Origin of the sequence: Actinomadura sp. WAC 06369 (assembly GCF_003947565.1) — a bacterium.
In the GTDB taxonomy this organism is placed as follows: Bacteria; Actinomycetota; Actinomycetes; order Streptosporangiales; family Streptosporangiaceae; genus Spirillospora; species Spirillospora rifamycini.
Window position 1 is genome coordinate 1 of record NZ_QHJN01000054.1, and the last position, 44,371, is coordinate 44,371.

Consider the following 44,371-nt stretch of genomic DNA (forward strand, 5'->3'; position numbering starts at 1 on the left):
GGGATGGACGCTGTGGCGTGGTGGAGACGGGTCGACGGGCGGGCGCTCGAGGGGGTGGTGGCGCTGGTGCTGCTGCTGGTGGGGCTGTTCGGGGTGGTGGTCCCGGTCCTGCGGGTGATCGGGCCGCTCCCGGGGGTCGACTCCCGGACGGTCGGGCTGGACGGCGCGGAGGGCGTCGGGGGAGCGGTCGCCGGGGACGGCGTCGAGCTGCGGGGGCTGCACGAGGCGGAGCTGGTCTTCGCCGACCCGGGACTGTGGGAGCGTGTCCTGATCGTGCTCCCGGGGGTGACCGGTGCGATCCTGTTCGTCGTGATCCTCGAGCGGCTCCTGCGGATGGTGCGCACCTTCCACGACGGCGACGCGTTCGCCCCGGAGAACGCGCGGCGGCTGACGGCGATCGCGGTGGCCGTCCTGCTCACCGGCACGCTCGTCCCGCTGGTGGCCGGGCTCACCGCGGGCGCGCTGGTGGACGGGACGTGGGCCGAGGAAGCCGCGCGGACCGGCTACGAGCCGTCCGGGCTGTGGGTGCTGGTGGCGATCCTGCTGTTCGCGGTGGCGGGCGCGTTCCGGCACGGCACCCGGCTGCGCGCCGACACCGAGGGCCTCGTCTGATGCCGTCGGAGGACGCGCACCAGATCACGGTGCACCTCGACGCGCTCCTGAAGGAGCGGGGGATGACGCTGGCGCAGCTCGCCGAACGGGTGGGCGTGACGGTCGTGAACCTGTCGGTGCTGAAGAACGACCGCGCGAAGGCGATCCGGTTCTCGACGCTGAGCGCGATCTGCCGGGAGCTGGACTGCCAGCCGGGGGACCTGCTCAGGTTCGACGGCTGAGGCCGGCGGCCCGGGACGCCGCCGCCCGCCACGCCGATGACGGCGCGGCGGGCGGCGGCGTCGCGGTGCGCGGTCAGGCGGGGCGTTCGAAGAGCAGTTCCCGGCCGTCCTCCTCGTCCCACTGCTCGCCGACGTGGACGAAGCCCTGCCCGGCGATGGTCGCGAGCGAGCCCGCGTTGTCCGGGCTGATCGACGCGCGGACCGTCCGGACGGACGGCTCGGCGGCGGCCCGGTCGAGGAGCGCGGCGAGCATCGCCCGCGCGTGGCCGCGGCGGCGGTGCGCGGGGTCGACGGCGTAGGCGATCTCGACGGTGCCGGTCCCGTCGGGGGCGGCGTGGTAGCCCGCGTGCCCGACGACGACGCCGTCCGGTTCGGCGACGGCGGCGCGGGCGATCCAGGGCGCGTCGGCCGGGTCGCGGGCGAGCTGGTCGAGGCGGCGGCGCCAGAGGCCCTTGGCGTCGTCGGTCCGGAAGTAGTCGGTGAGCGCGACGCCGGCGGCGGCGGAGGCGCGGTCGAGGTCGCCGTCGGCGAGCGCGCGCAGCGCGGCTGCGGGCAGTTCGACGAAGCGGATGGGCATGGGCGGCTCCTCGTGGGGGGCGATCGACCGGCGGAGGTCAGCCGGGCGGCGCGTGGTGGTCGGTGAGGCGGGCGAGCAGGTCGACGAGCCGGTCGCGGTCGGCGGGGGGCAGCGGGGCGAGCAGATCGTCCTGGACGCCGGCGATGACGGTGTCAAGCCGCCGCAGGCGGCGGGCGCCGTCCGGGGTGAGGGTGACGATGTTGCGGCGCCGGTCGGCGGGGTCGGGGGCGCGGTCGACGCACCGGTCGGCGGCGAGTTCGTTGAGGGCGGCGACGACGTCGCTGCGGTCGATGCCGGTGCTGCGGCCGAGTTCGGCCTGGCTCGCGGGGCCGAACTGATCGAGGGCGGCGAGCAGCCGGTAGTGGTACCCGCGGGCGCCGACGGCGGCGAAGGCGTCGGTCACCAGGCGGTGGCTGTGCGCGGACGCCTGGGCGATCAGCCAGCTCGGCAGGCGGTGGAGGCGGTCGAGCGGCCCGGAGTCGGCGGTGTTCACGCGGGCCAGCCTACAAGGTTGTTGGCAGCACCAACGATCGGTTATCGTTGGCGTCGCCAACGTTGGAGTAACCAACGAAAGGAGCGTCCGTGGACGCCCACGACCGCATCGAACTCACCGACCTGGTCACCCGGCTGGGGCGCTGGCTGGACGGCGCGACCTTCGACGACCCCGCGCGCTTCTTCACCGCGGACGCCGAGGCGCACACCGCCGGCGGCGCCGCGCGGGGACGGGACGCGCTCGTCCGGCAGGCGCGCCGGAACCACACCGTGCCGACCCAGCACTTCATCACCGACCACCGGTTCGAACCGGACAGCGACCGGGTGCGGGTGACGGCGAACCTGCTGGCCGTCTTCGCGGGCGCGGACGGCCCGCGCCTGCTCGGCGAGCGCTACGACCTGCGGGCCGTCCGGACGGCGGACGGCTGGCGCATCACCCGGGTCCAGGCGGACCCGATCTGGGAGGCGGCGAATGTCTGAGATCACCCCGTACACGCTGGACGTCCCGCAGCGCGACCTCGACGACCTCGCGGCCCGGCTGGACCGCGTCCGGTGGCCGGACGAGCCGCCGGGCTCCGGCTGGGAGCGCGGCGTCCCGCGGGCCCGCATGAAGGAACTCGTCGACCACTGGCGCACCGGCTTCGACTGGCGGGCGCAGGAGGCGCGGATCAACAAGTTCCCGCAGTTCACGACCGAGATCGACGGCGCGGACGTGCACTTCTTCCACGTCCGCTCCCCCGAGCCGGACGCGCTGCCGCTGATCGTCACGCACGGGTGGCCGAGCGCGTCCGCCGACTTCCTCGACATGCTCGGGCCGCTCACCGACCCGCGCGCGCACGGCGGCGATCCGGCCGACGCGTTCCACGTGGTCGTCCCGTCCCTGCCGGGGTTCACGCTGTCCGGGCCGACGCGCGACACCGGATGGAACGTGGCCCGCATAGCGCGCGCTTGGGCCGAGCTGATGGACCGTCTTGGGTACCGCCGGTACGGCGTGCAGGGCGGCGACTGGGGTTGGCCGGTCTCGCTCGGGTTGGCAGGTATCGCCCAAGACCGAGTGGTGGGCGTGCACACGAACTACCTGCCGTCCCCGCCAGGGGACACCGAGGGCCTCACGCAGGACGACCTGGAGCGGCTCGCCCGGCAGAAGGAGTACGTGTCCGCCCCGGCCGGGTACTGGGTGATGCAGTCCACGCGCCCGCAGACGATCGCGTACTCCCTCGCCGACTCCCCCGCGGGCCAGCTCGCGTGGATCGCCGACAGGGTCACCGCCTGGACGGACCCCGCGATCGGTGTCGATGACGACCGGCTGCTCACGACCGTGACGCTGTACTGGCTCACCGGGACGGCCGGGTCGTCGTCGCGGCTGCACCACGAGGCCGCGGGCAGCCGGGGCGGGCTGCCCGCGTGCCCGGTGCCGCTCGGCGTCGCCGTGTCGCCGCACGACCTCGTCCGTCCGGTCCGGCGGCTCGCCGAGGCGTACCACGACGTCGTGCACTGGACGGAGTTCGACCGGGGCGGGCACCTGCCGGCGCTGGAGGTCCCCGAGCTGCTCACCGCGGACGTCCGGGCGTTCTTCCGGCTCGTCCGCTGAGCCCGGTCATGGCGCGGTGAGCGCGTCGGAGAGGGCGCGCAGGCGGGCGCGGGCGTCGGCGTCGCGGGCCTGGGCGTCGGGCCGCGCCTCGTCGAGCCCGTCGAAGAAGCGGCCCGACACGCCGTCGAGGGCCGGGTCGGTGACGAGCCGGTGCGTGGCGCGGACGCCCTCCTCCAGCGTGCTGATCGGGGACGAGACCATCTTCGTCGGCATGTACGTGGCGGGGTGCAGGGCGTTCGCGGTGACGCCCGTCCCGTCCAGCTCGGCGGCCAGGTCGACGGTGAACAGGATCTGGGCGAGCTTGCTCTGGCAGTAGGCGCGGACCGGGGTGTAGCCGCGGGTGAGCATCACGTCGCCGAAGTCGACGGCCTGCTGCCCGAGGCTGCTGACGTTCACGACGCGGGCGGGCGCCGAGGAGATCAGCACGGGCAGCAGCAGCCGGGTCAGCAGGTATCCGGACAGGTAGTTCACCGCGAACGCCAGCTCGTGCCCGTCCGCGCTCTCCTCCCGGGCGGCGGGCCCGCCGATGCCCGCGTTGTTGACCAGGACGTCCAGGCGCGGGTGGTCGGCGCGGACGGCTTCGGCGAGCGCGCGGGTCTCGGCGAGGGACGACAGGTCGGCCCGGTACCACGACGCGCGGCCGCCGATCTCCTTCAGCGTCGCCTCGCCGCGGGCGTCGCTGCGGCCGTGCACCAGGACGTGCGCGCCCTCGGCCGCGAGTCCGGCGGCGAGGGCGCGGCCGAGCCCGTCGGTGGCACCGGTGATGAGGATCGTCTGCTCGTTGATGGGACGCATGGTCCCATCGTGCGTGCCGGGTGGGCCGTGCCGCCAGGTGCGGGCCCCGCCGGCGGCGGTGTATCGAAACGCTTGCGTTCACTTGGGTGGGCCCTTATCGTTTCGAAACGGTAGCGTTTCGAAAGGACGGCGATGGCACCCCGCGGCGACGTGCGCACCGGCGCGATCCTGGCGGCGGCCCTCGGCCTGCTCGCCGAGGTCGGCTACGACCGGCTCACCATGGAGGCGGTCGCGGCGCGCGCGCAGGCCAGCAAGGCGACGCTCTACCGGCGCTGGCCCGGCAAAGCCGAACTCGTCGTCGACGCGGTCCGCGCCCACGGCGGCGACGGGGGACCCGGCGGGGACGGCGACCCGCTCGTCCCGTCCGACACCGGGTCGCTGCGCGGCGACCTCGTCGCCGTGCTGGAGCTGATGCGCGCGAACCTGGAAGCCCAGGACGCCGCGCTGATCCTCGGGCTGATGACCGCCATGCACCGCGACGCCGGGCTCGCCGCGCTCGTCCGCGGCCGGCTCGTCGACGACAAGCGGGCCGCGTTCGGGGCGGTCGTCGAGCGGGCCGTGCGGCGCGGCGACCTCGCCGGGGACGTCGACACCGCACTCTTCGTGGAGATCAGCTCGGCGATGCTGTTCTCCCGGCTGTTCGTCACCGGCGAGCCGCTCGACGACGCGTTCGTCCGGCACCTGGTGGACGCCGTCCTGATCCCGCTGCTGACCGGCGGCCGCCCGGCGCCCGGTCCACCGGCCGACCGGCCGACGACCCAGGGAGACCAGTGATGTGGTCCGCGATCGTGCTCGGCTTCCTCGGCGGAGTGATGGGCGGCAACGGCGTCCCGCACTTCGTCCGCGGCATCACCCGGCAGTCCTACCCGAACCTGTTCGGCACCGGCCCGATCCCCAACCTGATCGGCGGCTGGGTCGGGCTGGTCGCGTCCGTCCTGCTCCTCGCCCTGGCGGGACCGGGCGAGCACCCCGGCTGGACGTTCGGGGCCGCGGCCGCGGGCGTCCTCGCCATCGGCCTGCTCCACGCGGGCCCCGGCCCCTTCGGCGCGTCCGAGGAGCCGAGCGGCGCCTGACCGGCGGCCGTCACGGGCGGGACGTACCGCTGCGGGTCATCGGCCCGGAGACCGCCCACCGGAGTCGCGCCGCAGGCGCCACAGGGACGTGACCTCGGCGGCCCGTGCCGCGTGCAGCGGATCGTCCGCGTCGGCCGCCTTCGGATGGACGGGCGCCGCGTCGAGCCGGTCGACCGCCCGCAGGCCCGCGGCGGCGAACGCGGCCGCCAGGTCGCCCCGCGCCCGCAGCCCGAGGTGCTCGGCCAGGTCGGACAGGACCAGCCAGCCCTCGCCGTCCGGTTCGAGGCGGTCGGCGAGCCCGTCGAGGAAGCCGCGCAGCATCCGCCCGCCCGGATCGTAGACGGCGCGTTCCAGCGGCGCCGCGGGCTTCGCCGGGAGCCACGGCGGATTGCAGACGATGAGACCGGCGCGTCCGTCCGGGTAAAGGTCCGCCTGCACGACGTCGACGTCCACCTGTAGGCGCTCGACGTTCTCCCGGGCACACGCAAGCGCGCGCGGATCGAGGTCTGTGGCCACGATCCGTCCCACACCGCGCCGCGCAAGGACGGCCGCGAGGACGCCCGTGCCGGTGCCGATGTCGAACGCCGACGTCACGCCAGGGGGGATCGGCGCGCGCGCGACGAGATCGACGTACTCGCCCCGGACCGGTGAGAACACGCCGTAGTGCGGGTGGATCCGGTCGCCGCCGAGAGCGGGAACGGGCACGCCCTTGCGCCGCCACTCGTGCGCGCCGATCACCCCGAGCAGTTCCCGCAGCGGCACCACGTACGGCTCGTCGCACGGCCCGTACGCCTCCGTGCACGCGTCCCGGACGTCCGGCGCCCGCCGCAGCGGGACCACGTGCCCGGCCTCGACCGGTACCAGCACCATGCCGAGCGTGCGCGCGCGCTGGGCCCGCGCCTGCCGGAACAGGTGGAACGCCTGCGCACCGGACGGTTCCGCCTTCTTCCTCTTGCGCGGGGGCGCGTCGATCCGGCGCGCGACGGCCTGCACGAGCTGCCGGGCGTTCTGGAAGTCGCCCCGCCACAGCAGCGCCGTGCCCTCGCACGCCGCCCGGTACGCGTCGTCCGCGCGCGTCCCGTCGTCGGCGACCGTCACCCGGCGGGGCGGGGGCGCGGTCTCCGAGCGCCAGCGCGCGCGCCGGTCCCGACCGTCCTCGAACCAGCCGACGGCCGGTTCGTCCGACACGTCCGCCTGCCCCTGCCCAGCACCCATACCGCGACCGTTCTGTGAGATCCCGCTTGGATCGTACGGCCGGTTCCGCCCCGCCCGTGGAGGACGAACAGTGCGACAATCAACGAATGCGACTTCCCGGGCCCGTGCACATCGCCAACGAGGGCCTCGCCTTCCTCGTCGAGATGGCCGCGTTCGCCGCGCTCGCCTGGTGGGGCTTCGACGCCGGCGGCGGCCTGCCCGCCGGCCTGGCGCTCGGCGCGGCCGCGCCGGCCGCGGCGATCGTCCTGTGGGGCCTGTTCGCCGCCCCGAAGGCCCGCTACGACGCCGGGCTGCCCGCCGTCCTGCTGGTGAAGGCGGCCGTCTTCGCCGCCGCGGCCCTCGCCCTCCTCGGTGTCGGGCATTCCACGCCCGCCATCGCGTTCGCGGCGATCGCCCTGGTCAACACCGTGCTCGCGACGCTCGACCGGAACGCCCGCTTCCGCACCGCACGCGGCGAGGCGTCCGCGGGGTGAGCCAGTACTTCCAGGCCGGCGACGACGTCCTGTGGAACCCGGCCACCGCGGTCGCCCGGCTGTTCGCGAGGACGGCCGAGACGCTCGCCGACCTCGCGGACGCACCGTCGGGCATCGGCCCGGAGCGGGCGGACGAGTACCAGGTCGACGTCGAAGCGTTCACGGCGTTCACCGACACCCTCGTCCGCCGCTACGCCCGCTCGAACCACGCCGTCCTGCGAACCTCATGGACGGCTTCGTCGTCACGGCGCTCGCGCTGGTCCACCGGGCCGGCGGCGACGTCCCGGCCGTCGCCGCCCTCGGCACGGCCGAGGCGCGCGACCTCGCCGAGCGCGCGCGGCACCTCGAACGCACCATGCCGCACTGAACGCCGGCACCGGCTCCCGCTCCTGCACCGCACCCTCGCCGAGCCGACCGGCCATGCGCCGTCCCGCCCTGGACTGGTACCGCGGTACCGCGCGGGGCGCCGAGGTGTCGACCGGGGGCCCGGCCCGCGGCGGTCAACCGCCCGTAGCGTCGGGCGCATCCGCCCCGGAACCGCCGGGGCCGGCGGGAGACGGCGGTCGTGATCGAAGTACGCGGTCTGACGAAGCGCTACGGAAAGAAGACGGCGGTGGACGATCTCAGCTTCACCGCCGAACCCGGAAAGGTGACCGGGTTCCTGGGCCCGAACGGCGCGGGCAAATCCACGACCATGCGCGTGATCGCCGGACTCGACGCCCCCACCCGCGGCTCGGCCACCGTCAACGGCCGGCGCTACGCCGGGCACGCCGCCCCGATGCGGGAGATCGGCATCCTGCTGGACGCGCGGTCGGCCCATCCGGGGCGCACCGCGTTCGCCCACCTGATGTCCCTGGCGCACACCCACGGCATCCCGCGCAGCAGGGTGCTGGACGTCATCGAGACGACCGGGCTGCAGAGCGCGGCCGGAAGCCGCGCCGGGCGGTTCTCCCTCGGCATGGGGCAGCGGCTCGGCATCGCGGCGGCCCTGCTGGGCGACCCGGCCGTCGTCATGCTGGACGAGCCGGTCAACGGCCTCGACCCGGAGGGCGTGCGCTGGGTGCGCGGGCTGCTGACCGGGCTGGCGGCCGAGGGCCGCACGGTGCTGCTGTCGTCCCACCTGATGGGCGAGATGACGCGGACCGCCGACCGCCTGGTGGTCGTCGGGCGCGGCCGGCTGCTCGCCGACACCACGGTCGACGCGTTCGTCCGGCGGGCCGGGGGCGGGGGCGCGGTGGTGGCGACCACCGAACCCGCGGCGCTGCGCTCGCTGCTGGCCGGCCCGGGGGTCGCCGTCACCGGCACGGGGGAGGAACTGGCCGTCACGGGCCTGACCGCCCGCGAGATCGGCGCCGTCGCCGCCCGCCACCGGGTCCCGCTGTACCGGCTCACCGAACGGGAGGCGTCCCTGGAGGACGCCTTCATGGACCTCACCCGCGAGGCCGTGGAGTACCGGGCCGTGCCCGCCGGCAGCGGGGAGGCGGCGTGACGGTCGTGCCGGTCCGCGACGTGACGGCGCGGCGGGTGCTGCGCGCGGAGTGGTCGAAGCTGGGGACGCTGCGCTCCGGCCGGATCGCGCTCGCGGCGGCCGCCGCGGCGCTCCCGGCGATCGGGGTGATCGACGCGGCCGGCTTCGACCCCGCCGCCGTGCCGGAGGACGGCACCGTCCCCGACTCCCGCGACGCGGTCGCCGTCGCGCTGACCGGGATGCCGTTCGCCGTCCTGGCCGTCGCGGTGCTGGGGGCGCTCGGGTCCGCGGGCGAGTACGGCACCGGCCTGATCCGCGCCACCCTGACGGCCGTGCCGCGGCGGCTGCCCGTGCTGTGGTCGAAGTGCGCCGTGTACGGCGGGGCCGTCCTCGCCGTCGCCGTGCTCGCCGCGGTGGCGTCCTTCCTGCTGGGCGGCCTCGCGCTGCCCCCGGAGGCGGACGCCCTGTCGCTCGCGGACCCCGGCGTGCCGCGGCGCCTGGCCGGTGCGGGGGCCCACCTGGCGCTGGTGGCCGTGATCGCGGTGGCGCTGGGCATGCTCGTCCGCAACAGCGCGGGCGCCATCGCCGTCCTGGTCGCCGCCCTGCTCGTCCTCCCCGAGCTGGTCGGGCTGCTGCCCGGCGGACTCCCGGACGCCGTCCGCCCGTACCTGCCGAGCAGCGCGGGCGCCGCCATGACGGCCGCGCCGTCCGCACCGGACCTCCTCGGGCCCTGGGCGGGGGCGGCGGTCCTCGCCTGCTGGACGGCGGCGGCCGTCGCGGGCGCGGCCGTCCGGCTCGTCCGCACCGATGCCTGACGGGCCGACCGGCGACAATGATCCGATGAGCACGCATGCGACGCCGGGCGGGACGGCCGCGACCGCGCCGCTCCCGTGGCCCGCTTCCGCCGCGGGCCACCCGGCGCTGCAGCGGCTGGTCCGCGCGCAGCACCGCCTGCGGCGGGCCGAACGGCGGCGCCCGTGGCGGCTCGACACCGCGGTGGTGCTGCTGGCCGCCCTCGCGGCCGTGCCCGACCTGGTCCGCGCCGGAGGCGCCCCGAGCGGGCCGGCCGCCGGTCTGCCGCCCGGGGGGCTGGCCGTGCTCGCGGTCCTGCTCGTCTCGCCGCTGTGGTGGCGCCGCAGAGCCCCGGCGGCCGTCTTCGCCGCGGTCGCGCCGGGGTGCGCGGCCCAGTTCTCGCTGGGCCTCTGGGCGCAGGGCGGCTTCGCCCTGCTCGTCGCCCTCTACGGCCTGGCCCTGCGCGGTTCCCCGCGCGCGCTCGGCGCGGCGGCGGGCGCCACCGTCACCGGGGTGTGGCTGTCGGGCTGGTTCGTCCTCGCCGCCTACCGGGTGCCGTTCCTGATCCTGCTGACGGGCACGACGGCCGCCGCGGTCGCGCTCGGCCTCACCTTCCGGATCCGCGGGCTGTACCTCGCCGCGCTGGAGGACCGGGCCGTCCGGCTGGAGACCGAGCGCGACCAGCGCGCCCGGCTGACCGCCGCCGCCGAGCGGGCCCGGATCGCCCGGGAGATGCACGACATCGTCGGCCACAACCTGTCGGTGATCGTCGGCCTCGCGGACGGGGCCGCCGCCCTCGCCGCGAACCGGGGCGACGGCGCCGCCGAGCCGCTGCGGCTCATCGGCGACACCGGCCGGCAGGCGCTGGTGGAGCTGCGGCGCGTGCTGGGCGTCCTGCGGGACGAGCCGGGCGCCCGGCCGGCGGACACGGGCCCCGGACGCGAGCCCGAACCGCGGCTCGTCCCGCAGCCCGGAATCGGTGACCTGGACGCACTGCTGGGGCGGGTCCGCGCCGCCGGGCTGAGCACCGCCTGCCGCACCGCGGGCGACCTCGCCGCGCTCGGCGACGGACTTCAGCTCACCGTCTACCGCATCGTCCAGGAGGCGCTGACCAACACGCTGAAGCACGCCGGCCCGGAGGCCCGCGCGGAGGTCGCCGTCGAAGCCCGGGACGGACGGGTCCGGGTGCGCGTCACCGACACCGGGCCGCCGCCCGGACGCCCGGCGCGCCCGGCACCGGACGGAGAACCGGGACACGGCCTCGCCGGCATCCGCCGGAGGGCCGCACTGTACGGCGGATCCGTCACCATCGGCCCGCGCGGTGCCGCCGGCGGCTGGACGGTCGACGTGCTGCTCGACGCGCCCCCGCCCGGCGAACCCGCCGCGCCGGCACCGGGGGGCCGCCCGTGACCACCGTCCTCATCGCCGACGACCAGCCCCTGCAGCGCCTCGGGTTCCGCATGCTGCTGGAGGGGACGTCCGGGACGACCGCCGTCGGCGAGGCCGGGCACGGCGCCGAGGCCGTCCGGATGGCCGCCGATCTGCGCCCCGACGTCGTGCTGATGGACGTCCGGATGCCCGGCATGGACGGCATCGAGGCCACCCGCCGGATCGTCGCCGCGGGCGGCCGCACCCGCGTGCTCATCCTCACCACGTTCGACCTGGACGAGTACGCCTATGCGGGGCTGCGCGCCGGGGCGAGCGGCTTCCTGCTGAAGGACGCCCGCCCCGAGGAGCTCATCGCGGGCATCCGCGCCGTCGCCACCGGGGACGCCGTCGTCTCCCCCGGCCTCACGCGCCGCCTGCTCGACGCCCACGCCCACCGGGTGCTGCGGCCCGCCGACCCGGCCGACGACCCGCGGCTGCGCACGCTCACCGAACGCGAACGCGAAGTGCTCGTCGCGATCGGCACCGGCCGGACGAACGCCGAGATCGCCGAACGCCTCGCGCTCACCGAGTCCACCGTCAAGAAGCACGTCGGCAAGGTCCTCGCCAAGATCGGCGCCCGGGACCGCATCCAGGCCGTCATCACCGCCTACGACATCGGGCTGGTCGCGCCCCGCGGCTGACGCCGTCCCGCCCGGCGGGTTCAGGCGGACGCGCGGAGGCGGGCGTCCAGGGCGTCCAGGTCCGGGACGAACCAGACGTGGCCGCCCGCGTTCGACTCGGCGACGAGGGCGCGCAGCGCCGAGCTCGTCGCCAGGTGCCCGGAGAGGTCGCCGACGATCGCCAGCCGGATCCGGTAGTTGACGAACTTCTGCATGATCTCGCCCGCGAAGCGGGAGCCGAGGGCGAAGAACCGCTCGTCCAGGCGCCGCACGGGCACGGCCACCACCTCGGCGCCGAGGAACGCGGCGCCGATCAGGTCGAGCGCGTCCGCCTCGGTGGCGATCGGCGGGCCGTCCGGGTCGCACACCAGCACCGGTGTCCCGGCCCGCTCCGCCATCTCGTCAGCCATCGCGCTCCTCCGCTCCCAGCAGGTCGTTGCCGCCGTCGAGCACGCTCTCGAGCAGGCGCAGCACGTCCGCGGTCGGGCCCGCGCCGCCGAGGACGACGAACTTCAGGCGCCGCCGCTCCGCGTCGTGCACCGCCTGGACGCGCAGGCGGTCCGCGGCGCTCCCGCCGCTCGCGCCGGTGTTCGCGGCGGCGAGGACGAGCGTGCTGAGCCGGTCGGCCGCGGCCCGGTCGACGCCGTCGATCTCGACGATGCTCGACACCTCGACGGACGCGCCCGCGCCCGTTCCGCCGCCGGGGGCGGAGGGGCGGCCGGTGAGCGCGTCGAGGTCGGCGGGCGCGATCCGGTACTGCTTGCCGATGCGCACGGCGTTGAGCCGTCCGTCGCGGATGTAGCCGCGGACCGTCCGCACGTGCAGCCCGAGAAGGTCGGCGACCTCCTCGACCGAGTACATTTTCTCAGCCATCGCTCCCTATCGTACCCCTAAAGGGAGTGATGGGTGAGTTTGCGTCGCTAGAGCGGGTGATGTTTCACGGGAAACACGCCACGTACCGGAGGCGACCGGGCACGCCCCGATACGGCGACGGGCCGCACATCCCGGACGTCCGGGATGTGCGGCCCGTCGGGCGGCTCGCGGCCGGGTCAGCGGCCGGTGCCTCCGTAGACGACGGCCTCGACCTGCTCGGAGTCGAGGTCGAACGCGCGGTGGGCGGCGGCGACCGCGGTGTCGAGGTCGTCCTGCGCGACGACCACGGAGATCCGGATCTCCGACGTGGAGATCATCTCGATGTTCACGCCCGCGTCGGCGATGGCGGCGAACAGCTTGGCGGTGACGCCCGGGTGCGAGCGCATCCCGGCGCCGATCAGCGACACCTTGCCGATGCGGTCGTCGTAGCGCAGCGACTCGAAGCCGATGCGCTCCTTGACCTTGTTGAGCGCCGACAGCGCGGCCTGCCCGTCCGTGGCCGGCAGCGTGAACGAGATGTCGGTGCGCCCGGTGGACGCGGCCGACACGTTCTGCACGATCATGTCGATGTTGATCTCGGCGTCGGACAGCACCGTGAAGATCGTGGCGGCCTCACCGACCTTGTCGGGCACGCCCACCACGGTGATCTTGGCCTCGCTGCGGTCGTGCGCGACGCCGGAGATGATCGCCTGCTCCATGTCCTGTCCTTCGAGTTCGCTGCTGTCGACGACCCACGTGCCTTCCTTCTGGCTGAACGAGGACCGCACGTGGATCGGGATGTTGTAGCGGCGCGCGTACTCCACGCAGCGCAGATGCAGGATCTTCGCCCCGCTCGCCGCCATTTCCAGCATCTCCTCGTAGGAGATCTTCGGGACCTTCCGCGCGGCCGGCACGATGCGCGGGTCGGCGGTGAAGACGCCGTCGACGTCGGAGTAGATCTCGCAGACGTCGGCGCTGAGGGCCGCCGCCAGCGCCACCGCGGTGGTGTCGGACCCGCCGCGGCCGAGGGTGGTGATGTCCTTGGTGCCCTGCGAGACGCCCTGGAAGCCGGCGACGATGCAGATCGAGCCCTCGTCCAGCGCGGTCCTTATGCGCCCCGGGGTCACGTCGATGATCTTGGCTTTGCCGTGGGAGCCGTCGGTGATGACCCCCGCCTGGGAGCCGGTGAAGGACCGGGCCTCGTGGCCCAGGTTCGCGATGGCCATCGCCAGCAGCGCCATGGAGATGCGCTCGCCGGCGGTGAGCAGCATGTCCAGTTCGCGTGCCGGGGGCAGGGGGCTGACCTGCTCGGCCTTGTCGATGAGATCATCCGTCGTGTCGCCCATGGCGGAGACGACGACAACGACGTCGTTGCCCGCCTTCTTCGTCGCGACGATGCGCTGGGCGACCCGCTTGACGCACTCGGCGTCGGCGACGGAGGAGCCACCGTACTTCTGCACGATAAGAGCCACGGTTTTGGGCGCTCCTCGGTTCGGGGTCAGGCGTACCAGCCGTCCAGTCTACCGAGGTCATCCGCTATGCCTACGTCCAGGTAATTCATGGACCGGTCACCCGGCCCGGGACGAAGCCGTACAACCGGCCCGTGGCGCCTTCGCGAGTTCGGCCGTGCGCGCGTGCCGCGCCCGCCCCGGGTGCGTAGCCGCCCGGGGCGGCCGGGCGGGTCAGGTGCGGCCCAGGGCGCCGGTGACCATGGCCGTCGCGAGCGCGACGGCGTTCTCGGGGGTGACCCGCTCCGGCGGGCCGGTGAGCAGGCCGAACAGGGCGTTGGCGTACAGCAGCATCAGCGTCCGGACGGCGGCCTCCGGCGTGTCGAGCCCGAGGGCGCGGTGGTGCCCGAGGGTGAACCGGACGGACGCCTCCTCCATCCCCGCGATCGTCTCGCGGAGCGAGGGCCGCCGGGTGGCCTCCAGGCTGAGCTCGCACACCGCCAGGTACCGGACGCGGTGCTCGGTCGCGGCCGCGAACAGCGACATCCCGATCATCTCCGCGATCCGCGAGGGCGGGACCGGCGGGCCCTCGTGCGCCGCGGCGGCGTCCATTCCGGCGAAGTGGAGTTCGGCGACGCGGGCCGCCGCGGCGGCGAGCAGCGCGTCGCGGCTGCGGAAGTAGTTCGAGGCGGTCCCGGCGGGGACGCCGGCCCGCTCGTCGACCGCGCGATGGCTGAGCCCGTGCACGCCGTCGCGGCCGAGGACGTCGATCGCCGCGTCGGCCAGCGCGCGCCGCCGCTCCGTGTTCTGTGGCGCCACGCCCCGCACCCTACCCGCCGTCACAACGATCGTAGTGTTACGGTTAGCGTAGTACAACGATCCTAGTGATTAGGGGTCCGGATGAAGGTGCTGGTCATCGGAGCGGGCGTCGGCGGTCTCGCGGCGGCGCGCGGCCTGCTCGCCGCGGGACACGACGTCGAGGTCCACGAGCGGGGACCGGCGCTGCGCACGTCCGGCGCGGCGCTGACGCTGTGGGCCAACGGCACCGGCGCCCTCACCGCGCTCGGCGCGTCGCTGGACGGCGTCGGCGCGCCCATCGACGTCCTCGAGCAGCGCGACGCGTCCGGCCGCACGCTGGTCAGCGTGGACACCGCGCACGCCGCCCGCCGCTACGGGCTCCCGAACATCTCCCTGCCCCGCCGCCGCCTCGTCGAACGCCTCGCGGCCGGACTGCCGGACGGGACGGTCGCGTTCGGCCGCGCGTGCACGGGCGTCGCGCACGACGCGGGCGGCGTCCGCGCCGAGTTCGCCGACGGCGCGACCGCGACCGGCGACATGCTGGTGGGCGCGGACGGCGCCCGCTCGATCGTCCGGCGGACGCTGTGGGGGCGCGACCCGGCGGAGCCGAGCGGCTGGGCCACCTGGCAGGGGCTGAGCCGCGTGCCGATCGACGTGGTGGCGGGCCGCACCGGCCTGCTGATCAACGGCCCGGAGGGCGTGTGCGGGCTGATGCCGGCGGGCGAGGACCTGCTCCAGTGGTGGTTCGACCGCCGCTGGACGCCCGGGGAGCCCGAGCCGCCGTCCGTCCTGGACGACCTGCGCGCCCGGTTCGGGCACTGGGCGGCGCCCGTGCCGCAGGTGCTCGCGTCCGTCGCCGACGAGGAGATCGAGTTCTTCCCGCACCACCGGCACCGCGTCCCGGACGTCTGGGGCGAGGGGCGCTGCACGCTGGTCGGGGACGCGGCGCACACCATGCCGCCCACGCAGGCGCAGGGCGCCAACCAGGCGCTGGAGGACGCATGGGCGCTGAGCCGGGTGCTGGCGGAGGGCGAGCCGGCGGACGTGCCCGCCGCGCTGCGCCGCTACGAGCGCGGACGGTCCCGCAAGGCGGCCCGGATCGCGCGGGTGGCGGCGACCGAGGCCACGAACGCCCACCCGGCGCCCCTCACCCGCCTCCTCCCCGACCGGTTCGTGAGCTGGGCGTACACCCGCTGGCTCGCGTCCATCAGCGACTACCTCGCGGCGGACGGCGCCGCCCGCCGCGCAGGAGCCCGCCGCGCAGGAGCCCGCCGCACCGGAGCCCGCCGCCCGTGACGCGCCCGCCGGGCGGTGCGCGCGTCAGGCGGTGTGCTCGGCGGTCTGCCGGACGAACGCGTCGACGGCCTCGTCCCACGGGAGGTCGTCCGCGTCCATGCCCACGAGCTCGGCGGAGTCGCGGCCGAGGACGTCGGCGTGCATGAAGACGGTGAACCGTTCGCCGCCGACGGGCACCCAGTAGGGCTCGACGTCGTCGCCGCCCGCGGCGTCGACGTCCACGGACAGGACGCCGGGGTCGATGCGGGGTCCGCCCCGCGCGCCCACGTCGTCCAGGAAGGCGAGGATGTTCGCGAGGAACATCTCCCATTTGGCGGCTTCCTCGGTGAGCCCGGCCAGCAGCGCGTCCCAGGACGTGCTCGTCCCGTCCTCGCAGGGGGCCCAGCGGTCGCCGCCGCGCGCCGCCCGGACCGCCTCCAGCGGCACGCCGGGCATCTGGACCGACGTCTCCTCCCACCCGTCCGCGTCGCCGGGCGGTTCCGTGGAGGTGGAGAGCAGGAAGGTGCGCCGCGCGGATCCGTCCATGGCGCGGAAGTCGTCCTCGACCAGGACGTTTCCGCGCCAGCCGATGTGCGCGAGTGCGGAGCGGAGCGCGGCTTCGAGTTCACTGCGCAGCGCCTCGATGTTGGCGCGCGCGTGCTGCTCGACCGCCTCCGGGTCGTTGACGATGCCGTCGAAATCCTGATCCATGCGCGAGAGTGTGCCATCGCCGTCCGTCAGACCCGGCCGCGTCACAGGCCGCTGCCGAGGACGTACCAGACGACGTACACGACGACGCCCGCGGCGACGCCCAGGCCCAGGAAGAAGCCGATGGTCTCCCAGGCGTCCGCGTCGGGGCGCATCAGGACGCGGCGCAGCGCGAAACCGATCAGGAACAGGCCGGCCGCGGCCATGCCGCCCGCGCTGACGAGCAACTCGGTGATGTTGGCGCGCCCGGTGTCGTCGGAGCGCGCGATGGCCGGATCGCCCAGCGGGCCGCCCGACGGCGGCACGTAGCGGGCGGGGAAGGAGTCGCCCACGTCGAGTCCCCCGGACTGGTGCCCGTTGTCGGGCGAGACGACCGTCCCCCATGAGCGGCCGTCATCGGCACGGAAGGAGCGCCGGCAGTGCTTCCTTCCCCGGCTGTCCCTCTCGCAGCTTTCCAGCGTGTAGGTGCCCTGTACGCCGTCGTTGAGGGCCCTCTTGGCCGTCAGGGCGGGCGCGGCGCAGATGCTCCAGCCCATGACCATGAGCACCACTCCGCCGACCGCGGCGCCCACGATCCTTTTCCACTCGTGCTCCTGCAGTTCGCGCAAGGCCGTCCCTTCGTCGGATCTTGGACGCCGTCCCACCCGTCCCTGTTCCAGGGCACCGCGACGCTGATGTCGCTTTTCCGCCCGTGGACGCCCTCCGTGTCGTTATCCGACGCCGTCCGGGGCGCCGAGTTCGCCGACCGCATGGGGCCGCTCGGGGACGGCGTGGGCGACGACGAGCTTGAGCAGCAGGACGACCGGGAGCCACGCGAGCCCGTCGGGTGCGGGGATCGCGGGGGCGAGCATCGCCCCGGTGAGGACGACCAGCAGCGCGACCGGACGGGCGAGGCGGCGGGGCGCGCGGACGACGAGGACGACCCCGGCGAGGGCCCACGCGTACCACAGCGGCCCCCACCACCACGCGGCGCCGAAGAGCGCTCCGACGATGATCGGCTGAACGTGAGCGGCGGCGAAGCCGATCTCGTTGTGGAGGAAGCGGTTCACGCGGGTGGGCGGCAGCGGCAGGGGCCCGTGGTAGAAGCGCTTCGCGGAGTCGAGGCCGTTGGCGACGACGCCGCCCGCGAGGTCGTACGCGACCGCCGCGGCGACGGCGAGCCGCCACCACGACCAGCCGGCGTCGAGGCCGAGCCCGAGGGACGCGGCGACGCCGAAGGCGCCCGCGAGGTGCGCGAGGGCGCGCTCGCCGCGGGTCGAGCCGACGCCGAAGAACCAGCCGGGTTTCACGCGGGGCCCTCCCCGTGGCCGGCCGCGGCCTCGGTGGTCCAGCGGGCGAGGCCCTCGCGGGACAGCGGGTCGGTGCCGAGGACGTCCGCGATCCGGTGCCGCAGCAGGAGCACCGCGAGGTCGTTGACCAGGAGGAACGTGGCGCGTTCGGCGGTCGGCGCGTGCCGCCGGGCCGCCTCGAACAGGAGGCGGAACAGGCGGGCGCCGGCGGGGTCGTCGCCGGGCAGCAGCCGCGCGAGGTAGGCGGGCACGGGGGAGCCGGGCGGCAGCCGGCGCAGCAGCGCGTCCGCGAGCGGCGCGGTGCCGCCGTCCGCCGGGTCCGGGTGGGCGGCGAGCTCGCCGAAGATCTCCTCCAGCAGGTCCGCCACGTGCCGGTCGACGGCCTCGCGGAGCGCGTCCTTCGACCCGAAGTGGTGGATGACCAGGGCGGCGGAGACGCCCGCGGCCGCCCCGATCCGGCGGACGGTGACCCGGTCGGGGCCGTCGAGGGCGAAGAGGCGCAGGGCCTCGTCGCGGATGGCGGCCCGGGCGGTGCGATCGTCGGCTGAACACATGTTCAAGATGCTAAACACTTGTTTAGCCGGCGCGCAACGCTGATGTCGGTTTTCCGCTAGTGGACGCCCGTGGCCGTCGACGATGCTGGGGAGCATGCACGAGGACGTGGAGAGGTGCGTGCGCGCCGTCCGATCGAGGGACGCCCGGTTCGACGGGTGGTTCTTCACCGGGGTGCTGACGACGGGGATCTACTGCCGGCCGAGCTGCCCGGCCGTGCCGCCGAAGCCCGAGAACATGCGGTTCTACCCGAGCGCGGCGGCGGCGCAGCAGGCCGGGTTCCGGGCGTGCAAGCGGTGCCGCCCGGACGCCAGCCCCGGCTCGCCCGAGTGGAACCACCGGGCGGACGTCGTCGCCCGCGCCATGCGGCTCATCGCGGACGGCGCCGTCGACCGCGAGGGCGTCCCCGGCCTCGCGCGGAGGCTCGGCTACAGCACGCGGCAGATCGAGCGGCAGCTCAACGCCGAACTCGGCGCCGGGCCCCTCGCGCTGGCGCGCGCGCAGCGCGCCCAGACCGCGCGGCTGCTGATCGAGACGACGCCGCTGCCGATGGGCGACGTCGCGTTCGCCGCCGGGTTCGCGAGCATCCGCGCGTTCAACGACACCGTCCGGGAGGTGTTCGCGCTCACGCCCACCGAGCTGCGCGACCGGGTCGCGAAGGGCCACCCGCCGGCCGGGTCCGGCACCCTGGCGTTCCGGCTGCCGTTCCGGGCCCCGCTGTGCCCCGACAACCTGTTCGGGCACCTGGCGGCGACGGCGGTGCCCGGGGTCGAGGAGTGGCGGGACGGCGCGTTCCGCCGGGCGCTCCGGCTGCCGCACGGGCACGGCGTCGCGTCGCTGCGCCCGCACCCCGAGTACGTCGCCTGCACGCTCGCGCTCACCGACCTGCGCGACCTCACCATCGCGATCAGCCGGTGCCGGTGGCTGCTCGACCTCGACGCCGACCCGGTCGCCGTCGACGACCAGCTCGGCGCCGACCCGGCCCTCGCGCCGCTCGTCCGCAAGGCGCCGGGGCGGCGGGTGCCGCGCGCCGCGGACGGCCCCGAGTTCGCCGTCCGGGCCGTCCTCGGGCAGCAGGTGTCGGTCGCGGCGGCCCGGACGCACGCGGCGCGGCTCGTCGTCGCCCACGGGGAGCCGATCGACGACCCGCTCGGCGCCGGGGGCGGGCTGACGCACCTGTTCCCGACGCCCGAGGCGCTCGCGGGCCTCGACCCGGAGACCCTCGCGTTCCCCCGGTCCCGCCGCGCCACCCTGGCGGCCCTCGTGGACGCCCTCGCGCAGGACGCCATCGACCTGAGCGTCGGGAGCGACTGGGAATCGGCCCGCGCGCGCTTGGCGGCACTCCCCGGTTTCGGACCGTGGACGATCGAGACCATCGCCATGCGCGCGCTGGGCGACCCCGACGCGTTCATCCCCGGCGACCTCGGCGTCCGCACGGCGGCCCGCATGCTCGGCCTCCCGCACACCCCGGCCGCCCTCACCCGCCGCGCCGAAGCGTGGCGACCGTGGCGCGCCTACGCCGTCCAGTACCTGTGGGCGACCGGCGACCACGCCATCAACTACCTGCCCGCCTCTTAGGAGAATCGCCATGCGGACAACGCACACGGTTTTGGAAAGCGCAGTGGGGCCGCTCACGGCGGTGGTCACCGACGGCGCCCTGTCCGGCCTCTACATGCAGGACCAGCGGCACCGCCCCGCCCAGGACACGTTCGGTCTCCCCGCGGACGACCCGGACGAGAAGCCGTTCGCGCAAGTCGCGGAACAGCTCGACGCCTACTTCGCCGGGGACCTCACCGAGTTCGACGTGCCGCTCGCACTGAACGGCACCCCGTTCCAGCGGCGCGTCTGGGACGCGCTCCGGCACATCCCCTACGGGGAGACCGTCACCTACGGCGAGCTGGCGCTCGACATCGGCAGCCCCACCGCCTCCCGCGCCGTCGGCCTCGCCAACGGCAAGAACCCGATCAGCGTGATCGTCCCGTGCCACCGGGTCGTCGGTTCGAACGGCGACCTCACCGGGTACGGCGGGGGCATCGAGCGCAAGCGGTACCTGCTGGAGTTCGAACGCACCGTGCGGCACGGCGCCGCCCCCGCGCTCTTCTAGGCCCGGACGAACTGTCGGAGCCCTCGGATAACGTGCGGGCACGGGCCGGACGTCCGGTCCGTGCGGTATCGAAAGGCCAGGTCAGATGGAGTTCCGAGTCGACCGGCACACGCTCGCCGAGGCCGTCGCGTGGGCCGCGCGGACGCTGCCGTCCCGTCCCGCCGTGCCGGTCCTCGCGGGGATGCTGATCGAAGCCGGCGAGGACGGGATCGCCCTCGCCGGGTTCGACTACGAGGTGTCGGCGCGCGCCCGGATCGACGCGGAGACCGCCGAGCCGGGCCGGGTCCTCGTCCCGGGCCGGCTGCTGTCCGACATCGTCAAGAACCTCCCCGCCCAGCCCGTGGAGGTCTCCACGAAGGGCTCCGAGGTCGTCGTCCGGTGCGGGCCCGCCGAGTTCGGGCTCCTCACGATGCCCGTCGAGGACTACCCCACCCTCCCCGAGCCGCCCGCCCGCGCCGGCACCCTGCCCGGCGCCCTGTTCGCGGAGGCCGTCGCCCAGGTCGTCCCGGCCGCCGGCCGCGACGACACCCTCCCGATGCTGACCGGCGCCCGCATCGACATCGAGGGCGACACGATGTGGCTCGCCTGCACCGACCGGTACCGCATCGCCGCCCGCGAACTGACCTGGTCGCCCGCCGACCCGGGCTTCACCGCGGGCGTCGTCGTCCCGGCCCGCACCCTCGCCGACACCGCCCGGGCCATCCGGCAGGGCGACGAGGTCGCGATCGACCTCGGCGGCTCCGGCGAGGCCCTCATCGGCATCTCCGGCGCCGGCCGCACCATGACCAGCCGCCTCCTCGACGACCAGTACATCAACTACCGGGCCCGGCTCACCGGCGAGTGGACGTCCACCGCCCGCGTCCGCACGGCCCCGTTCGTCGAGGCGATCAAGCGGGCCGCGCTCGTCACCGACCGGGGCACGCCCGTCCGGCTGGCGTTCACGCCCGGCGAGGTGCGGATCCGCGCCGCCGCGGGCGACTCGGCCCGCGCCAACGAGGCCCTCGGCGCCGAACTCGACGGCGACGAGATCGACATCGCGTTCAGCCCCCAGTACCTCCTGGACGCCCTCGCCGGAATCCACACCGAGTGGACGCGCGTCGAGTGCACGGGCCCGACGAAGGCCGCGCTGATCACCGGGATCCCCGACGAGGAGGACGCCGCCGACCGCGACACCGGCTTCCGGTACCTCGCGATGCCGGTCCGGCTCACGTCCTGACCTAGAGGTCCAGCACCGCCAGGACGAACCGGACGTCCCGGTCGCCGGCGTTCGCGTACGAGTGCGGCCGGTCGCCGACGAACACGGCGGCCGCGCCCGCCTCGACGAGGTCGGTGCGCCCGTCCACGCCCAGCGTCAGCACGCCGTCCTCCACGTAGACGATCTCCTTGGTGCCGGGCACGTGCGGGTCGCTCTCCCGGGTCTCGCCCGGCCGCAGCTCCCAGCGCCACAGCTCCAGCGACGGCCGCGGGTCGCTGCCCGCCAGCAGCGTGCCGCGCCCGCCGTGCGCGCCCTCCCACAGCACCACGTGCCGCTCCGGCGGGAACATCCGCACCGGCGGCTCCTCCTCGACCTGCACCAGCCGGGTCAGCGGGACGCCGAGCGCGTCGGAGATGCGGATCAGCGTCCCCAGGTTCGGGTTGCCGCGCCCCTGCTCCAGCCCCACGAGGACGCCCTTGCTGACGCCCGCCCGCCCGGCCAGCTCGTCCAGGCTCCAGCCGTGCCCGGCCCGCAGCGCCCGGACCGTCCGCGCCACGGCCTCGCCGATCGCGCCCTGTTCGCCCACGCATTCCTCCTCAACGCGGACACCAGGATGCCACCGACCCGTCCGGTCGGTATGATGCACTGTCGAGTTCATCGAAATGACCGGAGGAAGGGCATGCTGGAGCGGATCACCGTGGACGAGGCCGTACGGGAGCTGCGGCCCGACTTCGCCGTCCTCGCCGTCACCGCGGAGGGACTCGCGAACGGGCCGGGCGACGCCGCCTCGGCCGACCTGCTCGCCCGCGCCGCGGACCGCGCCGACGCCGCGCACCCGCACGTCGAGGCGTGGCGCGAGGCGTACCGGGCGTTCGGCGCGAAGCCCAAGCGCACCCGCCCGTCCGTCGACGCCCTCATGCGCCGCGCCGTCCCGTCCATCAACCGGGTCGTGGACGCCTACAACGCGGTCAGCGTCGAGCACGCGCTGCCGATCGGCGGCGAGGACCTCGACGCCTACCGCGGCCCCGCCCGCCTCGTCCGCGCCGCCGGCGACGAACCCTTCGACGTCGTCGCGTCCGGCGAACCGGCCGTCGAGCACCCCGAGCCGGGCGAGGTCGTCTGGCGGGACGACGCGGGCGTCACCTGCCGCCGCTGGAACTGGCGGCAGTGCGTCCGCACCCGCATCACCGAGGACACCAAGAACGCCCTGTTCCTCCTGGAACGCCTCGAACCGTACCCCCTCGACGACCTGCACGCCGCCGCCGACGTCCTCGCCGCCCGCCTCCGCGAGATCTCCCCGGACGTCCGGATCGCCACCCGCCTCCTCGCATGGTGACGGTCCTCGCCCTCGGCGCCGCCCTCGCCTACGGCGTCGCCGACTTCCTCGGCGGCGCCGTCTCCCGCCGCGCCACCGCCCTCCAGGCGCTGCTGTGGTGCGTCCCCGTCGGCTTCGCCGTCGTCCTCACCGCCGCGCTGGTCGACGGCGGCGCGCCCACCGCGCCGTCCCTCGCCCGGGGGTTCGGCGCGGGCCTCGCCGGCGGCACCGGCCTCATCACCTTCTACGGCGCGCTCGCCCGCGGCCCGATGAGCGTCGTCGCGCCCGTCTCGGCCCTCGCCGCCGCGATCCTCCCCGTCGCCTTCGGCGTCCTGCGCGGCGAACGGCTCGGCGCCACGGTCGTCGCGGGCGTCCTGCTGTGCCTCGTCGCCATCGGCATGGTCAGCATGGAGCGGGACGCCGAGGCGCCCGCCGAGCGCCGCCTCACCGACTCGGGCCCCCTCATGGCGGCCGTCTCCGGCGTCTGCTTCGGCGTCTTCTTCACCGTCCTCGGCGCGGCGGGCGAGGACGGCGGGCTCTGGCCGATCGTCGGCTCCCGCGTCGGCAACCTCGCGGTCGTCCTGACGGCCGTCGCCGTCACCCTCCGCCTGCGCGGCGGGAACCTCGGCCCCCGCGTGTCCGGCCGCGCGCTCATCGCCCTCGCGCTGCTGTCCGGCACCCTCGACGCGGGCGCGAACGTCCTGTTCGTCGTCGCCACGCAGCAGGGCCTGCTCAGCCTCGCGGCCGTCCTGACGTCCCTCTACCCGGCGATCACCGTCCTGCTCGCCCGCGTCGCCTACAGCGAGCGCCTCCGCGCCGTCCAGCGCGTCGGCCTCGCCGTCGCCGCCACCGGCGTCGTCCTGGTGACCGCGGGCGGATAGTGGAATAGATTATTCCGTTCTGCTAGAATGGGGGTCCTGAACAGCGGGGCGAAGGGGCGGAAGATGAACCGGAAGAGCGAGTGGACGATCCTGGACGAGGCGCACGAGCTCCTGCGGGCGGCCGTCCGCGGCGTCCCCGCCGGGGACATGGGCAAGCCGACCCCCTGCGCGGAATGGACCGTCGCCCAGGTGCTCCAGCACGCCGTCGGCGACCAGCTCGCCTACGCCGCCGCCATCACCGGCGGCCCCGGACCCGAGGAGAACCCGTTCACCCCGTCCGGGACCCTCTCCGCGGCCCCGGAGGCCCTGGTGGACGCCGCCGTCCGCGCCGCCGCCGACGCGTGGGCGACCGTCGGCAAGGACGCGCGGGACGTCGCCGTCCCGATGCCGCCCAACACGATGACCGCCGAGACCGGCGCCGGAGCCTGCGCGCTGGACGCCGCCGTCCACGCCTGGGACATCGCCGTCGCCACCGGCCAGGGATCCCCCCTCGTCGGCACCCTCGCCCGCGCGCTCCTGCCGGTCGCCCGGACGGTCGTGATCCAGCCCCTCCGCGACTACGGCGCCTTCGGGCCCGTCCTCGCCGACCGTCCGGGCGACGACGACGTCGCGACGCTGCTCCGCTTCCTCGGCCGCGACCCCGAGCACCCCGTCGCGTCCGCCTGACGGCCGCCGACTGGCAGACACTCGTGTCTGCCAGTCGGCGCGAGTGCCTTCTCCTCACCGTCCCGCCCCGATAGGTTCCGATCATGGGCTGGGACGGTGACGGGGTACTGGCGGGGCGGTACCGGAGGCTCGGCCGGATCGGCCAGGGCGGCATGGGCGCGGTGTGGCACGCCCGCGACCTCGACCTCGACCGCGACGTCGCCGTCAAGGAGCTCCGCGTACCCGACCAGGTCACCGACCAGGAACGGGACGTCTGGTACGCGCGGATGGAACGCGAGGCCCGCGCCGCCGCACGCCTCCGGCACCCCGGCATCGTCACCGTCCACGACCGGGTGATGGGCGACGACGGCCGCCCCTGGATCGTCATGGAGCTGGTCCGCGGCCGCTCCCTCGAAGACCTCCTGGCCGAACAGACCGCGCTGCCCCCGCACCGGGTCGCCGCGATCGGCCTCGCGATGCTGGACGCCCTCACGGCGGCCCACGCCCAAGGCGTCGTCCACCGCGACGTCAAGCCCGCGAACGTGCTCCTCGAAGGCGACCGGGTCCTCCTCACCGACTTCGGCATCGCCGCCCTGGAGGGCGACGTCACCATCACCCGCTCGGGCGCGGTGCTGGGCACGCCCGCCTACATGTCCCCCGAGCAGGTGCGGGGCGGCGCCGTCACCCCGGCCTCCGACCTGTGGTCCCTGGCCGCCACCCTCTACACGGCGGTCGAGGGCCGCCGCCCGTTCGACGGCCCCGGCCACGGCGCCGTCTTCGTCGCCATCGCCACCGCCCGGCACGCCCCGCCAAGCTGCGGCGGCCCGCTGGCCCGGGTCCTCGACGGCCTCCTGCGCAAGGACCCGTCCGACCGCCTGTCACCCGCCGAAGCCCGCGACCTGCTCCAAGCCGCCCTGGCTCCGAGCGGCACCGCGACCGTCCCCGAACGGCCCGCCCGCGACCGTCCGCCGCCCACCGCGCTCCTCGACCCGCCCGCGGACGGCCGGAACCTGCGAACGACCCTCGTCAGAGCCGCGCTCCTGAGCACCGCGGTCGCCGTCCTGGCCTTCCTGGGCGGGCCGTGGATGAGACCCCACGAGGACCCTCTCGTCGAGGAGTACTGGCGGGCATCCGCCTTCCTGCTGGTGCCCGTGTTTGCGGCGTTCGTCCTCCTATGCGGGGCGTGGTTCCTGCCGCACAGACCGGCGCTCGTCCTCACCCTCATCGCCGCGATCCTCGGTGGCCTTCAAGTGGGAACCCTCAGCCTGTACACGCACCGATACTCCGGCGACCTCCCGGTCATCGAACCCCAAACCGGACTCCATGTCTTCTGGGTGCTGAGCGCACTCGCGATCATGCTCGCCTGCACCGCCGTGAACCCGACACTCGCCGGACGGGTGCGGGTTCCACACGTCCGGGGCGGCCTGCTCGCCGCGGCCGTGCTCGTCGAAGGCATCGTGGCCCTGCTCTGGGTCGTCCCGCTCTACGAGGCGGCAGGGTCGGGCCTGGACCTGGACTCGGACCACAACGCCCCCCTCATCCTCCCTCTCATGCTCCTGGGCGTCATCTGGCTCGGCGTGCAGCCGTTCACCTTGTCGAGCAAGGTCAGGGCCGGGTTCTCCCGCCGCTGACGTCACCACCAGTCCGGGGGCGGGACGGCACGCCGAAAGCCACCGGGCGCGTCCGTCTCGACGGCGAGCCCCGGACGCGCCAGGACGTCGAGGTCGAGGACCGCGAACAGGCTCAGCGGAACACCACCGCACTCCGGCCACGCCGTCCCGGGGTCGAGCATCGCCCGCCCCCCGAACCGGCAGTGCTCCGAACCGCTCAACACAGAACTCACGCAACGCCACGCGTCCCGCCCGGCCCGCTCCAGCGAACCGAGAAGCCGGTGGACGAACTCCGCACGGGCGGCGGGCCGACGCACCGTGTCCCCGACACGGACACTGGCGTTCACGAAGCCACCGCGCAGCCAGGATTTGGATACCCGACCATCCTGCCCCGCCGACGACGGGTGCCCCGAGCGTCGAGTCCGCGCCTCAAGCGCGGAGGGAGTCGATCAGGGTGTCGACGGCGGCGAGCGCGGTGCTCGTGTCGAGTCCGGTGCGGGACACCAGGGACAGGCCCTGGACGGTGAACAGCAGCAACTGGGCCTGGGCCTCCGGGGCGGCGTCCCGGGTGACCTCGCCGGTGGCCTGCGCGCGCCGCAGCGCGTCGGCGACGATGCCGGTGAAACGGGTGTGCGAGCGGGCCACGATCTCACCGGCCTCGGCGTCCTCCGGGACCAGTTCCGCGGTCGTGTTGCCGATCATGCACCCTCGCGGAACGCCGACGTCGGAGGCGTACTCGTGCGCCCGGGCCGGGGTCGCGAGCACCTCGCGCAACGCCGGCAGCACCGGCCCGTCCTCCAGCGCCGCGACCAGCCGCCGCTCGTAGGTGTCCCAGTAGAGCCGGACCGCCGCCAGGTAGAAGCTCCGCTTGTCGCCGAAGGCGCCGTACAGGCTGCCCCGCTCCACGGCCAGCGCGTCGACGAGGTCCTGGACGGAGGTCGCGCCGTAGCCCCGGGACCAGAACAGCAGGAGCGCGCGCTCCAGAGCCTGCTCCTTGTCGAACGCGCGGGGGCGCCCCGTCCGTGCCATGCCTCCAGGCTACGACTTTTTGACCGTCCGCACAAAACCCCGTACGGTGCTGCCCGAGGTACTTCTTGAACGCCCGCACAGAAGTCGGGCGCACCGCGACGACGCGCGCCTTGAGCGCGAGCGAGGAGAAAGATCGATGGGTCGTCTTGAGGAGAAGTACGCGCTGATCACCGGCGGGACGGGCGGCATCGGGTTCGAGACCGCCCGCGAGTTCCTCGCCGAGGGCGCGTCCGTCGCGATCACCGGCCGCTCGCCGGAACGGCTGGACGAGGCCGCCCGGCGGTTGGACGGTCCGCTGCTGCCCATCCGCAGCGACGCCGGCGACGTGCCCGGCCAGGCGGCCCTCGCGGCGCGGCTGCGGGACGAGTGGCCGCGGCTCGACATCGTGATGATCAACGCCGCCGACGTCACCCACCTGCCGATCGAAGCATGGACCGAAGAGGCGTTCGACAGGCTCGTCGCCACCAACCTCAAGGCGCCGTTCTTCCTGATCAGAGCCCTGCTGCCGCTCCTGTCGCAGGGAGCGTCGGTCATCCTCGTCGGCTCGGTCTCGGCTTTCATCGGGCACGAGAACGCGGCCGTCTACGGCGCCGCCAAGGCCGGCCTGCTGTCGTTGTCCCGCGGGCTGACCTATGAGCTGAGGGACCGGGGCGTCCGGGTCAACGGACTGAGCCCGGGGCCGACCGTCACCGACACGTTCAAGCCGCTCGGCCCCGAGCGCCAGGCCGCCATCTACGACGAACTCCGCCGCACGGTGCCCCTCCACCGCCTCGGTACGGCCACCGAGCTGGCGAAGGCGGCCGTCTACCTAGCCTCGGACGAGTCCGCGTACACCGCCGGCACCGTGCTGCGCGTCGACGGCGGCATCGGAGAACTCGCCTACTGACCACCCGCCTCGCGGAACCTCAGAGGTCGTGGGCGCCCGACCTGATCGCGCCGAGCAGCGCCCCGAAGGCCCCCCGGTCGAACAGCAGCTTCGGCCCGTGCGGATCGGTGGAGTCGCGCACACCGACCCCCGCCGCGATGTTGCAGGCCACCTCGACGCAGGTGTTGGCGTCCTTGCTGCGTGTGCTCTTGCGCCACCGGACGTCGGGTTCTTCAAGCAGAGTCAGCATGGATGGTCGAAGCCTCGTCTCTTCGCCGCCGCCTCGATCAGTTCGAAAGAACTTTCCGGGGTGAGTGCCGCTTCGCAAATCTTCTCGAATGCCAGCCTACAATGCTCGACTTGTTGCGGACTCTCCATATAGACGACGCCGAAGAAGCCCTCCGCATACGCCACGTCGGGATCCGCGGGCTCGGCGAACCCCAGGACGATCAGCGACCCCTCCAGGCCGCAGTGAGTCCCGACCGACTGCGGTAGCACCTGAATGGTGACGTTGCCGCGTTCCGCGTCGGAGAGGAGTCGGCGGAGCTGGTCGCGCCACACGGCGGGGCCGCCGATCGGACGGCCGAGTACGGCCTCGTCGAGGACGACGCGGAGTCGCGGGGGATCGATCTCCCGGGTGAGGATCGTCTGCCGGACCATGCGGGCCCGGATTCGGCGCTCGATGTCGTCGGACTTGCCGAGGTCGCCCGCCCTCATGATTTCCCGCGCGTAGTCCGGCGTCTGCAGAAGACCGGGGATGACCTGGGGATCCCAGTTGCCGATTTCCGATGCCGCGTCCTCCAAGGCGACGTACGGACCGTTGAGCACGTCGGTGTAGTCGGTCCACCACCCGCGCTCTTCGGCTTCGCGGGCGAGGCTCAAGATGGCTTCTCGGTCAGGGCTGCCCACGCCGTAGAGGTTGAGCATCAGTTGCACGTCGCGCTCATTGGGCTTGTTGCGTGCGCTTTCGATATGGCTGACCTTGCCCTGGCTCCACCCCAGGCGGGCGGCGGCCGCCGTCACGCCCAGCTCTGCCTGCTCCCGGAACTCTCTGAGGCTCCGCGCAAGCCGACGTGCACGGACCGAGGGGATGTACGAAGGGGACATAGTGCCAGTATCGCTCCACGTGATCACTAAACAACTCTCCGTGGCCGGATCGGGCCACGGCGTGTCGCTACTGATGCCTTGCGATCAGTAATCATTACGCACACTATGTAGCCATGACGGCGCCGAGTGTGACGGCGTCCAGGTGAAACGGCAGGTAGAGAGCGCCGCGCGGTCGGGGTGAGATGGGAACCCTGGTCCCGACCGCGCGGCTACCAACCCACAAGGGAGGAGGTGCCGCCATGGTAGACATCCCACCGGCGGCGCGGGGCGAGGTTCGGCGCGTGGCGGCGGAGCTGGGAGACCTGTGCCCCGGCTGGTTCAGCGAGCGGGTGGACGGACGGCTCGTCGCGCGGCGGCTGGAGGCGCTGTCCGACTACCAGCGCGGGCACGGGTGCCTGGACGAGACGACGGCCGGGTCCGTCACGGAGCTGCTGCTCGTGTGCGAGGCGCAGAACACGCTCGCCGAACGGATCGCGGTCGCGGAGACGACGGCGCGCGGCGTCCCCGGGGCGCGGGCGTGACCGCCGCCGTCCGGACGGTGCGGGCCGCGCCCTGGCACTGGGACGACCCCGAGGCGGTGCTCGCCGAGGTGCGGCGCGTGCTGCCGGGCGCGGTGGCGTGGGCGGGCGAGTACACCGGCTCGTTCTGGCTCCTCCGCAGCGACCGCCTGGAGGAGTTCGCGGACGGACGCGCGCTGCTCGCCCGCGTCCGCGGACTCGCCGTTCCCTGGCCGCCGCCACCGGCCCCGAAGGCCCGCCGGACGGACGTCCGGCACGGTGCGGCGACCAGGCCGCCGAACCGGAGGCCCGCCGCGCCGCCGCGACGCGTCCCCGCGCGGCGCCGGGACGTCGACCCGTTCTTCCCGCCGCCCAACCTGGTTCGCCGATTCCTCGGCAGATGCGGCGCGCTTCTCGGCCGAGTGGACGCGGCCCGCTGAGCGCGCCGTCCCTGGTCACCGCAGGGATTCAGGCTGCTGCCATGTCACCGGCTCTTGGGGGGCGTCCGGCGCCGTCCACGGGCGCGGACGCGTGCGCTTCTTCAGCGGCAACCCCACGCGGGCGGACTTCGACGACCTCGCCCGCCATGTGGTCGAGGGCAAGCTGAGTCCCGCGGTGGACGCAGTCTTCCCCTGGAGGAGACAGCGGCGGCGCACCGGGCGCTGGAGGCGGGCGGCGTCCGGGGCAAGTACGTGGTCGAGGTCGCGTAGACCCCTGGGAAGGTGCGCGGGGCTTGTCCCCCGTGAGAGCTACCCGGGAATGTCCGCTGAGCGGTGACGATTCGTGGGGTGCCGATTCCGTAGCGTTCTTCTCGTCGCCACGGACACCGCGCCGAGGCGCGAGGCAGACCCCCGCTCCCGCTATGGAGGACCACGATGTTCCGCACCGTCAAGACCGCTGCTCTGACCGCCCTCTCCGCCGCTGTGCTCGGCGCCGGGCTCGTCGGCTGCGACGGTGAGGACCTGGAGAACTGGGACCCGCTGGCCGCGAGCCCGAAGGCGGAGGCCGCGACGTTCACGGGCGACGAGAAGCTCGACGTGGACGGCAAGTCGGTGAACGTGTCGTGCTCCGGTGAGCTCGCGGACGGCAAGCCGGTCGTGGTCCTCCTGCACGGTGCGGGCGACGGTGTGGACAAGCTGGCCGCGCTGCAGAAGTCGGTGAGCGCCGAGTACCGGGTGTGCTCCTACGACCGGCTCGGGTCGGGCGCGAGCGCCAAGCCGGACGGGCCGCAGAGCTTCGACAGCACCGGGAAGGTGCTGACCGGGGTGCTCGACCAGGTCGCCGGCGACCGTCCGGTGGTGCTGGCGGGGCACTCGCTGGGCGGACTGATCGCCGCCCGGTACGCCCCCGACCACACCGACCGGGTGAAGGGCCTGGTCCTGATGGACGCCACGCCGGCGATGATGACCACCGACGTCAGCAGGATCATCCCCGAGTCGGCGACGGGCCCGGCGGCGGAGCTGCGCGCCCAGAACATCGCGGTCGCGCAGGGGCAGAACCCCGAGCAGCTCGTGATGAAGGACGGGCCGGTGAAGTCCGCCGGGAGCATCCCCGTCGAGGTGATCAAGCACGGGCAGCCGTACCTGGCGGCCGTCCCCCAGTACGGCCAGGGCCTTGAGGACGCGTGGACGGCGGGCCAGAAGAAGTGGCTGGAGCTGTCGAGCGCGAGCAAGCTGACCGTCGCCGAGAAGAGCGGCCACTACGTGTACGTGGACCAGCCGGACGTCGCCGTCAAGGCGATCGGGGGCGTCGCGGAGAAGGCCGCGGCCGCCTGACGGCACGAACGGCGAAGGGCCGCGACCGGAGACGGTCGCGGCCCTTCGCGGCGGCGGTGGTGGTGGGATTCGAACCCACGGAAGGTTGCCCTTCACACGCTTTCGAGGCGTGCGCCCTCGTCCACTAGGCGACACCACCGCGGAAGAGCCTACCGGACGCGGCGGCGTGCGAAGAACTCGATAAGCGGAGCGGCGCACTCGTCGGCGAGGAGACCCGCGATCACCTCGGGCCGGTGGTTGAGCCGGCGGTCGCGGACGACGTCCCACAGCGAGCCCACGGCACCGGCCTTCTCGTCGACCGCGCCGTAGACGAGGCGGGCGATGCGGGCCTGGACGGTCGCGCCCGCGCACATCGTGCAGGGTTCGAGCGTCACGACGAGGGTGCAGCCCGACAGCCGCCACTCGCCGCGGACGGACGCCGCCGCCCGCATCGCGACGATCTCCGCGTGGCCCGTCGGGTCGCCGCCGCCCTCCCGGTCGTTGCGGCCCGTGCCGATGACCTCCCCGGACGGGTCGAGGACGACGGCGCCGACGGGGATCTCGCCCGCGTCCGCCGCGCGCCGCGCCTCGTCCAGCGCGCGCCGCATCGCCGGGACGAGCCCGGGGGTGGGGTCGTCAGTCACGGATCCGGTCGAACTCCTCGCCGAACCCGGCCCGCTCGGCGACCGCCAGCAGCGCGTCGCCCGGCAGGGACCGCTCGCCGAGGTCGGCGAGGCCGCCGGCGTCGACGCCCAGGTCGTCCAGCAGGGCCGGGTCGCCGCCCGGGGCGCCGTCCGGCACCTCCCCGACGAGCTGGTGGAACAGGGGACCGAGGCCGTCCTCGCGGACGGTCGACACGTACGCGCGGGGCTCCTCCTGGCCGTCCAGCCGGACGACCGCGAACCAGTCGTCCTCCTCCTCGACGAGCAGGAGGACGGGGTCGCCGTACGACTCGACGGCCGCCTCCCGCATCAGGTCGGCGACGTCGTCGGCGTCCGCGGCCTCGGCGAGGACGGCCTCGGCGCCGACCCAGCCCTCCGGGGTCCGTGCGAAGACTGCGGCGAAAGAGGACACGCGTCCATTGTTACCCAACGGGTTCCCCAGGTCACGCCCGTGCGGGCGAGCGGTCCCGCGGATCAGGCGACGGTGTCGGCGGCCCGCTCGAACGCGGCGGCGAAACCGATGCGGCCCGCGATGCTGAGCAGCATCTCGTCCGGGTACAGCTCGAGGTCGCCGGAGATCGCGCCGAGCTCCATCTCGTCCAGCCCGAGATCCGCGAAGATCGACATGTCGCCGACCGGGAGGACCTGGTCGAGCTCCTCGTCGTCCGGAACGGGGATGTCCAGGTATTCCAGGACCTGCGTGGCGAGCGGCCAGTCCACCGACGCCGTGACGTCCGACAGGAACACCATCACCTCGTCGCCGAGCAGGCGGATCGCCACGAAGAAGTCGTCGCCGACCGCGACCAGCCCGATCGTGCCGCCCAGGCTGGGCTGCTGCCGCAGGGCATGGATCAGCCCCGCGAGGTCCTCGGTCAGCGCCACCGGGAGCACCTCGGCCTCCCAGGCTTCGTCCTCCCGGTACACCACGACGGCGAAATCCGTCGCGTCCACATCCGTCATGTCCACCCCACCGGCGCGGTTCCTGCCAGGGCATGTTCGCAGATGCGGGGCGCCCCCGTACGTCCCACCGCCGAATTCGGGGCGGGCCGGCGCGGACGCCCGGCGCGTCGCGGCACCCGGCGCAACGAACCTACTCGATCGGCGCCGGGGGCGGACCGGCCGCACCTCCCGCGGCGGACGGGTCAGTTGATGCGGAACGTGCGGCGGCGCAGCGCCGCGTGGATGCGGGCGCGCCGCGACCGGTGCGGCGTGACGCGGCGCCGCAGCTCGCGGGCCTCGGCGAGTTCGCGGAGGAACACGGCCCGGCGGCGCAGGTGCTCCCGCACCTCCTCGGGCGAGATGTCCCCCTGGGGACCGGGACGGGACGCCCCGCGCCCCTCGTCCCCCGGGCGGGCTTCGGTGTCGGCGCGGCGGTCCGGGGAGGGCCGGGCGGGTGTGACGTCGCTCACGGACGGTTCGGGCGTCGAGTCCGGCGCGGGGTCGCGGGCCGGCCCCGGCGGCATCGGCTGCTGATCGCTGTCGCGGCTCATACCGCTTTCGTGCCCAGCTCATCCGCGTCCTATCCTGCCTCGTCCCGGACCGGACGAACGCCGCATGTCGGCTACCGTGTGCGCATGCAGACCCTCGCCGTCGACCACCCGCTCGTCGCGCACAAGCTCACCACCCTGCGGGACTCGCGCACCGACTCGCCCACGTTCCGCAGGCTGGCCGACGAGCTGGTCACCCTGCTCGCCTACGAGGCCACCCGCGACGTCCGGGTCGCCGAGGTCACGGTGCCCACCCCGCTGGTGGACGCCGAAGGCGTCCAGCTCGCCAGCCCGAAGCCGCTCGTCGTGCCGATCCTGCGCGCGGGCCTCGGGATGCTGGACGGGATGACCCGGCTGCTGCCGACCGCCGAGGTCGGCTTCCTCGGCATGATCCGCGACGAGGGGTCGCTGCAGGCGCAGACGTACGCGACGCGGCTGCCCGACGACCTGTCCGGCCGGCAGTGCTACGTCCTGGACCCGATGCTCGCGACCGGCGGGACCCTCGCCGCCGCGATCCGGCTGCTGTGCGAGCGCGGCGCCACCGACGTCACCGCGATCTGCCTGCTGGCGGCGCCCGAGGGGCTGAAGCACCTGGAGCAGGCGTTCACCGACATCACCGCGCCGATCCGCGTCGTCACCGCCGCGATCGACTCGCACCTGGACGAGAACGGCTTCATCGTGCCGGGCCTCGGCGACGCGGGGGACCGGCTCTACGGCGTCGTCTGACCGCTCCCGCCGCCCGCCCGTCGCGCCGTCCGCGGGCCGTCCGCGTGCGGCCCGTGCGCCGTCCGTCCGGATGACCACGCGGTCGCAAAGGGTGCCCGAAGATGTTCGTCGGCCCTGGTAGGGGGTATTGAACCCCCACGGAACGCCAGCGCGCGTTCCCCTCCGCCGCCGCGGCACAGGGGACCGTTACGGACCGGGCGGCGTGAGCGAGCTCGAGGATGTCGCAATGGCTCACCACGGGGATGGGGACCTGCCGCGCTACGCGGCGATCGGCGAGCGGCTGACCGAGGAGTTCGCGGGGGTGCATGCCGCAGAGACGGTGACCCGCTGCGTGTCCGCGGCCCGGTACGGCGCCGAGGAGGTCGTCGGGTCGGCGCCCGCCGACCTCGTCGAACGGATCGCGCGCCGGCACCTGGAGGTGCTGGCGGCGGTCGCGGCCGAGAAGCGCCGCACGGCGCGCCGGTCATCTCTCGACAACGCGCCATAGACCTTCCTTTGCCGCGGGTGGCGGCTGTGCGAAACTGATCCGGGGTCTCGAGTCAAGTGCTCCGGGAGGCAGCCGTGCCCGCCAAGAAGTACCTGACGTTGGCCGCGGCGGCCTTCGTGGCGTTCTACGTCGTCACACAGCCGGACGGCGCCACGCGGTCGGTCGAGACCGTGGCCGGCGGGCTCGCCGGCGCCGCCGGTTCCGTGATCACCTTCATCAACGCGGTCGGCTGAGGCCGCGATGAGACTGGTCACCCCCGGCGACTCCGCCCCCGCGTCCGTCAACAAGTACCTGCTGCCGCACGAGAACCAGGTCATCACCGTCCGCCGGCACCCCGCGGTCCTGATGGTCCCGGTCGGGCTCGTCCTCGGCGGCCTGATCATCGCGGGCGTCCTGGTCAACACCGTCGGCGCCGTCATCATGTGGATCTGGTGGGGCTGGCTCGCGCTGCTCGCCTGGTTCGTGTGGCGCGTCGCGGAATGGTCGGTCGACTACTTCGTCATCACGAACCAGCGCATGCTGCTCACCACGGGAATCCTCACCCGCAGCGTCGCGATGATGCCGCTCGCCAAGGTCACCGACATGAGCTTCAAACGCTCCATCACCGGCCGGATGCTGGGCTACGGCGAGTTCGTCCTGGAGTCCGCCGGCCAGGACCAGGCCCTCACGAACATCGACTACCTCCCCTACCCCGAGCAGCTGTATCTCGAGGTCTGCGAGATGATCTTCCCCAACAAGAACCCGGACGACTAGCCGAACCCGCGCCCGACCGCGGCCCGCTTCGTTACTCTCGATGTGCGTTAACCCGCAATGTGCAATCATGTCGGCACCCCAGCCGCCTGATTACTTCCGCTAAGTGAGTCCACATGCCGGGTCCAGGCAATGTCGGCGAACGTGTCCGCAACCTGCGGCTGACCAGACGCTTGTCGCAGGCACAGCTCGCCGGTCACGACCTTTCCGACAGCTACATCTCCTTGATCGAGTCGGGCAAGCGCACACCGACCCCGACCGTGCTGCGCATGCTGGCCGAGCGCCTCGGCTGCACGCCCGAATACCTCGCCGAGGGCGTCGAGCCGGAGCAGCGCACCCACCTCGAGGTCCGGGAGCGCCACGCGCACCTCGCCCTGCTGGGCGGTGACCCGGCGGCCGCCGAAGAAGGCTTCGACGACGTCATCGCGCGCAGCGACGACCCCGACCTCACCTCCCGCGCCCGCTGGGGCCGGGCCCGCGCCCTCGAAGAGCTCGGCCGCACCGACCTCGCCATCGGCCTGTTCGAGGAGCTGCGCGAGCAGGCCGAACGCGACCCCGGCCGGGTCAGCACGCTGCCCGCCGTCATCGCGCTCGCCCGCTGCTACCACACCGTCGGCGACCTCGGGCAGGCCATCGCGCTCGGCGAGCGCGCCATGGAGCGCCTCCGCGTCGTCGGGCTGGGCGTCGGCCGCGAGCACACCGAAGCGGGCCGCGTCCTCCTCCTCGCGTACGTGGACCGGTCCGACCCGGCGCGCGCGCACGAGATCGGCCGCCGGCTCCTGTACCCGGAGGGCGCGGACGAGCCCACGAGCGTCCACTACCAGCGTGCGAGCCTGCGCGCGCTCGACGAGGGCGCGATCGGCGACTCGCTGTACTTCGCCGACCAGGCCCTCGCGGCCCGCACCGAGGGCGCCCCGCCGCGCGCCGACGCCCGCCTGCACCTCGCCGCCGCCAAGGCGCTGCTCCGCGGCGTCGCGCCGTTCTCGGCGGAGAACCCCTCGATCGTCCCCGACGCCTTCGGGCGCCCCCGCCCGGAGGGGACCGCCGACGCCGCCCGCGAGGCGCTCGAACTCCTGGACCGGACGTCCGCGCTCACCGGCGCCGAAGCCACCGAGTCCGCGATCACCCGTGCGCGCGCGCTCGTCCTGGTCGGGAGCCTGGACGAGGCCATCGCGGGGCTCGAGCGGTTCCTCGACACCGGGTTCGCTTTGCAGCCGCCGAGCCCCGCGTTGGCCCGTCCGCTGGCCCCCCAGCCCGGACAGGACCTCGTGGCCCGCGCCCGGACGGCCGTCCGGGCACGTCTCGTCCTCGCGCGCGCTCGCGTCGCGCAGGGCGACCCGCAGGCCGCGCAGGTCGTTCTGCAGGCCGCGTCCGGGCAACTGGAGACGCTCCCGGCGGGACGGACGACGGCGCACCTGCTGCGCGACATGGGCGAGCTGTTCGAACTGGTCAAGGACGGCGAGAGCGCGGCCGCCGCGTACCGGCAGGCGCTCGAGGCCACCGGCCTGCGCGCGGGCCGCCCGCACGAGGCCAACTGCGACCTCGGCCGCGTCTGACGCCCGTCCGGGCCCGTCCCGGCGCCCGCGCCCGTCGCGGCTCCGTCGCGGCGCGGAATAAACGCACGCCTCCGGTGGTCCTACCATGGAGACATGGGATGACCGGCTGACTGGGCCGGATGATGGAGGGACCACCGATGACGCTGCGCACCACGCGCCGCTCCTCGCTCGTCGACCAGGTGATCGACCAGCTGAGGGACGAGATCGCGAACGGCGTCTGGCCGGTCGGCGGGAAGATCCCGCCGGAGCCGGTCCTGTCGGAGACCCTCGGCGTCGGCCGCAACACCGTCCGCGAAGCCGTCCGCGCCCTCACCCACGCGGGGCTGCTCGACAGCCGGCAGGGCGACGGCACCTACGTGCGCGCCACCAGCGAGCTGTCCGGCGCCGTCCGGCGGCGCCTGGAGAAGGCCGAGCTCATCGAGATCCTCGAGGTCCGGCGCGGGCTGGAGGTGGAGGCCGCCCGGCTCGCCGCCGCCCGCCGCACCGAGGCCGACACCGCCGCGATCGCCGTCGCCCTCGCCCGCCGCGACGCCGCCTGGGCCGCGGGCGACCACGCCGCGTTCGTCGAGGCCGACCTCGCCTTCCACACCGCCGTCGTCGACGCCACCCACAACCGGGTCCTCACCGACCTCTACCGCGACTTCAGCACCGCGCTGCGCGCGAGCATCGGCGCCGCGGGCGTCCTGCTGCGGCACGCGGACGTCCCGCACGGGCCCATCGCCCGCGCCATCGAGGCCGGCGACGCCGAAGCCGCCACCCGCGCCACGCACGCCTGCCTCGACCGGATCCTCGCCTCCGCCGCCCCCGACGCGGACGCCCCCGACGGCGCGGCCCCCGGCGCGGGGCCCGCGAGCGCGGTCGTGCCGGGCGCGCCGGAGCCGCCGCCCCCCGTCGGGACGCCCGGCGGGGCCGGGGCCGCCACGTAGCGAGACACCGCCCAGCGGGCCCCCTCCCTCCCCATCGCGGGCCGTCGCTCTGACACGCCCGATTCCTCCCACCGATTCCTGTTCCGTAGAGCCGCGCCGCGAGCGCACGACGAAGGTGAAATGAACGCGTCCTCGAACCCCTCCGCCACGACGGCGACCCCCGCCCCGGCGGCGTCCCGCGCCACCGCGGCCTGGGCCCTGGCCGGGCTGGTGCTGCTCACCGTCAACCTGCGCGCCGCGATCACCGGGATCTCCCCGGTGCTCGGCGAACTGCGCGACGCCTTCGGGCTGTCCGGCGTTGGGGTGAGCGTCCTCACCACGCTCCCGGTGCTGTGCCTCGGCGTCTTCGCGTCCCTCGCGCCGGTGCTGGCCCGCCGGCTCGGCACCGAGGCCGCCATCGCCGGCTCCCTCGTCATGATCACCGCGGGGATCCTGCTGCGCGTCGTCGCGTACGCGCCCGCGCTCTACCTTGGAACGGTCCTCGCGGGCGCGGGCATCGCGATGGGCAACGTCCTCCTGCCCGCCGTGATCAAGCGGGCGTTCCCGCGCCGCGTCGGCTCCCTGACCGGCGTCGCGATGATGCTGATGGCCGCGAGCGGCGCCGTCGCCGCCGGACTCGCCGTGCCGCTCGACCACGCGGGCGGCTGGCGCCTCGCGCTCGCCGTCTGGGCCGTCCCGTCCCTGGTCGCCGCGCTGGTGTGGGGCCCGCTCGCGCTCCGCGGCCGGCGCGCCGCCGAGGCGGCGGACGTCCCCGGCGGCGCCGCCCGCCCGGTGGAGGGCTCCCTGCTGCGCTCGCCGCTCGCCTGGTGCGTCGCGGTGTTCATGGGCCTGGCCTCGCTGATGTTCTACGTGCTGATGTCCTGGCTGCCGGAGATGATGCAGGACGCCGGGTACGCGCCCGCCACGGCCGGGATGATGGTCTCGGTCATGATGATCGTCGGTATCCCGCTGGGCTTCCTCGTCCCGGTGTTCGCCGCCCGGCTCCGCGACCAGCGCGCCGTCGTCGCCGCGATCGGCGCCGTGATGGTCGTCGGCATCGGCGGCATGCTCCTCGCGCCGTCCGCCGGCTGGGTGTGGACGGTCACGCTCGGCCTCGGCGTCGGCAGCGCCTTCCCGCTCGCCTACACGCTGCTGAGCCTGCGGTCGCCGAGCCCGTCGGTCGCCGCGCGGCTGTCCGGGATGGCGCAGACCGGCGGGTACCTGCTCGCCGGCGCCGGCCCGCTCGCGGCGGGCGTCCTGCACAGCGCCACCGGCGGCTGGGACGTCTCGCTCGTGCTGCTGCTCGCCCTGGTCGTCCCGGAGATCGCCTTCGGGCTGCTCGCCGCCCGCCCCGGCTTCATCCGCCTCGGCGGCGGCGGACCGCTCGTCGAGGCGAAGGAGATCGCCGTCCCCGCCCCGGCCCGCACCCGCTGACCCGCGCCGGGGTCAGCGGCGCAGGTCCACGGCGTCCAGGTCGAGGACGCGGGCGTGCAGGACGGTCCGCTGCTGCAGGGCCGCGCGCAGGGCGCGGTGCAGGCCGTCCTCCAGGTACATCTCGCCGCGCCACTGGACGACATGGGGGAACAGGTCGCCGTAGAAGGTCGAGTCCTTCGCGAGGAGCGACTGGAGGTCGAGCTCCCGCTTGGTGCTGACGAGCTGGTCGAGGCGGACCTGGCGAGGGGGGATCTTGGCCCAGTCCCGGGACGAGAGCCCGTGGTCCGGATAGGGCCTTCCCACGCCGACCGCCTTGAAGATCACCCCATGAGTCTACGGTGTCGGACGCGGTCGCAGAAAGAAACGCAACTACCCGGGTCACCATTTTCACCTCGGGTGTAAACCAATTACATCGCAGGTCAGGCACCCTGTGAGTATTTTGCGTCAGCGCAGTTTGATCGCCCCGCCGTCGGCCATGACCGTCTGGCCGGTCATGTACCGGGCGTCGTCCCCGGCGAGGAACGCGACGATGGGCGCGACGTCCCGGAGCGGGTCCCCGAACCGGCCCAGCGGCACCTTCGCGGCCGACTCCGCGTACTGCCGCGGGTGCGCCTCCGCCCACTGCGCGACACCGGCGGTCTTCGCCATCGGGCAGACCACGTTGACGCGGATCCCGTGCACCGCCCACTCGTTCGCCACGACCCTGCTGAGACCCCGGATCGCCTCCTTCGCGGCAGCGTAGGACGCCTGGTTCCGCTGCCCGTCCAGCCCGGCACCGGACCCGAAGTTCACCACCGACGCGCCGTCGGCCTTCTTCAGCTCCTCGAACGCCGCCAGCATGAAGTTCCGCGTCGCCCCCAGCCCGCTGTCCATCGCGAGCCGCCAGTCGTCGTCCGTCTGCTCGGCGAACGGACGCTGCCGCGACGCGGACGCGTTGTTGACCAGCGTGTCGAGCCCGCCGAACCGCTCGGCGGCCGCCGCGACCGCGCCGTCCGCGACGGCCCGGTCCGACACGTCCCCCTGGCGGAACACCACCGCGCCGCCGAACTCCCCGGCGAGCGCCTCCCCGGCGTCCCGCTGCAGGTCCACGACGACGACCCGGGCGCCGCGCTCCACGAACAGCCGGGTGATCGCCTCCCCGATGCCCGACGCGCCCCCGGTGACGATCGCCGTCTTCCCGTCCAGACCGCCGCTCCCCATGCCGTCCCGCCCCTCGTTCGTCCCGTTCGCGTCCCATCGGCCGCCGATCCGCGCGCCGACACCCTCACCGTAAGCAGGGGCGGAAAGGCGCCGACGCGCCGGTACCGCTGATCGGTACCGGCGTCCCGGCGGCGCGCCCCGGACCGCCGGCCGGCGCGGCGATCCCGCGGATCCGGCCGGTGGGCGGGACGGGCGCTGGCGTGCCGCGACGCGTCAGCGCGCCGCGAACTTCTCGACGGCCTCCGGGGTGACGGGGGTGAAGAAGTTGACGAGGTTGCCGTCGGGGTCGCGGAACAGCAGCGACCGGTTGCCCCACGGCATCGTGGCGGGCTCGGCGACGACGTCGGTGACGGCGCCGGCCAGGTCCCGGTAGACGCGGTCCACGTCGTCGACGAGGAACTCGGTGATCACGCTGCCGTTGTCCGCCGGACGGGCGGAGCCCGGCGCGAACAGCGGGACGGTCGCGGTGCCGGCGATCGCGAGAGTGCCGCCCGCGGTGGCGATCTCGGCGAAGTGCTCGCCGGCCCACGCCGCCCGCACCCCCGTCGCCCGCTCGTAGAACGCGACGAGGCGCTTCACGTCACCGGTGATGATGCGGATCGAAGTGAACTTCATTGGGATCTCCTTGGCCGTGTGCGAGGCGTGCGTGCCCTGCGCCGTGCAGGCTAGGAGGGATAGTGGACAGAATCGGTCCAGTATTCGCGTTAGGTTGTGGAGATGTCCCGCCCCACCACCCGCGTTCTGACCCTCCTGGAGCTGCTGCAGTCGGGCGGCACCCGGACCGTGGCCGAACTCGCCGACCGCCTCGGCGTCGAAGGGCGCACCGTGCGGCGGTACGTGGACCACCTCATCGACCTGGACGTGCCCGTGGAATCGGTGCGCGGCCGCTACGGCGGATACCGGCTCGCCCCCGGGTACCGCCTGCCTCCCCTCATGTTCAGCGACGACGAGGCGCTGGCCGTCCTGCTCGGCCTCGTCGCCGGACGCCGGTCGGGGCTGACGACCGCGCAGGAGACCGCGGGCGAGACCGCCGCGGCGAAGATCCGGCGCGTGCTGCCCGAGCGCGTCGCCCGCCGGTTCGACACGGTCCGGGAGTCGCTCGCCTTCACGGAACCGCCCGGAGCGTCCGGCACCCCGGACCCGGAGGTCCTGCTCACCGTCGCCGACGCGGTCCGCCACCGCCGGCCGGTCTCGATCCGCTACACCGACCGCGACGGGCGGCGCAGCGACCGCACCCTGCACGCGTACGGGATCGTCGCGCATGCCGGCCGCTGGTACGTCACCGGCCGGGACGCCCGCATCGGCGAGGACCGCACCTTCCGGCTCGACCGCATCGCGGACGCGCGGACCCTCCCCGGCTCGTTCGAGGCGCCCGCCGCTCCCGCCCCCGCCGAGCGCCTGCTGACGTCGTTCGCCGCGGCCGAGTACCGGCACACGGTCACCCTGCGAATCCACGGGACGGTCGAGCAGATCCGCACCCGCCTCCCAGCGACCATCGCCACCATCGAGGAGCACGACCCCGCGACGGGCGAGCGGGAGTCTGCGGGTGAGCGTTGGCTGCGTGTTCGGCTGCGGGTGGAGCGGCTCGACTGGCTGCCCCCGGTTCTGGCCTCGCTCGACCGGCCGTTCGCCATCGAGCGGCCCGACGAGCTCCGCGACCTCGTCGCCGCACTCGCCGAACGCCTCGCGTCCTCCGCACGCCGCGCCTGACCGACCGACGGTGCCCTAGTGCGGCGGCATCGCCGCGACCGCCGCCTCGGCGACCTCTCGGGCGTTCGCCCGGCACGCCGACCGGCGCATGTCCCCGTTCGGCGACGTCCACCATGAGATTGCCGTCCAGGACGTACAGTGAACAGGCCCACTCCCCGGCCCAAGGGGAAATCGGATCGGGCACCTCCCAGAACGCGCGACTGGAGGCAGCCATATAGACATGAGTGTCTCTTCGGCTGTGGCGACCGACACGCGCCACAAAACACTGAAGGCGGCACCCGATGGGTGCCGCCTTCGACGTCGTGCGCCCCGAAGGGCGAGCGGAGGATGCGAGATTCGAACTCGCGAGGGCGTGAACCCAACACGCTTTCCAAGCGTGCGCCCTAGGCCACTAGGCGAATCCTCCGCAGGACAGCCTACCGGGTACCGGGCAGTGGTCGCGCATCAATTACCGCCCCCACCGGAATCGGACCGTAGACGTGCGGGAACACCCCGTCCCCCACCGGCTCGTCCCGGACGGGCGCGCCGCCCAGCCGCGACACGTCGATCACCAGCAGGACCAGCTCGTCCCGGTCCACACCCTTGTAGAAGCGGTCGAGGACGCCTCGCACCTGGTCCATGTCGGACGAGCAGTGCACGAAGCCCTCGTCGTCCAGCGTCCGTCCGAGGGTGGACATGCGGTACGACACACCCGCGTCCCTCGCCGGTTCCCAATGGCGTCGTTCCGCGATGTGCAGGAGTGTGCGCCGCGCCGGAGCGGTATCGGAGTCGCCCATGAGGCGGAGAGTAACGCCGGAACCGTGCCAACCCCGGGCCGGGATGCCATAGACTCTGAGCAGACCCCTCGCATGGCGTCACCCTGTGAACCTCCCCAGGGCCGGAAGGCAGCAAGGATAAGCAGGCTCTGGCGGGTGTGCGGGGGGTCCTTTCGTTTCTGACGCTCTGCTCTTGAGGAGGGCGGACCCCCGATGAGTCTGGCTCTGTACCGCAAGTACCGGCCTGCGACGTTCGCCGAGCTCAAGGGGCAGGAGCACGTCGCCGAACCGCTGCAGCAGGCGCTGCGCAACGGCCGGATCAACCACGCGTACCTCTTCAGCGGCCCGCGCGGCTGCGGCAAGACGTCCAGTGCCCGCATCCTGGCCCGCTCCCTGAACTGCGAGAACGGCCCCACCCCGGACCCCTGCGGCAAGTGCGACTCGTGCGTCGCGCTCGGCCCGACCGGCACCGGGCACATCGACGTCATCGAGATCGACGCCGCCTCCCACGGCGGTGTGGACGACGCCCGCGACCTCCGCGAACGCGCCTTCTTCGCGCCCGTCTCCGCGCGCTTCAAGGTCTACATCATCGACGAGGCGCACATGGTGACCCGCGAGGGCTTCAACGCGCTGCTGAAACTCGTCGAGGAACCGCCGCCGCACCTGAAGTTCGTGTTCGCGACCACCGAGCCGGAGAAGGTCATCGGGACGATCCGGTCCCGGACGCACCACTACCCGTTCCGGCTGATCCCGCCCGGCACCCTCACCGAGCTCGTCGAGGAGATCCTCGAGTCGGAGAACGTCCCGTACGAGGCGTCCGCGCTGCCGCTGGCGGTGCGCGCCGGCGCCGGTTCCGCCCGCGACACCCTGTCGATCCTCGACCAGCTGCTCGCCGGATCGGACGAGAACGGCATCACCTACGCGCGGGCCGTCTCCCTCCTCGGCTACACGGACTCGACGCTGCTCGACGAGGTCATCGGCGCGTTCGCGGCCCGGGACGGCGCCGCCGTCTTCGCCGCGATCGACCGGGTCATCGAGAGCGGCCAGGACCCCCGCCGGTTCGCCGCCGACCTGCTCGAACGGCTCCGCGACCTGGTCATCCTGTCGAACGTCCCGGAGGCGGCCGGGTCCGGGCTGCTGAACGCGCCGCCGGACGAACTGGAGCAGATGCGCAAGCAGGCGTCCTCGCTCGGCCCCGGGGAGCTGACGCGGGCCGCCGACCTGCTGCACACCGGACTGACGGAGATGCGCGGCGCGACGTCCCCGCGGCTGCTGCTGGAGCTGATCGCGGCGCGGATCCTGCTGCCGGGCGCGTACGAGGACGAGGCGTCGATGTTCGCACGCCTCGACCGGTTGGAGCGCCAGGCGTCCCAGGGCGGTTTCGGCGGGGGTGGCGCCGTGGGCGCGGGCGTCGGCGG

At 74.2% G+C, this 44,371-nt stretch carries 57 protein-coding genes, 2 tRNA genes, 1 other RNA gene and 2 pseudogenes; 35 read left to right on the forward strand and 27 right to left on the reverse strand.

Annotated features, from left to right (window positions below; genetic code table 11):
- Nucleotides 1–612, forward strand: a 612-nt coding sequence (locus tag DMH08_RS16705; protein WP_148108593.1) for a DUF2975 domain-containing protein, incomplete at its 5' end; no start/stop codon positions are given.
- Entirely contained in the window at nucleotides 612–833 is a 222-nt protein-coding gene (locus tag DMH08_RS16710; RefSeq protein ID WP_026403959.1) for a helix-turn-helix domain-containing protein, read from the forward strand. The genes DMH08_RS16705 and DMH08_RS16710, both read left to right, overlap by 1 nt.
- Nucleotides 834–906: 73 nt before the next feature.
- Here DMH08_RS16710 and DMH08_RS16715 read toward each other — a convergent pair whose 3' ends face one another.
- Both DMH08_RS16715 and DMH08_RS16720 read right to left on the reverse strand, forming a co-directional pair.
- A complete protein-coding gene (locus DMH08_RS16715; protein WP_026403958.1) occupies nucleotides 907–1,410 on the reverse strand; it encodes a GNAT family N-acetyltransferase in 504 nt (167 codons plus the stop codon).
- Between the two features lie 37 nt (nucleotides 1,411–1,447).
- On the reverse strand, nucleotides 1,448–1,903 hold the full coding sequence (locus DMH08_RS16720; RefSeq protein ID WP_125615548.1) for a MarR family winged helix-turn-helix transcriptional regulator: 456 nt from the start codon (nucleotides 1,901–1,903) through the stop codon (nucleotides 1,448–1,450).
- 89 nt (nucleotides 1,904–1,992) lie between these two features.
- Here DMH08_RS16720 and DMH08_RS16725 point away from each other — a divergent pair, with 89 nt between their 5' ends.
- Both DMH08_RS16725 and DMH08_RS16730 read left to right on the forward strand, forming a co-directional pair.
- A complete protein-coding gene (locus DMH08_RS16725; protein WP_125615552.1) occupies nucleotides 1,993–2,382 on the forward strand; it encodes a nuclear transport factor 2 family protein in 390 nt (129 codons plus the stop codon).
- On the forward strand, nucleotides 2,375–3,493 hold the full coding sequence (locus tag DMH08_RS16730; RefSeq protein WP_125615555.1) for an epoxide hydrolase family protein: 1,119 nt from the start codon (nucleotides 2,375–2,377) through the stop codon (nucleotides 3,491–3,493). Before DMH08_RS16725 ends, DMH08_RS16730 begins: the two co-directional genes overlap by 8 nt.
- Nucleotides 3,494–3,499: 6 nt before the next feature.
- Here the strand turns inward: DMH08_RS16730 and DMH08_RS16735 are convergent, their stop codons facing one another.
- Complete coding sequence (locus tag DMH08_RS16735) at nucleotides 3,500–4,288, reverse strand: SDR family NAD(P)-dependent oxidoreductase (RefSeq protein WP_026403955.1); 789 nt, start codon at nucleotides 4,286–4,288, stop codon at nucleotides 3,500–3,502.
- A 132-nt stretch (nucleotides 4,289–4,420) separates the two neighbouring features.
- Between DMH08_RS16735 and DMH08_RS16740 the strand changes: the two genes are divergently transcribed.
- Nucleotides 4,421–5,062, forward strand: a complete 642-nt coding sequence (locus DMH08_RS16740) for a TetR/AcrR family transcriptional regulator (protein ID WP_125615558.1) — start codon at nucleotides 4,421–4,423, stop codon at nucleotides 5,060–5,062.
- On the forward strand, nucleotides 5,062–5,361 hold the full coding sequence (locus DMH08_RS16745; protein ID WP_034519521.1) for a hypothetical protein: 300 nt from the start codon (nucleotides 5,062–5,064) through the stop codon (nucleotides 5,359–5,361). The genes DMH08_RS16740 and DMH08_RS16745 overlap by 1 nt, the downstream gene beginning before the upstream one ends.
- A 36-nt stretch (nucleotides 5,362–5,397) precedes the next feature.
- On the opposite strand, the gene DMH08_RS16750 is transcribed toward DMH08_RS16745, so the two are convergent.
- Nucleotides 5,398–6,576: a methyltransferase gene (locus DMH08_RS16750; RefSeq protein WP_125615560.1), complete on the reverse strand. Its 1,179-nt coding sequence runs from the start codon at nucleotides 6,574–6,576 to the stop codon at nucleotides 5,398–5,400.
- Nucleotides 6,577–6,662: 86 nt separating this feature from the next.
- Between DMH08_RS16750 and DMH08_RS16755 the strand changes: the two genes are divergently transcribed.
- From DMH08_RS16755 to DMH08_RS16775, 7 genes and pseudogenes are all read left to right on the forward strand, one after another.
- Nucleotides 6,663–7,049: a YrdB family protein gene (locus DMH08_RS16755; RefSeq protein ID WP_125615563.1), complete on the forward strand. Its 387-nt coding sequence runs from the start codon at nucleotides 6,663–6,665 to the stop codon at nucleotides 7,047–7,049.
- Nucleotides 7,046–7,210, forward strand: a pseudogene (locus DMH08_RS42820) (DUF6086 family protein); the annotation flags it as partial. The gene DMH08_RS16755 and the pseudogene DMH08_RS42820, both read left to right, overlap by 4 nt.
- Nucleotides 7,211–7,275: 65 nt before the next feature.
- Nucleotides 7,276–7,416, forward strand: a complete 141-nt coding sequence (locus DMH08_RS40165) for a hypothetical protein (protein WP_158642330.1) — start codon at nucleotides 7,276–7,278, stop codon at nucleotides 7,414–7,416.
- Nucleotides 7,417–7,662: 246 nt separating this feature from the next.
- A complete protein-coding gene (locus DMH08_RS16760; RefSeq protein ID WP_325052929.1) occupies nucleotides 7,663–8,538 on the forward strand; it encodes an ABC transporter ATP-binding protein in 876 nt (291 codons plus the stop codon).
- Nucleotides 8,535–9,332: an ABC transporter permease gene (locus DMH08_RS16765; RefSeq protein ID WP_125615568.1), complete on the forward strand. Its 798-nt coding sequence runs from the start codon at nucleotides 8,535–8,537 to the stop codon at nucleotides 9,330–9,332. Before DMH08_RS16760 ends, DMH08_RS16765 begins: the two co-directional genes overlap by 4 nt.
- A gap of 25 nt (nucleotides 9,333–9,357) precedes the next feature.
- Nucleotides 9,358–10,719 carry a sensor histidine kinase gene (locus DMH08_RS16770; protein WP_125615571.1) on the forward strand — a complete coding sequence of 454 codons (1,362 nt, stop codon included), beginning with the start codon at nucleotides 9,358–9,360 and terminating at the stop codon, nucleotides 10,717–10,719.
- A complete protein-coding gene (locus tag DMH08_RS16775; RefSeq protein ID WP_125615574.1) occupies nucleotides 10,716–11,378 on the forward strand; it encodes a response regulator in 663 nt (220 codons plus the stop codon). The genes DMH08_RS16770 and DMH08_RS16775 overlap by 4 nt, the downstream gene beginning before the upstream one ends.
- Nucleotides 11,379–11,398: 20 nt before the next feature.
- Here DMH08_RS16775 and DMH08_RS16780 read toward each other — a convergent pair whose 3' ends face one another.
- From DMH08_RS16780 to DMH08_RS16795, 4 genes are all read right to left on the reverse strand, one after another.
- On the reverse strand, nucleotides 11,399–11,767 hold the full coding sequence (locus DMH08_RS16780; RefSeq protein WP_125615577.1) for a DUF4180 domain-containing protein: 369 nt from the start codon (nucleotides 11,765–11,767) through the stop codon (nucleotides 11,399–11,401).
- Entirely contained in the window at nucleotides 11,760–12,230 is a 471-nt protein-coding gene (locus DMH08_RS16785) for a helix-turn-helix domain-containing protein (RefSeq protein ID WP_199747836.1), read from the reverse strand. Before DMH08_RS16785 ends, DMH08_RS16780 begins: the two co-directional genes overlap by 8 nt.
- Nucleotides 12,231–12,406: 176 nt before the next feature.
- A complete protein-coding gene (locus DMH08_RS16790) occupies nucleotides 12,407–13,681 on the reverse strand; it encodes an aspartate kinase (RefSeq protein WP_125615580.1) in 1,275 nt (424 codons plus the stop codon).
- Between the two features lie 210 nt (nucleotides 13,682–13,891).
- Complete coding sequence (locus DMH08_RS16795; protein ID WP_125615583.1) at nucleotides 13,892–14,476, reverse strand: TetR/AcrR family transcriptional regulator; 585 nt, start codon at nucleotides 14,474–14,476, stop codon at nucleotides 13,892–13,894.
- 81 nt (nucleotides 14,477–14,557) lie between these two features.
- Here DMH08_RS16795 and DMH08_RS16800 point away from each other — a divergent pair, with 81 nt between their 5' ends.
- Nucleotides 14,558–15,751 (forward strand): FAD-dependent oxidoreductase, encoded by a 1,194-nt coding sequence (locus tag DMH08_RS16800; protein ID WP_125615586.1) that lies wholly within the window; start codon nucleotides 14,558–14,560, stop codon nucleotides 15,749–15,751.
- 24 nt (nucleotides 15,752–15,775) lie between these two features.
- On the opposite strand, the gene DMH08_RS40170 is transcribed toward DMH08_RS16800, so the two are convergent.
- The 4 genes from DMH08_RS40170 to DMH08_RS42635 form a co-directional block, all read right to left on the reverse strand.
- Nucleotides 15,776–16,441 (reverse strand): hypothetical protein, encoded by a 666-nt coding sequence (locus DMH08_RS40170; protein WP_158642331.1) that lies wholly within the window; start codon nucleotides 16,439–16,441, stop codon nucleotides 15,776–15,778.
- Nucleotides 16,442–16,482: 41 nt separating this feature from the next.
- Nucleotides 16,483–17,046 carry a hypothetical protein gene (locus DMH08_RS16810; RefSeq protein ID WP_125615589.1) on the reverse strand — a complete coding sequence of 188 codons (564 nt, stop codon included), beginning with the start codon at nucleotides 17,044–17,046 and terminating at the stop codon, nucleotides 16,483–16,485.
- 102 nt (nucleotides 17,047–17,148) lie between these two features.
- Complete coding sequence (locus tag DMH08_RS16815) at nucleotides 17,149–17,727, reverse strand: hypothetical protein (RefSeq protein WP_125615592.1); 579 nt, start codon at nucleotides 17,725–17,727, stop codon at nucleotides 17,149–17,151.
- A complete protein-coding gene (locus DMH08_RS42635; RefSeq protein WP_125615595.1) occupies nucleotides 17,724–18,281 on the reverse strand; it encodes a TetR/AcrR family transcriptional regulator in 558 nt (185 codons plus the stop codon). The genes DMH08_RS16815 and DMH08_RS42635 overlap by 4 nt, the downstream gene beginning before the upstream one ends.
- Nucleotides 18,282–18,375: 94 nt before the next feature.
- Between DMH08_RS42635 and DMH08_RS16825 the strand changes: the two genes are divergently transcribed.
- From DMH08_RS16825 to dnaN, 3 genes are all read left to right on the forward strand, one after another.
- On the forward strand, nucleotides 18,376–19,857 hold the full coding sequence (locus DMH08_RS16825; RefSeq protein ID WP_125615598.1) for a DNA-3-methyladenine glycosylase 2 family protein: 1,482 nt from the start codon (nucleotides 18,376–18,378) through the stop codon (nucleotides 19,855–19,857).
- A gap of 10 nt (nucleotides 19,858–19,867) precedes the next feature.
- Entirely contained in the window at nucleotides 19,868–20,383 is a 516-nt protein-coding gene (locus tag DMH08_RS16830) for a methylated-DNA--[protein]-cysteine S-methyltransferase (protein WP_125615602.1), read from the forward strand.
- A gap of 85 nt (nucleotides 20,384–20,468) precedes the next feature.
- A complete protein-coding gene (gene dnaN / locus DMH08_RS16835; protein ID WP_026403938.1) occupies nucleotides 20,469–21,599 on the forward strand; it encodes a DNA polymerase III subunit beta in 1,131 nt (376 codons plus the stop codon).
- A gap of 1 nt (nucleotide 21,600) precedes the next feature.
- On the opposite strand, the gene DMH08_RS16840 is transcribed toward dnaN, so the two are convergent.
- A complete protein-coding gene (locus tag DMH08_RS16840; protein WP_026403937.1) occupies nucleotides 21,601–22,164 on the reverse strand; it encodes a helix-turn-helix domain-containing protein in 564 nt (187 codons plus the stop codon).
- Nucleotides 22,165–22,257: 93 nt separating this feature from the next.
- On the opposite strand from DMH08_RS16840, the gene DMH08_RS16845 reads away from it, so the two are divergent.
- From DMH08_RS16845 to DMH08_RS16860, 4 genes are all read left to right on the forward strand, one after another.
- Nucleotides 22,258–22,914: a B3/B4 domain-containing protein gene (locus tag DMH08_RS16845; protein ID WP_026403936.1), complete on the forward strand. Its 657-nt coding sequence runs from the start codon at nucleotides 22,258–22,260 to the stop codon at nucleotides 22,912–22,914.
- On the forward strand, nucleotides 22,908–23,774 hold the full coding sequence (locus tag DMH08_RS16850; RefSeq protein ID WP_125615605.1) for an EamA family transporter: 867 nt from the start codon (nucleotides 22,908–22,910) through the stop codon (nucleotides 23,772–23,774). Before DMH08_RS16845 ends, DMH08_RS16850 begins: the two co-directional genes overlap by 7 nt.
- A gap of 63 nt (nucleotides 23,775–23,837) precedes the next feature.
- On the forward strand, nucleotides 23,838–24,440 hold the full coding sequence (locus DMH08_RS16855; protein WP_125615608.1) for a TIGR03086 family metal-binding protein: 603 nt from the start codon (nucleotides 23,838–23,840) through the stop codon (nucleotides 24,438–24,440).
- 83 nt (nucleotides 24,441–24,523) lie between these two features.
- On the forward strand, nucleotides 24,524–26,050 hold the full coding sequence (locus DMH08_RS16860; RefSeq protein ID WP_125615611.1) for a serine/threonine-protein kinase: 1,527 nt from the start codon (nucleotides 24,524–24,526) through the stop codon (nucleotides 26,048–26,050).
- A 2-nt stretch (nucleotides 26,051–26,052) separates the two neighbouring features.
- Here the strand turns inward: DMH08_RS16860 and DMH08_RS16865 are convergent, their stop codons facing one another.
- Entirely contained in the window at nucleotides 26,053–26,250 is a 198-nt protein-coding gene (locus tag DMH08_RS16865) for a hypothetical protein (protein ID WP_125615614.1), read from the reverse strand.
- 208 nt (nucleotides 26,251–26,458) lie between these two features.
- Nucleotides 26,459–27,058 (reverse strand): TetR/AcrR family transcriptional regulator, encoded by a 600-nt coding sequence (locus DMH08_RS16875; protein ID WP_125615617.1) that lies wholly within the window; start codon nucleotides 27,056–27,058, stop codon nucleotides 26,459–26,461.
- 136 nt (nucleotides 27,059–27,194) lie between these two features.
- Between DMH08_RS16875 and DMH08_RS16880 the strand changes: the two genes are divergently transcribed.
- Nucleotides 27,195–27,944, forward strand: a complete 750-nt coding sequence (locus tag DMH08_RS16880; RefSeq protein WP_026403933.1) for an SDR family oxidoreductase — start codon at nucleotides 27,195–27,197, stop codon at nucleotides 27,942–27,944.
- A 19-nt stretch (nucleotides 27,945–27,963) separates the two neighbouring features.
- Here DMH08_RS16880 and DMH08_RS16885 read toward each other — a convergent pair whose 3' ends face one another.
- Both DMH08_RS16885 and DMH08_RS16890 read right to left on the reverse strand, forming a co-directional pair.
- Nucleotides 27,964–28,173 carry a DUF397 domain-containing protein gene (locus tag DMH08_RS16885; protein WP_125615620.1) on the reverse strand — a complete coding sequence of 70 codons (210 nt, stop codon included), beginning with the start codon at nucleotides 28,171–28,173 and terminating at the stop codon, nucleotides 27,964–27,966.
- Nucleotides 28,167–29,030 (reverse strand): helix-turn-helix domain-containing protein, encoded by an 864-nt coding sequence (locus DMH08_RS16890; RefSeq protein ID WP_125615623.1) that lies wholly within the window; start codon nucleotides 29,028–29,030, stop codon nucleotides 28,167–28,169. Before DMH08_RS16890 ends, DMH08_RS16885 begins: the two co-directional genes overlap by 7 nt.
- Before the next feature lie 239 nt (nucleotides 29,031–29,269).
- On the opposite strand from DMH08_RS16890, the gene DMH08_RS16895 reads away from it, so the two are divergent.
- The 3 genes from DMH08_RS16895 to DMH08_RS16910 all read left to right on the forward strand — a co-directional run bounded on the left by DMH08_RS16895 (nucleotide 29,270) and on the right by DMH08_RS16910 (nucleotide 31,302).
- The gene (locus tag DMH08_RS16895) at nucleotides 29,270–29,551 is read left to right on the forward strand and encodes a hypothetical protein (protein WP_125615626.1); all 282 of its coding nucleotides are present in this window, start codon (nucleotides 29,270–29,272) and stop codon (nucleotides 29,549–29,551) included.
- Complete coding sequence (locus DMH08_RS16900; RefSeq protein WP_125615629.1) at nucleotides 29,548–29,967, forward strand: hypothetical protein; 420 nt, start codon at nucleotides 29,548–29,550, stop codon at nucleotides 29,965–29,967. The genes DMH08_RS16895 and DMH08_RS16900 overlap by 4 nt, the downstream gene beginning before the upstream one ends.
- Before the next feature lie 435 nt (nucleotides 29,968–30,402).
- Entirely contained in the window at nucleotides 30,403–31,302 is a 900-nt protein-coding gene (locus tag DMH08_RS16910) for an alpha/beta fold hydrolase (RefSeq protein WP_125615632.1), read from the forward strand.
- A 54-nt stretch (nucleotides 31,303–31,356) separates the two neighbouring features.
- Here DMH08_RS16910 and DMH08_RS16915 read toward each other — a convergent pair.
- The 5 genes from DMH08_RS16915 to DMH08_RS16935 all read right to left on the reverse strand — a co-directional run bounded on the left by DMH08_RS16915 (nucleotide 31,357) and on the right by DMH08_RS16935 (nucleotide 33,433).
- Nucleotides 31,357–31,441 (reverse strand) — tRNA-Ser (locus DMH08_RS16915).
- A 10-nt stretch (nucleotides 31,442–31,451) separates the two neighbouring features.
- On the reverse strand, nucleotides 31,452–31,889 hold the full coding sequence (gene tadA, locus DMH08_RS16920) for a tRNA adenosine(34) deaminase TadA (protein WP_034519562.1): 438 nt from the start codon (nucleotides 31,887–31,889) through the stop codon (nucleotides 31,452–31,454).
- Nucleotides 31,890–31,917: 28 nt separating this feature from the next.
- The gene (locus tag DMH08_RS16925) at nucleotides 31,918–32,355 is read right to left on the reverse strand and encodes a tRNA adenosine deaminase-associated protein (RefSeq protein ID WP_125615635.1); all 438 of its coding nucleotides are present in this window, start codon (nucleotides 32,353–32,355) and stop codon (nucleotides 31,918–31,920) included.
- 62 nt (nucleotides 32,356–32,417) lie between these two features.
- Nucleotides 32,418–32,903, reverse strand: a complete 486-nt coding sequence (locus tag DMH08_RS16930) for a tRNA adenosine deaminase-associated protein (protein WP_026403925.1) — start codon at nucleotides 32,901–32,903, stop codon at nucleotides 32,418–32,420.
- Between the two features lie 182 nt (nucleotides 32,904–33,085).
- Nucleotides 33,086–33,433: a hypothetical protein gene (locus tag DMH08_RS16935; protein WP_034519508.1), complete on the reverse strand. Its 348-nt coding sequence runs from the start codon at nucleotides 33,431–33,433 to the stop codon at nucleotides 33,086–33,088.
- An 84-nt stretch (nucleotides 33,434–33,517) separates the two neighbouring features.
- On the opposite strand from DMH08_RS16935, the gene upp reads away from it, so the two are divergent.
- The 7 genes and pseudogenes from upp to DMH08_RS16965 all read left to right on the forward strand — a co-directional run bounded on the left by upp (nucleotide 33,518) and on the right by DMH08_RS16965 (nucleotide 39,288).
- A complete protein-coding gene (gene upp / locus DMH08_RS16940) occupies nucleotides 33,518–34,156 on the forward strand; it encodes a uracil phosphoribosyltransferase (protein ID WP_026403923.1) in 639 nt (212 codons plus the stop codon).
- A 226-nt stretch (nucleotides 34,157–34,382) separates the two neighbouring features.
- Entirely contained in the window at nucleotides 34,383–34,643 is a 261-nt protein-coding gene (locus DMH08_RS16945; RefSeq protein ID WP_026403922.1) for a hypothetical protein, read from the forward strand.
- A 74-nt stretch (nucleotides 34,644–34,717) separates the two neighbouring features.
- Entirely contained in the window at nucleotides 34,718–34,876 is a 159-nt protein-coding gene (locus tag DMH08_RS41025; protein ID WP_169528856.1) for a hypothetical protein, read from the forward strand.
- A 7-nt stretch (nucleotides 34,877–34,883) separates the two neighbouring features.
- Nucleotides 34,884–35,396 (forward strand): PH domain-containing protein, encoded by a 513-nt coding sequence (locus DMH08_RS16950; protein ID WP_026403921.1) that lies wholly within the window; start codon nucleotides 34,884–34,886, stop codon nucleotides 35,394–35,396.
- A gap of 113 nt (nucleotides 35,397–35,509) precedes the next feature.
- Complete coding sequence (locus tag DMH08_RS16955) at nucleotides 35,510–36,949, forward strand: helix-turn-helix transcriptional regulator (protein WP_026403920.1); 1,440 nt, start codon at nucleotides 35,510–35,512, stop codon at nucleotides 36,947–36,949.
- A 137-nt stretch (nucleotides 36,950–37,086) separates the two neighbouring features.
- Nucleotides 37,087–37,746 (forward strand): annotated as a pseudogene (locus DMH08_RS16960) (FadR/GntR family transcriptional regulator); the annotation flags it as partial.
- A gap of 249 nt (nucleotides 37,747–37,995) precedes the next feature.
- Nucleotides 37,996–39,288, forward strand: coding sequence for a CynX/NimT family MFS transporter (locus DMH08_RS16965; RefSeq protein ID WP_084550696.1), 1,293 nt, complete (start codon nucleotides 37,996–37,998; stop codon nucleotides 39,286–39,288).
- A gap of 12 nt (nucleotides 39,289–39,300) precedes the next feature.
- On the opposite strand, the gene DMH08_RS16970 is transcribed toward DMH08_RS16965, so the two are convergent.
- The 3 genes from DMH08_RS16970 to DMH08_RS16980 all read right to left on the reverse strand — a co-directional run bounded on the left by DMH08_RS16970 (nucleotide 39,301) and on the right by DMH08_RS16980 (nucleotide 41,103).
- A complete protein-coding gene (locus tag DMH08_RS16970; protein ID WP_026403919.1) occupies nucleotides 39,301–39,612 on the reverse strand; it encodes a type II toxin-antitoxin system VapB family antitoxin in 312 nt (103 codons plus the stop codon).
- A 120-nt stretch (nucleotides 39,613–39,732) separates the two neighbouring features.
- A complete protein-coding gene (locus tag DMH08_RS16975; protein ID WP_026403918.1) occupies nucleotides 39,733–40,488 on the reverse strand; it encodes an SDR family NAD(P)-dependent oxidoreductase in 756 nt (251 codons plus the stop codon).
- A 213-nt stretch (nucleotides 40,489–40,701) separates the two neighbouring features.
- Nucleotides 40,702–41,103: a VOC family protein gene (locus DMH08_RS16980; protein WP_026403917.1), complete on the reverse strand. Its 402-nt coding sequence runs from the start codon at nucleotides 41,101–41,103 to the stop codon at nucleotides 40,702–40,704.
- 102 nt (nucleotides 41,104–41,205) lie between these two features.
- Here DMH08_RS16980 and DMH08_RS16985 point away from each other — a divergent pair, with 102 nt between their 5' ends.
- Nucleotides 41,206–42,198: a helix-turn-helix transcriptional regulator gene (locus DMH08_RS16985; protein WP_125615640.1), complete on the forward strand. Its 993-nt coding sequence runs from the start codon at nucleotides 41,206–41,208 to the stop codon at nucleotides 42,196–42,198.
- A 321-nt stretch (nucleotides 42,199–42,519) separates the two neighbouring features.
- On the opposite strand, the gene DMH08_RS16990 is transcribed toward DMH08_RS16985, so the two are convergent.
- A tRNA-Ser gene (locus DMH08_RS16990) sits at nucleotides 42,520–42,604 on the reverse strand.
- Between the two features lie 10 nt (nucleotides 42,605–42,614).
- Entirely contained in the window at nucleotides 42,615–42,974 is a 360-nt protein-coding gene (locus DMH08_RS16995) for a DUF952 domain-containing protein (RefSeq protein ID WP_051301082.1), read from the reverse strand.
- Nucleotides 42,975–43,033: 59 nt separating this feature from the next.
- Between DMH08_RS16995 and ffs the strand changes: the two genes are divergently transcribed.
- Together ffs and DMH08_RS17005 are read left to right on the forward strand one after the other, a co-directional pair.
- Nucleotides 43,034–43,129, forward strand: an RNA gene (gene ffs / locus DMH08_RS17000) — signal recognition particle sRNA small type.
- 37 nt (nucleotides 43,130–43,166) lie between these two features.
- On the forward strand, nucleotides 43,167–44,371 hold a 1,205-nt coding region (locus DMH08_RS17005; RefSeq protein WP_125615643.1), incomplete at its 3' end, for a DNA polymerase III subunit gamma and tau.

Coding starts and splice junctions, on each gene's coding strand:
- DMH08_RS16750 (WP_125615560.1), bottom strand. CDS start 6,576: ATGGGTGCTGGGCAGGGGCAGGCGGACGTGTCGGACGAACCGGCCGTC.
- DMH08_RS40170 (WP_158642331.1), bottom strand. CDS start 16,441: ATGGATCAGGATTTCGACGGCATCGTCAACGACCCGGAGGCGGTCGAG.
- DMH08_RS16730 (WP_125615555.1), top strand. CDS start 2,375: ATGTCTGAGATCACCCCGTACACGCTGGACGTCCCGCAGCGCGACCTC.
- DMH08_RS16945 (WP_026403922.1), top strand. CDS start 34,383: ATGGCTCACCACGGGGATGGGGACCTGCCGCGCTACGCGGCGATCGGC.
- dnaN (WP_026403938.1), top strand. CDS start 20,469: ATGGAGTTCCGAGTCGACCGGCACACGCTCGCCGAGGCCGTCGCGTGG.
- DMH08_RS40165 (WP_158642330.1), top strand. CDS start 7,276: ATGGACGGCTTCGTCGTCACGGCGCTCGCGCTGGTCCACCGGGCCGGC.
- DMH08_RS16830 (WP_125615602.1), top strand. CDS start 19,868: ATGCGGACAACGCACACGGTTTTGGAAAGCGCAGTGGGGCCGCTCACG.
- DMH08_RS16740 (WP_125615558.1), top strand. CDS start 4,421: ATGGCACCCCGCGGCGACGTGCGCACCGGCGCGATCCTGGCGGCGGCC.
- DMH08_RS16975 (WP_026403918.1), bottom strand. CDS start 40,488: ATGGGGAGCGGCGGTCTGGACGGGAAGACGGCGATCGTCACCGGGGGC.
- DMH08_RS16825 (WP_125615598.1), top strand. CDS start 18,376: ATGCACGAGGACGTGGAGAGGTGCGTGCGCGCCGTCCGATCGAGGGAC.
- DMH08_RS16845 (WP_026403936.1), top strand. CDS start 22,258: ATGCTGGAGCGGATCACCGTGGACGAGGCCGTACGGGAGCTGCGGCCC.
- DMH08_RS16715 (WP_026403958.1), bottom strand. CDS start 1,410: ATGCCCATCCGCTTCGTCGAACTGCCCGCAGCCGCGCTGCGCGCGCTC.
- DMH08_RS16935 (WP_034519508.1), bottom strand. CDS start 33,433: ATGAGCCGCGACAGCGATCAGCAGCCGATGCCGCCGGGGCCGGCCCGC.
- tadA (WP_034519562.1), bottom strand. CDS start 31,889: ATGCGGCGCGCGCTGGACGAGGCGCGGCGCGCGGCGGACGCGGGCGAG.
- DMH08_RS16785 (WP_199747836.1), bottom strand. CDS start 12,230: ATGGCTGAGAAAATGTACTCGGTCGAGGAGGTCGCCGACCTTCTCGGG.
- DMH08_RS16890 (WP_125615623.1), bottom strand. CDS start 29,030: ATGTCCCCTTCGTACATCCCCTCGGTCCGTGCACGTCGGCTTGCGCGG.
- DMH08_RS16885 (WP_125615620.1), bottom strand. CDS start 28,173: ATGCTGACTCTGCTTGAAGAACCCGACGTCCGGTGGCGCAAGAGCACA.
- DMH08_RS16895 (WP_125615626.1), top strand. CDS start 29,270: ATGGTAGACATCCCACCGGCGGCGCGGGGCGAGGTTCGGCGCGTGGCG.
- DMH08_RS16745 (WP_034519521.1), top strand. CDS start 5,062: ATGTGGTCCGCGATCGTGCTCGGCTTCCTCGGCGGAGTGATGGGCGGC.
- DMH08_RS16985 (WP_125615640.1), top strand. CDS start 41,206: ATGTCCCGCCCCACCACCCGCGTTCTGACCCTCCTGGAGCTGCTGCAG.
- DMH08_RS16780 (WP_125615577.1), bottom strand. CDS start 11,767: ATGGCTGACGAGATGGCGGAGCGGGCCGGGACACCGGTGCTGGTGTGC.
- DMH08_RS16910 (WP_125615632.1), top strand. CDS start 30,403: ATGTTCCGCACCGTCAAGACCGCTGCTCTGACCGCCCTCTCCGCCGCT.
- DMH08_RS16755 (WP_125615563.1), top strand. CDS start 6,663: ATGCGACTTCCCGGGCCCGTGCACATCGCCAACGAGGGCCTCGCCTTC.
- DMH08_RS16980 (WP_026403917.1), bottom strand. CDS start 41,103: ATGAAGTTCACTTCGATCCGCATCATCACCGGTGACGTGAAGCGCCTC.
- DMH08_RS16860 (WP_125615611.1), top strand. CDS start 24,524: ATGGGCTGGGACGGTGACGGGGTACTGGCGGGGCGGTACCGGAGGCTC.
- DMH08_RS16950 (WP_026403921.1), top strand. CDS start 34,884: ATGAGACTGGTCACCCCCGGCGACTCCGCCCCCGCGTCCGTCAACAAG.
- upp (WP_026403923.1), top strand. CDS start 33,518: ATGCAGACCCTCGCCGTCGACCACCCGCTCGTCGCGCACAAGCTCACC.
- DMH08_RS16995 (WP_051301082.1), bottom strand. CDS start 42,974: ATGGGCGACTCCGATACCGCTCCGGCGCGGCGCACACTCCTGCACATC.
- DMH08_RS16930 (WP_026403925.1), bottom strand. CDS start 32,903: ATGACGGATGTGGACGCGACGGATTTCGCCGTCGTGGTGTACCGGGAG.
- DMH08_RS16965 (WP_084550696.1), top strand. CDS start 37,996: ATGAACGCGTCCTCGAACCCCTCCGCCACGACGGCGACCCCCGCCCCG.
- DMH08_RS16855 (WP_125615608.1), top strand. CDS start 23,838: ATGAACCGGAAGAGCGAGTGGACGATCCTGGACGAGGCGCACGAGCTC.
- DMH08_RS16880 (WP_026403933.1), top strand. CDS start 27,195: ATGGGTCGTCTTGAGGAGAAGTACGCGCTGATCACCGGCGGGACGGGC.
- DMH08_RS16800 (WP_125615586.1), top strand. CDS start 14,558: ATGAAGGTGCTGGTCATCGGAGCGGGCGTCGGCGGTCTCGCGGCGGCG.
- DMH08_RS16850 (WP_125615605.1), top strand. CDS start 22,908: ATGGTGACGGTCCTCGCCCTCGGCGCCGCCCTCGCCTACGGCGTCGCC.
- DMH08_RS42635 (WP_125615595.1), bottom strand. CDS start 18,281: ATGTGTTCAGCCGACGATCGCACCGCCCGGGCCGCCATCCGCGACGAG.
- DMH08_RS16875 (WP_125615617.1), bottom strand. CDS start 27,058: ATGGCACGGACGGGGCGCCCCCGCGCGTTCGACAAGGAGCAGGCTCTG.
- DMH08_RS16735 (WP_026403955.1), bottom strand. CDS start 4,288: ATGCGTCCCATCAACGAGCAGACGATCCTCATCACCGGTGCCACCGAC.
- DMH08_RS16770 (WP_125615571.1), top strand. CDS start 9,358: ATGAGCACGCATGCGACGCCGGGCGGGACGGCCGCGACCGCGCCGCTC.
- DMH08_RS16955 (WP_026403920.1), top strand. CDS start 35,510: ATGCCGGGTCCAGGCAATGTCGGCGAACGTGTCCGCAACCTGCGGCTG.
- DMH08_RS16710 (WP_026403959.1), top strand. CDS start 612: ATGCCGTCGGAGGACGCGCACCAGATCACGGTGCACCTCGACGCGCTC.